The organism is Luteibacter sp. KNZ12-1A (assembly GCF_056755675.1).
This window is the reverse complement of record NZ_JBPGXU010000010.1, coordinates 1-56492: the sequence shown is the minus strand read 5'-3', so window position 1 is coordinate 56492 and position 56492 is coordinate 1. Positions and strand designations below refer to the sequence as shown.

The following is a 56492-nucleotide window of genomic DNA, read 5'->3' as shown; positions in this document are numbered from 1 at the left end:
TGCCGGGCGCGCCAGCGCCCAGGCGCCCTCCGGGAACGGATCGAAGCGGTCGCCCAGGCCGCGGCGGAAATGCGCCAGGCCCATCTCGCCGACGAAGCGGCCACCGTCTTTCTCGCGCAAGGTAAAGAGGCCGTAGCCGAAGGACGTCCAATGCCCCACGTTACGGAGCAGCCGGATCCAGGTGTCTTCCCCCGGCGCGATGCCGCCGATGAAGTGCATCACCTCCGGGTCCGTCCTCATCGCATGGCAGTCGTCGAAATCGGAGACGGCGCTCGGGGTAAGGATCAGACGCTCGGTGACGATCATGCGGTGCGGGCCTCGTGAGGGGTATGGGGAATCATGCGGCCTGCCGAAACGCGGCGAGCGCCGTTTCGATCAGGCGCCAGTCGGCCCCGGGCAGATGGGCGCCTTCGGACAGCTGGCGGCGGAAGCCGCGCGCACCGGGCTCGCCCTGGTACAGCCCGAGGATGTGCCGGGTGATGTGCTTTAACGGCGTGCCACGAGCCAGTTCGGCATCGATGTAGATACGCATCCGTTCGAGGATGTCGGACCGTTCGGGCAATGGCGTGCCGTAGAGATCGGCCTCCAGCTTCGCCAGGACGAAGGGGTCGTGATAGGCCGCCCGGCCGAGCATCACGCCATCGACGTGAGCCAGGTGCTCGCGCACGGCTTCCACCGTGGTGATGCCGCCGTTGATGACGATCGTCAGTTCCGGGAATTCCCGCTTCAACCGGTACACCCGCCCGTAGTCCAGCGGCGGGATCTCCCGGTTTTCCTTGGGGCTGAGGCCATCGAGCCAGGCCTTGCGGGCATGGACCACGAGAATCCTCACGCCCGCCTCGACCATCGTCGTGGTGAAGCGCTGCAGGTCGGCATATTCGTCCTGGTCGTCCACGCCGATGCGGCATTTCACCGTCACCGGCACGTCGACCACGTCGGCCACGTCGGCCATCGCCCGGACGCATTCGCCGACGAGTTCCGGCTCGCGCATCAGGCAGGCGCCGAACTTGCCGGATTGCACCCGATCCGACGGGCACCCCACGTTGAGATTGATCTCGTCGTAGCCCGCCTGCGCTCCCATCACGGCGGCCTTGGCCAGTTCCACGGGATCGCTGCCGCCCAGCTGCAGAGCCACCGGATGCTCTTCATGGCTGTGCTCCAGCAGACGCAACTGGTTGCCGCGCACCAGCGCGGCGCTGGTGACCATCTCCGTGTAAAGGCGGGCGTGCGGGGAGAGCAGACGGTGGAAGTACCGGCAATGGCGGTCCGTCCAGTCCATCATGGGGGCGACGGTCAGGCGGAAGGCTGAGGGGGCGGTGGGTTGCATAGGGCGTATTCTAACTGCCCTATGCACGTGCTGTTTTAACCGTGACACCTTAGGGATGCCCGGTATCAGTGACCATGCATATCCGCCGGCGTCCCATCGGACCACGTTCCCACCCCGACCAGAAATACCAGGATGGGCGGCAACCCCTTCGTCTGGTCCTGCGGGTTCGGAGACATGAACCAGTAAGGGCTGGACATGACCGGCGAGCCCTCCGCACCGGAACCCCAATCCTTGCCGTCCTTGACCAGGGTGTCGAACATGAGGTGCGGCATGTTGTGCCCGCCTTCGTCGGTCAGGTACGACGATTTCGACATCATGAAATCCATCGCGCCGCTTTCGAGTTCCGGCAGTTGCTTCTTTTCGTACGCGGCCTTGACCGCCGACAGCATCTCCGCCTTCGACCGGCCGGCCATCGCCAGCCTTGCGCGCAGATGGAAGATGGGCACGATCGCCCGTGCGGCCTGCGGATTCAAGCAATCGGCAGCCCTTATCTTCGGGTTCCAGAATTCCGGCCAGTCGAACGGTCCCGTCCAACTCCTGCCCACCACGCAGACAAAGCCATTCTTGCCTTCGGTCGCTGTTTCGTAACCCTTCCGTCCCAGAACCAGGACCGTCGCATCACGGGAAATGGATGCGGGAGCCGCGCTTCGCGCCAGGGCGATTTCGTCGTCCCGGTTCGCCATGAGGTATTGATCGACCGGTGCCATCGTTGGATAAGGCGCCGTACCTTCGGCCTTCTGCGTGCCCTGCGCCATGGCTTGCTGCGATATACCGAACGCCGCAAGCAACGCGAAACTCATGATGCCGATCGTCCGCTTAGCCTTGTGCATGGAATTCCTCCTGATGACGGGCGGTTTCAGCCGGCCCGTGAGAGGCGCCGATGGGCTGCCTTCACCTATCGTCGAACGGCCGCAGCGGATTTCGACAGGCCGTCGGAAAAAATTCGCCGGGCCCTATTTTTCCCGCTTCGCCGCCTTCCCACCGGACGCATTGAGCGTAATAGCGGCGCGAACGAGCGCCTTGAACGCATCCGCGTCGACCTCCTCGCCCTCGCCGATGTCGATGGCACGCCTCACGTTCCCGTCCAGGCTTGAATTGAACAGCTTCGAGGGATCTTTCAACGAGGCGCCCTTGGCGAAGGTCAGTTTCACTTTCGCCTTATAGGTTTCGCCGGTGCAGATGATGCCGTCGTGCTCCCATACCGGCGTTCCCATCCACTTCCAGGTCTCGACGACCTCCGGGTCGGCCTCATGGATCAGCTGGCGCATCCTCGCCAATGTCTCGCCGCGCCAGTCTCCGAGGCTCGCGATCCGCTCGTCGATCAACCTGGACGCCGACTCGTTTCCCGACAGATCTTTAGCCTTCATACGCCACGCCTCCCCATCAATGCCCCCCGTCGAAGTCTATCGTTCTACGGGGCTGAACTGCTGGATCACCCAGTCGATGAACACGCGCACGCGCGGGCTCAACTGGCGGGCCCTCGGATACAGGATGGACACCGGTCCCGGCGGCAGCGCATACGGTGCGAGCACCCGCTGCAAACGCCCTTCGGCAAGGTCGCGTTCGATGTGGAACAACGGCATTTGCGCAAGACCGAAGCCGAGCCGCACCGCTTCCAGGAAGCTCTCCGTTCCCGTGACCGATAACGGTACCGCCATGTCCACCTTGGTGACCTGGCCGGCCTCGATGAACTCGAACGGCCTCAATGCCCCCGTGGTGATGGAGCGGAGGCACACGGCCCGGTGATTCGCCAGGTCGTCGAGACGCGCTGGGGCACCGTACTTCTCCAGATAGCTGGTTGCGGCACAGGTGATCCGTTCGAGCGACGTGACGGGCCTCGCGATCAGGTCACTATCCGGCAGGGCTCCATAGCGCAGCACGCAATCGCAGCCCTCGCGGATGACGTCGACCCAGCGGTCGCTCTCGCTCATGGCGATCTCGATCTGCGGGTACGCGGCGAAGAAACGCGGAAGGCTCGGCATCAGGAAGTGGCGGGCCAGGGTCCCCTGCACCTCGATCCTCAACATGCCCTTGGGTACCGCCCCGCTGAAGGCGCCTTCCGCATCTTCGATATCGTCGAGGATGGCCAGGCAACGGCGGTAGTAGGCCTCGCCGTCGAGGGTGGGACGAACGGTTCGCGTCGTCCTCTGCAGCAGTTTCACCCCTAGCCGGTCTTCCAACTGCCTGATGACCTGGGTGGCCGTCGAGCGGGGGATCTCCAGGTCGTTGGCGGCCTGGGTGAAGCTCCGGCGATCGACGACGCGGGTGAACAGCCGCATGGCTTCGAGTCGATCCATCCATCGCCTCTATTGTTCGCAATTACGGAATTGTGTTGCCAAAACTAGCTAGATTATTCGGCGAACTCAAGCGCCGATAGTTCGTCCCACGCCGCCCACCACGGGTGGCCCTTCTGGAGACGAAATCATGAACGAGACGAACAAGGTGGCCATCGTGACGGGTGCTTCGCGCGGCATCGGTGCCGCCATCGCCAAGCGGCTTGCGGCCGACGGTTTTACCGTCGTCGTCAACTACGCCGGCAGCGCGGCGGAGGCCGAGGGCCTGGTCGCCACCATCGAGGCTTCCGGCGGCCGCGCCATTCCCGCGCAGGCCGATGTCAGCGACGGCGCCGCCGTGGCACGCATGTTCGACGCCGCGCAGGCGGCCTTCGGTGGCGTGGACGTCATCGTCAACAACGCCGGCATCATGAAGCTTTCGAGCATCGCCGATACCGAAGACGCGCTGTTCGACAGCCATGTCGCCATCAACCTCAAGGGCAGCTTCAACATGCTCCGCGAAGCGGCGAAGCGACTGCGCGAAGGCGGCCGCATCATCAACCTGTCGTCCAGCGTCGTCGGCCTCTACCAACCCAACTACGCCGTATACGCGGCCACCAAGGCTGGCGTGGAAGCCATGACCCACGTCCTCTCCAAGGAATTGCGCGGCCGCGACATCACGGTGAATGCCGTGGCTCCCGGCCCCACGGCCACCGCGCTCTTCCTCGATGGCAAGCCTCAGGCCGTCATCGACCAGTTGGCGAAGCTCTCGCCGCTGGAACGCCTCGGCCAGCCGGAAGACATCGCCAGCACGGTGGCGTTCCTCGCCGGCCCGGACGGTGCATGGATCAACGGCCAGGTACTGCGCGCCAATGGCGGCGTCATCTGATCCCCTTCGAACGACATCCCACCCAGGACATCCTGTCATGAGCAAGAAAATCATCCTGATCACCGGCGCCTCCAGCGGTTTCGGCCGCATCACCGCCGAAGCGCTCGCCCGCGCCGGCCACATCGTGTACGCGTCGATGCGCGACGTGGCCGGGCGCAATGCGGGAAACGCGGCCGAGATGGCCCAGCTATCGGCCGCCGAAAACATCGACCTGCGGGCACTCGAACTCGACGTGCAATCGGAGGACTCGGCCGAAGCAGCCATCGAGGCCGTCATCAAGCAGAGCGGGCGCATCGATGTCCTTGTCCACAACGCCGGCCACATGATGTTCGGCCCCGCCGAAGCCTTCACGCCCGAACAGTTCGCCCAGCAATACGACGTCAATGTGCTGGGGACGCAGCGGGTCAACCGCGCGGCGCTTCCTCACATGCGCGCCGCGAAGCAAGGTCTCCTGGTATGGATTTCCAGCAGCAGCTCGGCCGGCGGCACACCGCCTTACCTGTCGCCTTACTTCGCCGCGAAGGCCGCGATGGATGCGCTGGCGGTGCAATATGCGCGCGAACTCTCGCGCTGGGGCATCGAGACCTCGATCGTCGTGCCGGGCGCCTTCACCAAGGGCACCAACCACTTCGCCCATTCGGGGCGTCCCGCGGATGAAGCCCGCCTCGCCGACTACGAAGCCGGCCCTTACAAGGGTTTTGGCGAGCAGGTCCAGAAGGCATTCGCCGAGATCGTTCCGGATGATGCCGATGTCGGCGGCGTCGCGAAGGGCATCGTGGAGATCGTGGACATGCCCTTCGGCACGCGCCCGTTCCGCTTCCACTACGACCCGACGCAAGACGGCGCGAACGTGGGCTTCGCGGTACTCGATCGCCTTCGTGCGGAGATGCTGCATCGCGTCGGCCTGTCCGACCTGCTCAAGCCAGCCACATCAGCCTGAATCCGATCCGCGTCCGGTGGCTGACCGCCTCAGGGTGGCCAGTCTTCCGTTTCCCCGAGCCGCCAGACGAAGAACTCGCCGGACTTCGGCTCGCCCGTGTCGCGGGCGAACAACAACGACTTGCCGCTCGGCGAAAACACAGCGCCGATCTCCGTGCCGTTGACGTTGATGTCCGGGCCGAGCTTCACCCGTGGAGACCACGCGGTACCCGTCCACGTCGATTCGTAGAACGCGCCGTCCGCATTGAGGATCAGTCGTGAACCGTCCGGCGAGGGAAGCGCTTCGTATTCGTCGCCTGCCGTGTTGAGACCCGCACCTGCATTTTCGACCGTCCATCGACCTGAAGGGTCCTGGCGGGCTCTCCAGATATCGTTCTTGCCGAAACCACCGGGCCGGTTCGATCCGAAATACAACCAGCCATCCGGTGCGAGCCGGGGAAACCATTCCGCCTCGCTCGAATTGACCGGAGCCGGCAGGCGCGACGGTGTTCCCCAACGCCCGTCCGGCCCACGATCCACCTGCCAGATATCGAGATCCTTGCTCTTCAGGCCAGCCGTGGCCCGGGACGAGATGTAGTACAGGCGATTGCCGTCCGGAGTGAACCAGGGATCGGCCTCGAGGCCGGGACCGGCGAAGGATGGCGGCACGGGCGGCGACCAGCGCTTGCCTTCGCGGTGTGATACGAGGATGCGCCAGCCCGAGAACGACTTGCTGCTGCGGACGAAGTAGAGGTCGCCATTTCGCGGATCGAACGCGGCATGCGACTCGAACGAGCCGCTCGACACACCGGCCGGTGTCCACGGCTCCACCGAATGCGATGGACTATCGCTACCGGCGGCGATAGCGACGAAGGGGACGATCAAGCCAAGGTTTGCGATGCGGAAAGAACGCATGTCGACTCCAGGCCGGCGAAGGTTGCCTTTACGGCGGGATCGTCCGCGAGCTAAGGCGAAAAGGCAGCCGCGATCGCCGCCACCGGCTTGCGCAGGATCGTTTCGTTGAAGGTGAGTTGCAACCTGCCTTCACGGACCGAGCCGACGACGATGTCGCGCTCCAACAGGCGTTCCCGCAATCCCGTGGCCATCCGCTCGTCGAGCTTGAGGAAGGCGATGTTGCTGCCGTTCGGTACGCGCTGCACTTCGACTCCAGGCATGGCGCCGAGCAAGCCGAGCAACTTCTCCGCCTCGGCATGCACGCGAGCGAACCGCTGGTCGAAGCCAGCCAGTGTCTTCGATGCGATCGCCGCGGCTATCCAGCCGTGGTAGATCGTGCCGCCGAACACGTGGCGCGCCAGGCGTGCTTTCGCGACGAAGGCCTTGTCGCCCGCCAACACGGCGCCGAACGGCGCGCCCAGGTACTTGTAAAGCGACACATAGACCGAATCGAACGGCGCGCAATAGCGCTGCAGGTCGAAGTCCTCGTGGCCATGCATCAACAACAAGCGGGCGCCATCCAGGTGCATGCCCGTGCGCTTGCTCCGTGCGAGCTCGCCGATCTTCGACACCGTTTCCTGCGAGACCGCCGCGCCATCCAGCCGCCGCACGGGGCTCTCGATCGATACCGCACCGATCTCGACCGGGTAAGGTTTCTCGGCGCTTTGCGCGAAGGCCGCGGCCACGGCGTCGTAGAGGCCGTCCGAAGCCCCGCCGTCGACCGGCACGGGGTTGATCGCATTCATCACGGCGACCGCGTCCGCCTCGTCACGATAGACGTGGCTTTCCTTCTGCAGCAGCACGCGCGAACGGTCGCCGCTCAGGATCCGGATGGCGATCTGGTTGGCCATGGTACCGGTCGGCATGAAGGCCGCGTCCTCCTTGCCCAACAACTTCGCGAACTGCGCCTCCAGGCGTCCCACGGCGCCTTCGGTGAGATACGAGTCCCCCACATCGCTGGCGTCCTTGAGTATCTCGGCCAATTGGGCGGGGTACTGCGCCGGTTTCCTCGGCACGTTGTCGCCAGCCAGGGAGACGATCTTTTCAACGGGGATGTCCTGCATCGAACGTGGCGTCCTGGCGGCGGCGTGTGCCGCGGGCCAGGCCAGGCCCAGGCCCGCCAGGGAAAGCGCGCCCAACGGCGCGGCCTGCATGAACTCGCGACGACTGACCATCCGACCCCTCCCGTGAGCGACGCCCCTATGTCGGCCAAGGCTCTCATGTCCTTTCGTGGCCGCCAACGGCCGTCGGTCATGGGTCCTGGCGCGGCGGAGGCTGGATTCCTGCACGGTTCCGTCGCAGGCACTAGAATGCCGCCCCCGCCGTCGCGTCCGCCTGTAGCCGCATCATGCATATCGTCATCAACGAAGACCTCAAGGCCTACATCGACCCGCTGACCCCCGACGAGTACGAGGCGCTGGAGCGCAGCCTGCTCACCGAAGGCTGCCGCGACGCGCTGGTGCTATGGGGCGACACGCTGGTCGACGGACACAACCGGTACGGCATCTGCCGCAAGCACGACATCCCGTTCACCACCGTGCAGAACGAGCGTTTCCAGTCCATGGACGACGTGCACCTGTGGATGATCGAACAGCACCTGGGACGGCGCAGCGTCTCGGACTTCCAGCGCGGCGTGCTGGCCTTGCGCAAGCGCGAGATCCTCGCCGAGCGGCGTGCCCGCATGGCCGCGGCCGAGGGTGCCGACGCGGCGTCCGACCTGCCCTTCGATGCCGCCGGCGCGCAGCCGGCACAGGGGAAGCCGGCCAAGGCCCCTCCCGCCGAGACCCGCAAGGACATCGCGCGCGAAGCCAGGATCAGCAGCAACCAGGTCGGGATGATCGAAAAGATCCGCAAGGAGGCCGCCCCGGAGGTGGTCGCCGCGGTGAAATCCGGGACCTTGTCGATCAGCGCGGCGGCGGCCGTGGCCAGCCTGCCCGAGGAAGAACAGCGCGCCGCGGCCACCGCCGGCGACGCGGAGCTGAAGGAAGCGGCCAAGCGCGTCCGGGAGTCGAAGCGCAAGCCGCGTGAAAAGCCGACCGACGAGGTGAAGGCCTTGCGCGAACAGGTCGCCGAACTCGAAGCCGAAAACCGCAACCTTCGCCGCGAGATCGACAGCCTGCGCGCCCGCCTTGGCGAAAGCGTGCCCGAGGACGCCGACGAGGCGCTGGCGGAGTAAGGTGGCGAAAGGCCGGGAACTCCGGTGGCATCCCGGTGTTCCAAGGCCGGTACACCGGACGCGCCCTGAAGCGTTCCATGGCCTAACCCGGAGCGTCCCATGAAACCGATCCTCGCCCTCACCGCCCTTTCCCTCCTCGCCACGGCCGCCATGGCGCAGGAGAAACCGCTCAACCTCAGGCTGCCGGCGGACTACGTGCCCGCCTCTTCCAGCAGCACCGCGCCCCCGGCCACCACCCAAGGCGTGTCCGGAACGGCGGTGACGAAGAGCGGCGAAAGCGTCGCCGTGACGCCGTCCCGGCCGAAGGACCCGCCCGGCACCTACTACGGCGACACCAGCGGCCGCATGACCGGTGCCGACGTGGAAGACGATGGCCCCCGCTGCGACGACGCCACCTACAACAAGCCGCAGGTGCACGGCAGTGTCAGCACGGGCGTGGTCAGCGCCAGCCACGGCGGCAGCGGCAACTACCAGGCGGGCACGGTGAGCCTCAGCCAGGCCTTCGGCAGCTGCGAGCATCCCACCGGAGGGGTCAGCATTTCCGTGGGCGGCGGCACCGGACACTTCGGCGGCGGCCGCATCCGCTGATTCCTTTCCGCCGACCCGCTCAGGCGGGCCGTGCGGCGCAAGCCTCCGCGTAGGCCGCGTTGATCTCCTTCGCGCGGCGTTCGGCCAGCGCGCGGATATCCTCTCCCATGTTGGCCACCTTGTCCGGGTGGTACTGGCTCATCCGCGTGCGGTAGGCGGCCACGATCTCCTCATGCGTCGCCTCCGGAAGCACTCCCAGCACCTCGTGCCATGGCAGCGGCCGCTCGAAGAGCGGCGTGGTGTCCAGGGGACGGTCGTCCGGGGCGGGCTCGTCGCGCTTGCCCAGCAACGCGGACGTGTACTTGTAGCCGATCGCCAGGCAGGCGGCGATGACGACGAATTCGAGCGTGGTCATGCCAGGGCGCCTTCGATCTGTAGGAGGTAAGTCTGCAATTGCGCGTGCCGTTCACTGCCGAGGTCTTCGAGATCCATCTGCCGATGCAGCCTCGCGTGGATGGCCGCCGTCAGGCGCGCACGTTCGCCGCTATCGAGCAAGGCATGGGCCGCGGCCACGAGGTCGAAGCGTTCCGCGGCATGCATTCCCTGTTTCCGCACGATGTTCAGCGCGTAGGGCGCGCAGAGCAAGGCATCGGAGGCCAACGAAGCGAAGGCCTTGCCGCCGAGCCCCGTGAGCTTGCGCATCCGCCAGGTCCGCAGCACGGCCAGGACGATGGCGACGTACAACGCGACCATCCAGCCCAGGAGCACCCATACCGACGTGAACAAGACGGCGGGCATCGCGGCGAACAGCAAGGCCACGAGCGTGACCGGAAACACCGTGGCGGCCACACCGGCTCGCCAGGCACGCAAACCATGCGGCGAGGCGATGTCGAGCGGGGCGAGGCGGGACGACCAGCGCAAGCGCAGCAGGGGCCGGCCGGGCGCGAGCAAGGGTGGCATGTAGACATGCCGTCCCGCCAGTTCGAAGTCCGAACCGACGGAGAACGACCAGCGGCCGTCCCTCCGTTCGAAGAACACCACCTCGTTGTGATAGATGAGCAGCACGGCGTCGTAGAGATACATCCCCGCGACGCCTGCCAGCAGCCACCACGCATGCGGCAACATCCCGGCGTTTACGCCTTGCGCCCGAACAGGCGCTTGATCGCGCCGCCGACAGCGGCGAGACCGATGAGGATGAACTTCCAGGCCGCCGCGAAGAACGTGGCTATCACGGCGAAGAATCCCTTCTTGGCCGCCACCGCGGCCACGCCTCCGGTGATCAAGGCGGCGAGGCCGTACTCGGCCACGCGGTCGCCCGCATGGAAATCGGTATAGGCCTGGCCTGGAGTGAACGCGAAACCATCCAGCGCATCCTTGAAATCCGCGACCGATGCGTCGAGCGATTCCGGATCAGACACCAGCACCACGTTCATGACGCCACTTCGGCCGAGGATGCGCGCGTTGTAGTTCACCACTTCCGTTTGGGACTTGTCGTTGCGCGCCAGGAACGACCAGGCCAACGACTTGAACCGCGTGTCGTACTGCGGCGGGTTCTTCCAGCCGACCAGGGTGAGCGTGTCCCAGCCGCGCGAGCGACGTTCCTTGTTGCTTTCCTCGGTACCTTCCTTGACGGACTTCAGGATATCGTCGGGGTCGAGCTTCTCGTCGTCCTTGACGTAGCCGATGTCGTCGTAGTCGAAGAAGGCGGTCCAACGCATGTCGGTCGGCGCGAGCGTGTACGTATCGGTCTCGTCCGGCGGATTCTCCATCAGCACATTGAGCCGCTTCGTGCCCTCCGGATCGAGGAAGGCATAGCCATCGGGCACGTCGATCGTGGCTTGCGGACCCACCTGCACCTTGGTCGGCCCGAACTGCCATGGCAGATCCGAGAGCGCCGACGCATGCGCCATGGATACGAACAACGACAAGACGACGAAGGTCGCCCACTTCCTTGCCAAACCCTTCATGGCTTTCCCCTGGTAGGCCGCGGCCCCCTGCCGCGACCGGGCGAGTTTGGGACCGGGGAAAACCATCGTCAAGGCAACCCCACGATGGCGGGGTGGTAGGATCGACGGGTCCGCCGAACGAGGACACGCCATGCCGCAATCCTCCGCCCTGTCCCAGCGTGGCCAGTTCCGTGCCATGTACATGGGCCTCAAGAGCCAGCACGCGCTCGAACACACCCCCGTGATCCTCTGCGAGGGCGACTCCTGGTTTTCCACGCCGCTGGCGATGAACCTGCTCGACTGGATCGTGTCCCCCGCCCCGGAAGACGAGGCGCGCGGCGTGCCGCAGTTCGGCAAGGGCGGCCTGTTCTTCCGGGTGGAACGCAGCGGCGACCAGGCGGCTCCGCAAGCCGCCCACCCCGGGCGATCGATGTTCACCGAGGACAACGTCGACGATCTCATCGGCTGGTTCACGCGCTATCGGTTCGATGCCGTGCTGCTGAGCGCCGGCGGCAACGACTTCGTCGACACATGGCTGCACGATGCCCTGGCCGGGCGGCGTGGCCTGAGCGCCAGCCAGGCGTTCGATGTCATCGTCGCGACCGGCCGTTACGAACAGGTACGCGAAGCCTATGGGTTCTTCGTCGAGGCATTCCACCAGGTCCGCCCCGACGTACCGATCATCGCGCACACGTACGACTATCCACGGCGCATCGGCAGTGCAGCCGAACTGGGTTTGCGCAACCTCGGCGCCGCCGCCTTGCTGAAGAAATCGGTCGGCCCGTGGATAGGGCCGAACATCGAGACCGTGATCGACGGCGGCATCGACGCATGGCGCGACTTCACCCGTCGCCTGATCGACGGTTTCGTCGAGCGCGTACTCGAGCCGGTCAAGCGCGACGCCGCCTTCGGCGGCATGTTCGACTACGTGGACCTGCGCGGGCAATTGACCGACGACGCGCAATGGAACGACGAGATGCACCCCACCGAGGCAGGGTTCCACCAACTCGCGGGCATCTTCCGCGCAAAGCTGATAAGCCGGTTACCGCTCGCCAAGCGCTGAACGGAACACCACGATGCGTTCCGTCGCCTGGGGATCGGGGTCGTCGCTGCGGAGCCATGGCATCCGTGCAAAGGTGCGCGAACAGGGACCGAGCGTGACCACGCGGATCGGTCGCCGCCGGGCTTCGCGCTCGATGTTGGCCACGACGTCGCGCAACACGCTGCCGATGAAGGGAGTGAACAGGTAGAAGACGTTCGCCTCCGACAGGTCGGCGTCGCGCGCGTCGCCAACGCGCATGTGCACGCCGGCCAGGCCCAGTCGCGCTGCCGCCTCGACCGCCCGCTCGACGTAGGCGGGCTCGCGTTCCACGCCGAGCGTGCGCGCGCCCGTGAGGATCGCCACCAGGATCGGCACGTGTCCCATGCCCGCTCCCAGGTCCAACACGACATCGCCGGCCGTGATGCCGGCACGCGCCACGCCATCGATGATGTGCCGTGCCGGGCTCGGTTGGTAGAAAACCATCTCCGCCGGCAAGACGTGCGGAACCGCAGGCTCCTCCAACGCGAGCACGCCCGCGACGACATGGTCGAGCACATCGTAGTGCTGCCCCGTGGGAAAACCGACATCGAGCCATGCGGTTAGCGCCTCGCGCCCTTCGCCGCGACGGATGGCATCACGGATCGAAGAGAAGCCTTCCGCGTCGAGTGTTTCCATGGCGTCGAGGAGTCGCACCGCGCGCTCGCGCCATGTGGGATCGTCCGCGCCGATGAGGAGCAGGTCGAGGCGATCGGCGGCTTCGGCACGCCACAGGAAGGCGGCAGGGTCACGCCACGCCTGCTCCTGTTCGAGCAGCACGACGATGGAGGCTAGCGATTCCATGGAACGGTGTGTCTCCTCACAGTTTGCCCAAGGATGCCTTGAGTACGGGGGTGCCGTGTGGAATCCTCGGTGGTGGACTTCCGTGCACATGCCTCCCGCAGCCGACAGGAACCGCCGGATGAAGCTCGTACGCCGTTCGTTCGTACCTCGCCGCATCGCTGCGATGCTCGCCGCGTGCTTCTGCCTGCCCGCCTTGGCCAGCCCCCCGCTGGCGACGCTGGTGTTTCGTGACGGTGGACGGCCGGTGCTCACCATCACCGATCCGCATGGTCTCGCCCTCGTGGACGAGACCCTCGGCCTCCGCACCACGGAAGCGGATCTTACCCATGACCTGCGGCTGGTCGGCACCACGCAGCGGCAGATCACCGAGCGCTATCGCATGACCGTCGGCAAGCGCCTGGAGCGCAACGCCAATCTTTCCGAGACCCGGTATGCCTTGCAGAACGGCAAGGGGCAGAAGCTCGATGTCGTCGTGCGCGTCGCCAACGACGGCGTGGCCTTCCGCTACGAACTGCCGGGAACGGCTCGGGCGACGGTGACCGGCGAAGCCACCGCGTTCGCTGTTCCACCGACGGCGAAAGCCTGGCTGCTTCCCTATAACCCGCAGTATGAAAAAGAGCGCGTCGAAACCACCGCGGGAGGTGCCGCACCGGGCGATTACGGCTATCCCTCGCTGTTCCAGGTCGGCGACAACTACGTGCTGGTCACCGAAGCCAATGCCGATGGCCGCTACGACGGCAGCCGCCTTACGCATGCGGCGAACAGCGGCACGTATGCCTTGACGCTCGCCGACGCCCGCGTGGAAAGCACCGGTGTCACGCCCTGGCGCACGGTGATCGCCGGCGACCTCGCCACCGTCACGGAGTCCACGCTGGTCGACGATCTCGCCGATCCGGCACGCTTCGCCGATACCTCGTGGATTCGCCCGGGCAAGGTCGCCTGGTCGTGGCTGAGCGAACACGACAGCCCCTCGAACGCCGAGCGGCAGAAAGCCTATGTGGACTTCGCCGCGCGCAACCATATCCCTTATGTGCTGGTCGACGAAGGCTGGAACGAGAGTTGGGTGCCGGGCCTGGTCCGCTACGCGAACGCGAAGCACGTCGACATCCTGCTGTGGTTCCACTGGTCGAAACTCGACACGCCCGCCAAGCGCATGGCGGAACTCACGCGGGTGAAGGGCTGGGGCGTGAAGGGAGTGAAGATCGACTTCATGGAGTCCGACTCGCAGGCACGCTATCGCTGGTACGACGACACTCTCGCGGACACGGCGAAGCTGCACCTCATGGTGAACTTCCATGGCGCGACGATTCCCCATGGCCTCGCCCGTACGTGGCCGCACCTGATGACCATGGAAGGCGTGCGCGGTGCGGAGAACGATCCGCCAGCGGCTGGAAACACCATCCAGCCATACACGCGCAATGTCGTCGGCTCGATGGACTACACGCCGGTGGCGTTCGACGCGGGCCGCAAGGAGGCCTCGATCGCGCACGAGGTGGCGTTGCCGATCGTCTTCGAGTCAGGCTGGACGCATCTGGCCGACATGCCGGAAGCCTACGAACGCCGGCCGCAGGCGCTCGCCTTCCTCGACCAGGTTCCCACCGCATGGGACGAGACGAAGCTGCTCGGCGGCACGCCGGGGCAGGATGCGATCTTCGCCCGCCGCAGCGGCGACCGCTGGTTCATCGGCGCGATCTCGGCCGGGCCGGCGCGCCGGCTCAGCGTGCCACTGGCGTCCCTGGGCGTCGGGCCGTGGCACGCCGACATCGTTCGGGACGGCAGCGGCCGGGGTGACGTGGTTCGCACGGCACAGAACGTCACGGCCGACGGCACGCTCTCGCTCGACGTCTCCGCGAACGGTGGATTCGCCGCGATCCTGTGCCCACTGGCCAAGGGACAGTTCGGGAACGGCTGCTACCGCTAGCGCAACGCATCCAAGGCGCGGCGCAGCCATCCCGCATGGTGCGGAAACGCCAGCGCGAGGGGCAGCCTTACGCATACGTCCGTCCCGCCATCCAGGCGCGAGGCGATCGAGACGACCGCACCGATAGCGGCGGCACGCTCGCGGATGCCACGCAGGCCCCAATGGCCGTCGCGACCGTCGCGAAGCACCTCGTCGTCGATCCCGCGGCCATCGTCGCGGATCGACAGGACCAGCTCGGCGTCTTCGACCCGTAGCTCCACGTCGACCCGGCTCCCTTCCGAATGAGTGACGGCGTTGTGCACGGCTTCGCGGGCGATGCCATACAACTCGTCGCGGACCAGGTCGCCCAGGCCACGCAGGTCGCCGTAGGTGGTCACGACCACCGGCAGCGTGTGTTCCGCCGCGTAGGCCGAGGACAGGGCCCGCAGCGCCACATCCATGGGCGCCGACTCCCCTGCGTGGGCACGCAGGTCACGCACGCGGTCGCGTGCTTCCACCAGCGCTTCGTCGGCGCGATCCAGTGCGCGTTCCATTTCCCCGCGCAGGGGCTCTTCCGGCGGCACGCGGTTGGCGATGGCCTGGAAGCGCATCGTCAGTCCCTGGATGCTCTGCAACAAGGTATCGTGCAATTCCCGCGCGATGCGTTCGCGCTCCGCGTGCCGCTCCTGCAAGCGCGCCCGCAGCTGCGAGGCCATGCTGCGCAGGCGCAGGAGGAAGACCAGCCAGGCAAGAAGCACGACCGCCAGCAGGCAGAGCAGGAAGAACCACGGCATCTGGTAGAACGCGCGCGCCACATCGACCTCGATCGATGCGCCTTCCTCGTTGACCACGCCATCTTCGTTCGCCGCGGTGACGCGGAACACATAGTGACCCGGCGGCGGATCGGTGTAGATGGCCTCGCGGTCGTTTCCGGCGTCGCGCCAGCGCGTGTCCAGGCCTTCCATGCGATAGCGGAACCGCACGCGTTCGGGCACGCTCAGGCTCGTGGCCGTGAACGCGATCCTCAGCCGCTCGGTATGCGCCGGCAGCTTGATGCGAGAGCCCGCGGGCCACGTGCCGACATCCGTGGAAACGGAACGAATGGACACCGGTGGCGCCAGGGGGTTGCGAGGCACGTCCGCCGGATCGATCGAGACGATGCCGCTCGTGGTGGCGAACCATAGCCGGCCGTCGTCGGCCACGACCGCGGTGGGGAGTGGCCTGAATTGCGCGGGCGTGCCCGGCAAGCCATCGAGGAAATCGAACAAGGTACCCGGGGGCCGGTAGTCCGGCTCCTCCAACGCGCGGGCCATGTCGGCCGCGGCTATCCGGACCACGCCCTGTGCCGCGTTCGCCCAGAAGTCGCCGCGATGATCGCGGACCAGGCCGGAGACACCGCGTAGCGGATCGCCCGCCATCGCGATCATCCGTGCCCGGCCGGCGACGACGACGCCGATGCCGAGTTCGCCGCCGACCCATACGGCCTCGCCGTCTTCCAGCAGCGCCGTGACGTTGCCCACCGCCAATCCTTCACCCGATCCGATCACGACGTCCGAGTCCTGCGAGCGCACGAAGATGTAGTTGCGGGCGAAGCCCATCCACAGCCGCCCGCGGCGGTCGTTCATCATGACAAGGGGGGCTGAGTCGATGGGGACGGCCGGCAAGGGGTCGTGCTCCCAGCCACCTTCGGTGAAGTGAAAGATGCCGGGCCGGTTGACCGACACCCAGGCGCCGCCCTTGCCATCGCCCACCACCGCCTGCACGCCGGAGTAATCCGGATAGGGCAATGGGGCGAACGGTTCGGGCTTGCCATCGTGCAGGCGCCAGACGCCGCCGGGACCGCCGAGCCAGATGCCGTCGGCATCGCGGCTGGCGGCAGTGATCGCCTCGGTCAGCGCGATGGGTTCGGTGCTGTTCGCCTCGACCCGGCTGAGCGGCCGGCTCTTGGTGCCGACCCATACGCCATGATTCTTCGCCGCCACCATGGCGAAATCCGTGGCGCCGGAAGGAAGCATCGCCGGCAGCAGGCGGCTCACCCGAAAACGGTCGAGGCCCCGGCTGCCACCCACCCAGATATTGCCTTCGCGATCCTGGATCACGCTGCTGGCGTAATCGGAACTGAGTCCGTCGCGCTCCACGAAACGCTGCGCCTCGGCACTTTCCGCACCGATCACGCGGTGCGGAAGATCGCGTACCCGGGGCACCCGGCGGATGCCGTCGCCCAATGTCGGCATCCACAAGGCACCGTCCCGGTCGAACAGCAAACCCGCCGACGACAGTCGCAGCACGGGACCGGCCTTGGAAGGATCGGCCCCACCCGCCCATGCGGGATGCACGCCGCCATCGGCCTCGGCCACCCAGATCGAACCGTCGGCGGCCTCGGCGATGCGGTTCACCCGCCCGACCTCGCGTGTCGCCACTTCGAAACGGTGGCCGCCACGCGGCAACCAGGCCAATGCGTCTTCGGTCGCCACCCACAGGCGGCCCTCGCGATCCACGAACAGGTTGCGGGCGCGCATGCCTGGCAAGCCCATCGAAGGGCCGACCGACATCCAGCGCCCGTGATCGAAGCGAACCAGGCCATTGAAGGTCGCCGCCCAGACGGTGCCGTCGGGCGTCCCGCCGATGGCATAGAGCGTCCCCGTCGGTAGCCCCGACGCCGCCGCGTAATGCGTGGCGTGGTCCCCGTCGATGAAACTCGCCACGCCATAGCGGAACCCGACCCACAGGCCGCCGGAGGGCGGCGCATAGAGGGAGGCCACGCTGGACGCCTGGAAATCGCCGCCCTCGCGTGGGCGATAGCGTTCGAAACGCACGCCATCGAACCGATAGAGACCGGTTTGCGTGCCCAGCCAGAGATAACCGTCGCGTGTCTGCGCCAACGCCGTGACCTGGCCCGGCGCACCTTCGCGCACCGTCCAGGCCGTGTGGTAGAACTGGTCGATATCGCGATCGCGGCTGTCCGCCGCGCGAATGTCGCAGGCGAACGCCAGCCAGCCGGCAACCACCAGCCAGACAGACACCCACGCAGCGATCGCGCGTTGGAAACGCACCGGTCGACCTCCTTCGGAACGGGCAAAGATAGCGCGTCCGCGACCCGTCAGCGCGCGAGGCCCACGTCGTGCAGGAAGGCCAGCGAATCGGCGAGTACCCGTGCGGCCGCGGGGGAACGCTCCGGTGAGGCGAGCACGTGCGCGGCATGATCGTAGGCCACCAGCCTGCGTCGCGATGGCGCGGTCCCCAGCCACGCGAACGCCTCGCGCATCGCCGCCACCGACGTGAGCGTATCCCGGTCGCCTTCGCCGCCGTCCCATATGCCGAAGAACACCGGACAAACGATGGAACCCAGCCGCTCCGGTCGCATCCACTCGATGAAGAGCCGCGCGATGGCGCGATAGCCATCGGAATGGACCACCGACGACCAGTAGCGTCGCTGGAACGGCGACCTCTCCCCCGGTGGCACCACGGCGCCTTGCAGCAAGAGCGCCGCGCGCAACTGCTCGGGATCGTGCACGCGGATACCCGGCGACCACGCCACCACGGCCGCGACGGCGTCGGGGCGGCGCACCGCCAGGTCGAGGGCGAGCGACGCACCCATCGATGTGCAGACGAGCACGATCTTCTCGCCCAGACGCAGGCCGATCGCCAACGCCGCATCGGCGTCCTCGCGCCAGCGTTCCGGCGAAGCACCAGCCATGGCGCCGGGTTCGTCCGTGCCGTGTCCCGTGAAGCGATTGAGGAAGAGGTGGGCCGCACAGGCCCGGGCGATCGCACGATGCGCCGGCGCACCCTCCGCCTGGCTGGCGGTGAAACCGTGCAGGTATACGACCGAGAGCGGCTGGCGCTCGTGCGGCACGCCGGCACCAAACACGATGCGTGCTTCGTTGTCGGGCTTGATACCCGCTATATGGCGTTCCCTTTGATCGATGTCGCTGGCCAGCTCATCGAGGATCGTCACGCGTCGGCCGCCACGCGCGCCTGCTGTCGCTGGATTTCCACGAAGCGCCGTACCGACCGGCCCAGCGCGTCGACCTCGGCGACGGCCGCACGCATGTCGCCGCCGGCGTCGACGATCACGGCGATGTCGTCGCACACGCGGCTGGCGCCGGGTACACCCAGGTTACCCAACACGTTGCGCAAGGCATGCACCGCCTCGGACGCCGCGGCGATATCGTGCGAGGCGATCGCGGCGGAAAGCGCATCCAGGTGATGTCCGGTGGTATGGGCGCAGAGATCGACGAAGTTGGCGAACTCGTCCTGGCTGCTGAGCGCGCGCATCTCATCCAGGGGGCTCCCGGTGTGACCCCGCCCTTCCGTTGGCGAGTCGATCACCGGTTGCCAATGCCGCACGGCATGTTCGAGTTCGCGCTCCTCCGCGACGGCTTCGATCACATCGAGAAGGCGTTGCGCCGCGATCGGTTTCGTCAGGTAGGCGCGCGCGCCCGCCCTGAAGGCGATGCGCACGGCGTCGTGGCTGGAATCCGCGCTGAGCATCACGATGGGCGGCACGCTGCCTGTGCGCCGGGCGACTTCGATGCGGCCAAGCACGTCCCAGCCGGAACTGCCGGGCATGTGCAGGTCCATGAAGATCAGGTCGATGCCCTTGTTGGCCAGGCGCGACAGGGCTTCGTCGCCGCTGGCACTGAACACGGGCAGGTGACCGGCACGTTCCAGGATACGCCCCACGATCTCGCGATTGGCGGCATTGTCGTCCACCACCAGGCAGCGCAGCGGCGTGACCCGCGCCTTGTGATCGTCGAGCAAGTCCGTCAGTGGCGTGTCGGCGACGCTGCGGGCCCCGGCGGCCGCGCGAGGCAAGGTGAAGCGCCAGCTGAAGACCGAGCCACCCATGGGGTTGTCGCCCACGTCGAGGCTGCCCTGCATTTGCTCCGAGACGTTGCGCACGATGTAGAGGCCCAGTCCGACCCCCTCCTGGCGCCGGCTTTCGCCTGCGCTCAATTGGTGGAAGGGATCGAAGATCCGCTGCTTGTCGCTGTCGGCGATGCCGATGCCGGTATCGGTCACGGTGCAGACGATGGTCGGATCGCGACCCGCCATGCTTTCCAGCAGTTCCACGCGCACGTCGACCGAGCCTCCCGGCGGCGTGAACTTCAGTGCATTGGAGGCAAGGTTGGACAGCACCTGCTCGATGCGCCCCGGATCGCCCGCGAACACGCCCTCGACCGAGGCGTCCCGCGACAGGCTGAAGGCGATCCGTTTCTCGGCGGCATAAGGACGGCAAACGGCGCCCACCGTGGCCAACACCTCGTCGAAGGCGAAGGCCTGGTGACGAAGGTTGAAGCTGCCACCGGCGAAGGACGCGACATCCAGCACGGCGTTCACCCGGTGCAGCAAGGCATTGGCATTGGTGGAAAGCAGGGCCACCAGGCGGCGCTGGTCGTCGTTCATGGCCGAGGTGTCGAGCAACGAGGCGGCATGTATCACCGTACCCAGCGGCGTGCGCATCTCGTGGCTCATCATCGAGATGAAGCGGTGCTGTGCCTCGCGCGAGGCGATGGCTTCCGCCGACACCTCGCGCAGTGCGTCCATCATGCGGTAGAGCGTCATCGGGAGCACGATCACCAGCGCCAGGGCATATAACGCATAGGCCGGACGGGCGATCCAGAAGCCGTCCGGCGCCACCGCGGCCAGGATGGCCACCGACGCGGCGACGCTGGCGACGAAGGCCCAGCGGCTGTAACGCACGCCCAAGGCCACGGAGAGGAAGGGCAACACCGGGGTCAGCGTGATGAGCAACATGAACGCCGACTTGAGCAGGACGGCGACCATGGCGAAGTTGGCGACACCGCCGACGGCGTCGATCGCCACGTTCTGGCGCAGCGAGCCCGCCCGGACGCCGAGCATCCAGAAGGTACTGAGCACGAACAGGGCGGCCGCGACGGGGACCACACGATGGGCCTCGACCGCCATGGGAGCGGGGCCCTGGAGCCATGCGGCGGACCAGATGACGACGAAGCCGAGCACCACCGTGCGCATCAGCGAGACGTGGTACTCACGAAAGCTCGCCACGATGCGATCGATACGCGGGTTATGCAACCGCTCGGCGACCTCACTGAGCATCACCGGTTCGGCGCGCTTGCCGCTACCGCCATCGATCTTCATGCTCGATTGGTCCACCTCCCCCAATAGCCGCCTAGTCTATGAACTCTGTCGCCGCTGGCAAGTGCGGCGTGGGATTCACTTTCGTGAAAACGTTTCCAGCCGCACTACGCGGGCTTTCGGGCGGCCGCTGCCTTCTTCGCCGCTGCGCGCTTCCGGACCGGTTTCCCCAGTTCGACCCACACCGGGGCGTGATCGCTGGCCTTCGGCAGATCGCGAACCCAGCGGTCGACATTGGCGTCCTTGAGCCGCTTGGCCAGGTCCGGCGACAGCAGCAGATGGTCGATGCGCAGCCCCCTGTCGCGTGGCCAGTGCTGGCGAAAATAATCCCAGAACGTGTAGATGCGTTCGTCCGGGTGGATAGCGCGCAGGGCATCCGTCCAGCCCTGTGCCAGCAACCGCGCATAGGCCTCACGGCTTTCCGGCTGTAACAGGGCGTCCCGGCGCCAGCCCTTCGGATCGTAGATGTCCTCGTCGGTGGGCACGACGTTGTAGTCGCCCGCCAGCACCACGGGTTGTCCGCTGCCTAGCAGCCCCTTGGCATGGCGGATGAAACGCTCGAACCACGCCAGCTTGTACTCGAACTTCGGGCCTGGCCACGGATTCCCGTTAGGGAGATAGAGGCAGCCGACCAGGACACCGTGCGCCGCCGCCTCGAGGTAACGGCTCTGCGTGTCCTTTTCATCGCCCGGCAGGCCCCGGCGGCTTTCCACCGGGTCCACTCCCTTCGCCAGGACCGCCACCCCATTCCATGAGGCCTGGCCGGCCCAGAGCGCTCCGTACTCCGCATCGTTGATCGCCTCGATGGGAAATCCCGTGTCCACCGCCTTCAATTCCTGCAGGCAGGCGATATCGGGCGATTCCCTCTTGAGCCATTCGATCAAGTGGGGGAGCCGGGAGCGAATGCCGTTGACGTTGTAGGTCGCGATCTTCATTCGCCGGAATGTCGGTCAGGCCGGGTGGATGACGGGTGATGGCCGGCCGGACGGACGACCGCAAAAACTTGGCACGAGATTTGCCTCGATCCAAACCCGTGGCCCTCAGCCTGTACAGGAAGGGACTCCCCGAGGGGTCCCCGCGTAAATTTTTACGGCGCCCGCCGACACCGCATAGGCACGTTTCCGGCAAGCTCCTTCGAACGCATAAAACTCCACAAATCCCCATAGTTACTTCGTTTTCTGCTGCGCCGCCACATCGCGTTTGGACGGCTGGACGGCTATCCCGGCGTGTCTTTCGGCCGCTGGACAACGCAGCCGGCGTGCTGTAAACCGTCGGCTTGACCCATTTGGATCGAGGCAAATGGGGAGCACAGCGATGGAGCGCGGGAGGGGTCTTCGAGGCTCCATATCTCAGCGCCGGGCGGGGGCCCGGCGCCGCGGTCCCGTGTTGCCGTCTTTTTCTGGGGCATCACTTTTCGGGGAAGGCATGAAGAAGCAGTTTCTCTCTCGCAGGAGCGCACTCGCACTGGCGGTATGTACCTGCCTGGGTGGCGTTTCGAGCGTTTACGCGCAGTCCACCACCGGCGCCATCAACGGCTCCGTCCCGGCGGGTGGCAATGAAACCATCGTGATCGAAAGTGGCACCGGCTTCCGCCGCGAAGTGCCAGTGGACGAGCGTGGCCGCTATTCCATCGCACAGTTGCCCCTGGGTACCTACACCGTGAGCCTCGTTCGCGACGGCACCACCGTCGATACCCGGAAAGACGTGGCCCTGCGTGTCGGCGCCAGCACGGACGTTTCCTTCAACGCGCCTCCGGCGACGGCAGGCAGCGCCAGCGATGCCACCAGTCTCCAGGGCGTGACCGTCACCGGTACCGCATTACCCAACATCGACGTCACTTCGGTGGACTCGCGCACCGTCATCACCTCGGAGCAACTTGCAAAGCTGCCGCTAGCCCGCACGGCCGAAGCAATCGCCAGGCTTGCGCCCGGCGTGGTCAACAATGGTGGCGGATTCACCAGCGATACCGGCCGCTCCGTCGCCAGCTTCGGCGGTGCCGCAGCCAACGAGAACGCGTATTACATCAACGGTTTCAACACCACCGACCCGCTCAACGCCGTCGGCGGCCTGCAACTCCCCTACGGGGCGATCGACCAGCAAGAGGTGTACACCGGCGGTTATAGCGCACAGTATGGCCGCTCCGATGGCGGCGTGATCAGCCAGGTCGGCAAACGCGGCACCAACGAGTGGCACTTCGGTGCGCAGCTTCTCTGGGAGCCCGCCTGGGCGCGTGCCAGCAACGACGACCTGCACTATGCACGCGTACCTTCATCGGCCCCAGCGGGAAATCTTTACCAGCCGAAGAGCCAGAACGATCGCTGGACCACCACGGTCAGTGCATACGCCGGAGGTCCGCTGATCAAGGACAAGCTGTTCTTCTTCGTGGCAGGCGAGTTCGAGAAACAGGGCCAACGTAACGTCAACTCCGTCGGCAGCAACACGCCTTCGTCCACCAACGACTATAAGTCGCCTCGCTGGTACGCCAAGCTCGACTGGAACATCAACGACAGCAACATCCTCGAGCTGACCAGCGCGGGCGACAAGCGCGAAGGTTCGGGCACGCGTTACAACTACGACTATGTCAACCTCAACCGCACCAGCACCATCGGCCCGGTGGACGACACCAAGACCGGTGGCGACCTGTGGGTGGCCAAGTACACGAGCTACATCACCGACAACCTGACGGTGAGCGCCATGTACGGCAAGATGAACACGAAGAACTACGACCAGCCGGGCAACTATGATCCCACCCTGGTGCGTGTCGACAGTTCGCAGAACCAGAATCCGGCGCTCAACGGCGGCTCCGCGATTCGCAACAACCAGGTCGACGATATCAGCGCGCCAGGCCGGGGCAACAAGGCTACCAATTTCCGCTTCGACGTCGCCTACACGCTGGGCGATCACACGATTTCCGTGGGTATCGACAACGTGAAGTCGAAGGCCGTGGAATTCGGCACGCACAGCCCCGGCCCCGGCTACACCTGGAACTACGGACAGCAGGACGATCCGACGCAGCCGATCTCGGATGCGCCCGGCATCAACTTCGTTCCCGGTACCGCCGGCTTCGCGAACGGCGCGGAAGGCTATTACGTCAGCCGTAACGTCGTGGACAACCTGGTCAATGTCCGGTCGGACCAGAAAGCGCAGTACATCGAGGACAAATGGCAGATAAGCGATACATGGCTGCTCTCCATCGGCCTGCGCAACGACCAGTTCACCGATTACAACCAGTTCGGCCAGGAATTCATCACGCAGACCAAGCCGCAGTGGGCGCCACGCCTGGGCGCGTCGTGGGACGTCAACGGCGACGGTTCGTTCAAGGTATTCGCCAATGCCGGCCGCTATTACCTGGGCCTGCCACTCAACCCTGCCACGGGCGCGGCTGCCGGGTATACCTCCACCCAGCAGTACTACACGTACTCGGGCATCGATTCGACTGGCGCGCCCACGGGACTCACCCAGATCAGCGCCCCTGTATCGGCAAACAATTCGTATGGCATACCGCCCGACCCGCGTACCGTCGCCGGCAAGAACCTGAAGGCAGAGCACCAGGATGAATTCATCCTCGGCTTCGACAAGTCCTTCGGCGATCACTGGGTGTACGGTGCCAAGGCCACCCAGCGCATCCTGCGCAGCGCCATCGACGACTTCTGCGACGTCGCGCTCGTGACCGACAAGGCGGAGGCACTTGGATACACCGTCGGCTCGACCAACAGTTGCTACCTGGTCAATGGCGGCGCGTCCAACACCTTCACGCTGCTCGACCCGAACGGCAACGCGTTCGAAGTACCGCTCAGCCGCAAGGAAATTGGTTTCCCCGCACTGAAGCGTCGCTACTACAGCCTCGAAACATTCATCGAGCACAGCTTCGACGGTGTGTGGTACGGCAAGCTCGACTACGTGTTCTCGCGCAGCTACGGCAATACCGAGGGCCAGGCACGCACCGACACCCGCCAGAGCGGCGCAGCCGGCAGCGTCGACTGGGACAACAAGTACGTCATGGAGTATTCGAACGGCCCACAGGGCAACGACCACACGCACGTCGTCAAGGCGTACGGTTACTGGCAGTTCCTGCCGGAATGGCAGCTGTCGGGCAACCTGCAGGCCATTTCCGGAGCCCCCGAAGTCTGTACCGGCTACTACGGCCCGAACCACACCGATCCGGTGTCTTACGGCAGTTCGTACCGCTGGTGCAATGGACAGCCTTCGCCCCCGGGTAGCCACGGCCGCCTGCCCTGGACATTCCAGCTCGATCTCGGCGTGACCTATCGTCCATCCTGGGGTGGCCAGAAGCTCGCCTTCTCGGCCAACGTCTTCAATGTGCTGAACCAGCAACGGGCGACGTTCCGTTATCCGGCCAGCGAAGGTCCGGCGAACACGCTCAACACGATCTATCGCGTACCGCTCTACACCCAGGATCCGCGCTACGGCCGCCTCGCGGTGACCTACGACTTCTAAGCGAAGAAACCCAGATCCCTGTGTGACACTTGCGCCCCTCTACGGAAACCGGACTCTCCCCTGCCGCTTTCCGTAGACCGGGCGCCCTTTTTTTATTATCGAGCCTCGCCCGAGGCCGCCACGACCATCTCGATGTAGCCGAGTATCTCGTTCACCGGGATCTCGAAGATGCCCGCGTCGCCATTGTCGTAGGCCTGGCGCCAGACGCCGTATCCATCGCGCCAGCTTTCGTCCGCGTCGGCCTCGCCTGCCAAGGCGAGCAGGCTCGCATCCAGCGTGGCCCGGGACACGGCGGCGTGGTTCATGGCCCGCTGCATGCCCCCCGGCACCCGGTGGTTGCGCAGCTTCACGTCCAGGATCGACACGTGGAAAACCTCGCCGTCTTCCGGCTCATGGTCGATGTGGCGGATCGCCACGCGCGACGCCTCCTCGCCGGTACGGGTGCGGTAGGTCCAGGACTGGCCCGCGGCATAGTCGGGTTTGGGCACCGGGTTTTCTCCTGCTGGGCGGCCCCGCATCTTAGACCAGGGCGCGTTCAGGCGCCCGCAGGGCGGCCCCTGCCGGTTTGATTTAAACTTACGCTCCATGGGCGCGCACCTACGCGGGTGCGACGCCATGCGCGAGGCAGCGCGGCCCACGGGCCGCTTCCCCAGCCGATCCCCAGGCTACGCGCACGGCGCGATGGCCCGTCCCTTTCGTTTTTCGAGGTTCAAGCAACCATGGTGGCACTGGCGACCGAGCACGTCATCGACGTGCACCACTGGAATGACAGTCTTTTCAGTTTCCGTACCACCCGCGATCCCGGCTTCCGGTTCGAGAGCGGGCATTTCGTGATGATCGGGCTGGAAGTCGATGGCCGGCCACTGATGCGCGCCTATTCGATCGCTAGCGCGCATTACGAGGAGCACCTGGAGTTCTTCAGCATCAAGGTGCAGGACGGCCCACTCACGTCCAGGCTCCAGCACCTGAAGCCGGGCGATCCCATCATCGTCAGCCGCAAGCCGACCGGTACCCTGGTCCTCAACGACCTCAAGCCGGGCAAGCGGCTCTACCTGCTGGGTACCGGCACCGGCCTGGCCCCCTTCCTCTCGATCATCCGCGATCCGGAGACCTACGAGCGCTTCGATAAGATCGTGCTCGCCCATGGCGTTCGCCACGTGGACGACCTCGCTTACTCCACCTATATCGAGAACGAGCTGCCGAACCACGAGTACCTGGGCGACCTGGTGCGCGAGAAGCTCGTCTACTACCCCACGGTGACCCGCGAGGAATTCCGCAATCGTGGCCGCATCACGGACGCCATCGCCGACGGCGAACTGGCGCGCGCCACCGGCCTGCCCCAGCTGAATCCCGCGGAGGATCGCGTGATGCTCTGTGGCAGCCCGTCGATGCTGGAGGATATCTGCGTCCTGCTGGACGGCGAGGGCTTCCAGGCGTCGCCGCGCACGCGCGAGCCGGGCGACTATGTGATCGAGCGGGCGTTCGTCGAGAAATAAGGGCGTGCCGCAGCTTCAACGGCGAATGCGGCCCTGCCCTTCGTTATCCCAGTAACCGAAGATCCGTCGCGCGATCAGCTTGTAGAGACGCTTTCCCGTAGCTCGCCACAACCGGGAATGCGCCGCCGGTCGAGCCAGCATCGCGTGTTGCCGCACCGAAAGGCGTTCCGCCGCATAGGTGCGCTTGTGCTTGAGCAGGTGACGCAGGTCTTCCCGGGCCAGCAAGCGGAACAGCGGGCCGCGCCGCCCCCGGGTCCAGGCGATCTGGAAATCCACCAGGCCCGGCGAGCCGTCCTCGCGGACGAGCCAGTTCGGCTCCTTGGCCAGGTCGTTATGGACGATGCCCCGGCGGTGCAGCACGGCGAGCAGGCGCAGCGCATCGCGGTAATAGGCCGCGTCGAGCGGCTTGCCCAGCTGCATCGGCTGTCCGGCCATGTAGCTGCGTTCCAGCACGCGGCCGTTCCAGGCGAGCAGGCGCGGCACGCCGTCGATGCCGTCCAGGCGGGTCAACGCACGCGCCTCGCGAGCGGCGGCGCGGCGGGCGAACCAGCGGGCCCACCAGCGGGCGGCACCGATGTCTCGACGGATCAGCAGCATGCCGTCGCGTTCCACGCGTTCGATGCGGCCAAGCTCATCGGCCTTGAGCAGGGTGACGGACTCCGTCATCACGGTATGCACGCTGGTCCTTCGGTTCGTTGACGCGCTCTCCGCTAACGAGGAGCTACGGTAAGATGCGATCCTCGCAGGGAGAGACGCAACATGCTGGTGCGACACATCCTGTCGCTGGTCTTCGCCACGGCCGGGCTCGTGGCCTGCCGCGACGGCGCCGACCGGACGAACGACGGGGATACGCCACCGCCCGCAAAGGCGAACGTGGCCAAGGATACCCAATCCGGAAGGGAGGGCCTGTACACGATGGAACTGAAACTCCCGGAGTTGCCGCCAAAAGCGGCACCGTTGCGCGGCGCCATCGACCGCTACGTGGAGCGGCAAAAGCGGTCTTTCCTCGCCAGTCTGGACGCGCCGGGTGCCAAGGCCCGCGCGCGGGAACTGCCTTGGGACCTGAACCTGGACATCGCCGTGGCCGCGCGCACCGACCGTTTCATCAACGTGCAAGTCGATGGCTCGGCCTTCACCGGTGGCGCCCATCCCGCGCCGATCGTCGACAGTTTCACCTACGATCTGGATGACCAGCGGGTGGTCGGGATCGACGACCTGTTCGCCGATCCGCATGCGGCGGAAAATGCCTTCGCGGCGGAAGCGCGCCGGCAACTGCTCACGGCGCTGGACGACCAGGACGAGCCGTTGGCCTCCGACAGCGAGCAAATCGATGAAGGCACCGCGCCGGGCAAGGATCACTACCGGGTGTTCAGCCTGCTCACCGGGCCGGACGACAAGGTGCACGGCCTGACCTTCATCTTTCCTCCTTACCAGGTGGCTTCCTACGCCGCGGGCCCCCAGGCGGTCGACGTTCCCAGCGAGTCGTTCTCGGCATACCTGAAGCCGGAGTACCGAGAGGCGTTCCGTTGATGGAGGCCGCCCTTTACCTGCTTGCCGCCGCGTTGATCGTCGGTGGCGTGGTGGGTGCGGTCCTGCCCGTGCTACCCGGCATCCCCATGATCTTCGGCGGCATCTGGCTGGCCGCCGCCGTGGACGAGTACCGCCACCTCGGCTGGGGCTGGCTGGTGGCGATCGGCATCGTCGGCGCGGTCGGCATCGCGCTCGATTTCGTCTCGGCGTCGCTCGGCGCGAAACGGATCGGAGCCAGCCCGCGCGCCTTGTGGGGCGCGGGCATCGGGACCACCGTGGGGATGTTTTTCGGCATCCCCGGCTTATTGATCGGGCCCTTCGCCGGCGCGGTGATCGGCGAGCTATGGTCGGGAACCAGCATCCTCCGCTCGGCCCACGTGGGCATCGGCACCTGGATCGGCATGCTGGTGGGCATCCTCGCCAAGGTGGTGATCTCCTTCCTCATGATCGGCATGGCCGGGCTCGCACTGCTCTTCAGCTGATCGGCCATCAGGCACATTGGCGCGCGCCGTCCGCAGAAGCTAGTCTCGCCGGACTTCACTGGGGAGATACGCATGTTCCGACGACTCATCCTCGCCACTGCCGTGACCTTCGCCATCGGCGGCCTGCACGCGGAAACGGCGCAACCCGCCTGGATCGCCCGCAGCAACGCCGACGCGCAGGCGCTGCTCGATGTCACCGCCCGCTTCAGTCCCGAATCCGCCACCGACATCGGCCTCAAGGGTTTCGATGAAAAGACGATGGACCTGGGGCCCGACGTCGACAAGCGCCAGCGCGCCGCGCTGGTCGACGTACGCGCGAAGGTGAACAAGCGCCTCGCCGAGGAGAAGGACCCCAATGTGAAGCAGGATCTTCAGATTCTGCTCAAACAGATCGACGGCAACATCAAGGGCATCGACCTCAACGACAAGTACCTTCTGCCATGGTTCGACGCCGGGCAGATCGTCTTCAGCGGTGAGTTCTCCTTGCTCAACGCCGAAAGCACGCCGGAACAGAACAAGGCCGCCCTCGGACGCCTGAAGTGCTACGTCGGCATGACCGCCGGCTGCACGGCCCTGGTCGACCAAGCGCGTGCCCGTACCACGGAGAAACTGGGCGACAAGGCCCTGCTCGGCCCCGTGAAGGCTGACATCGAGCAGAAACTGGGCAACACGCAACGCTATGTCGACGGCATCCGCAAGCTGTTCGCGGAGAAGAAGATCGCCGGCTCCGACGAGGCGATGGCCAAGCTGGACCAGCAGTTGAAGGACTACAACGCCTGGGTGAAGAAGGTGGTGCTTCCGCATGCGCGCACGGATTTCCGCCTGCCCGAACCGCTGTACGCGTACAACCTCGAACAGGTCGGCCTCGACATCTCGCCGCACGACCTGATCGACCGCGCCCAGCTGGAGTTCATGGAAACGACCTACGCGCTGCAGATGCTCGCGCCCGTCGTCGCGAAGGCGGAAGGCCTGCCCAACGGCGATTACCGCGATGTGCTCAAGGCGTTGAAGAAGAAGCAGCTCGCGAAGGACAAGGTCGAGCCCACGTATCACGACGTCATCGGCAAAATCGAAGAGACCATCCGCCAGCAGCGCATCGTCGAACTGCCGAAGCGCCAGATGGCCATGCGCCTCGCTTCCGAAGCCGAGAACGCGCGCACGCCGGCGCCGCATATGGACCCGCCGCCTTTCGTCGGCAACACCGGTCAACGCGGCACCTTCGTGCTCACCACGGGCAACCCGCCGGCCGACGGCGACAAGACGCAGATGTACGACGACTTCACCTTCGAAGCCGCGGCATGGACGCTCACCGCGCATGAAGGGCGTCCCGGGCACGAACTGCAATTCGCGGCGATGGTCGAGCAAGGCGTGTCGTTGACCCGCAGCCTGTTCGCCTTCAACAGCGTGAACGTGGAAGGCTGGGCGCTATACGCCGAAGCGGAAATGATGCCGTACGAGCCACCCGCGGGGCAGTTCATCGCGTTGCAGTTCCGCCTGCTGCGTGCGGCCCGCGCCTTCCTCGACCCGATGCTCAACCTCGGCATGATCGACCGCGACAGGGCACGCGAGATCCTCGTGCACGACGTGGGCTTGTCCGAGCCGATGGCGCGGCAGGAACTGGATCGCTACACGCTCAACTCGCCAGGCCAGGCCACCGCGTATTTCTATGGCTACACGCGCATCCTGCAGCTGCGCGCGGAAACGCAGACCAAGCTGGGCGATCGCTTCGACCGCAAGGCGTTCAACGATTTCCTGATCGCCCAGGGCCTGCTGCCCCCGGACCTGCTGGCTGAGGCCGTGCGCACGCGCTTCATTCCGGAGCAGGAGAAGAAAGCCAAGAAGAGCTGAGCCTTCGAACCGTGTGGGAGCCGGCCCGGAAAGCATCGCCGACAGGGTCGGCTCCCACCGGGGCTATCGCCGGCAGGATCGGCTCCCGCCAGCCATCGTCCGCCTGGTGGGAGCCGATCTTATCGGCGATCCCGCGGCAGCGGGCCAGGTTACGGGGCAAGCCCCCATCGCCGCTGAAGCGGCTCCCACACAAACCTGAAGTAGCCCTCAAGCAGAAAGGAAGTGGCCCTCACGCAGAAAGCAGCTCCCACACATACGTCGGGATCAACCTTGCGACGGCGCGCCGGGGATCACGTAGAACAACACCGCCAGGTAATGCAGCACGCTGCCGGCGAGCACGAAGAAATGCCAGATGGCATGGTGATACGGCAGCTTCCGCGCCATGTAGAACGGGACGCCGGCGGTATACGCGAGCCCACCGCCGAACAGCAAGAGGAGCCCGCCCGTCGGCACGTTGTCGCGCAACGGCTCGATCGCCACCACCGCCACCCAACCCATGGCGACGTACATCACCACCGCGGCCTTCCGATACCGCTTCAGCAAGCCCAGCTCCGCCGCGCTGCCGATGATCGCCAGCGCCCAGATCGTGCCAAACAGGCTCCATCCCCACGCGCCCGGCAGCGCCAGCAGGGTGAACGGCGTATAGGTGCCGGCGATGAGCAGGAAGATCGCGATGTGGTCGAGCGTGCGCAGGACGCGCTTGGCCATGACGCCCGGGATCGAGTGGTAGAGCGTCGAGGCGGTATAGAGCAGGATGAGGGTGGTGCCGAATACCGAACTCGCCACCACCGCGCGCGCGCCGCCATGCATGGCGGAAAAAGCCACCAGTACGGCGAGGCCCGCGATGCTCAGGACGAGCCCGATACCGTGGATCACGCTGCTGGCGACTTCTTCGGCGTAGGGGTAGCGGGGCTGTGCGCTGTCGATAACCATGGCTGTTCCGCTGATGTGGTCTGTACCGGTCGAGGGTAACCGATGCGACGCCCCGGTAGAGGCGCAGCGGTCATTGACCGCGGCACGCTCTCCGTTGTTCCATGGGCCATGACCTACGAACTGCTCGCGCATATCGGCCGGCTGCCCCCCCAGGGCTCGGGCTTGCGTGCCGCGCTGGCCATGGCCTCGCGGCTCGGCGCGCGCCTGGACGCCCTGTACGTGGTGGACCTTCCGGCGGCGGCATTCACCGTGCCCGAGGCCGTGCCCATGCAACTGGACGCCGTGCGCCAGCGGTCGACGGACGCACGGGCGGTGGCCGGCGATTGGGCCGCCCTGCTCGCCTCACACCATCTCCACGGGAACTGGCGTGTCGGCAACGGCGATACGGTCACCCTGCTCGCGCATGCCTCGGCGGGCTACGACCTCATCGTCATGGAGCGCTCCTCCACGATGCGCGGCGACGCACCGGTAGGCTTCGGCGTCGTCTCGCGAACCGTCTTCGCGTCCAGCCGCGGCGTCCTCGTGGTGCCGGAGGCATCACCGGTCGCGACCCTGGGCGAGCACGTGCTGGTGGCGTGGAGTGGCAGCCGCGAGTCCGCGCTGGCCGTGCGTTCCTCGCTTCCGTTGCTACGCAAGGCGACGAGGGTGACCGTCATCGACGGCAGCCGCGACGAAGACATCGGCACATGCGCCCTGCCCGATACCGATATCTGCGGCTGGCTGGACACGCATGGAGTGAAGGCGGAAGTCCGGCGGCTCGACGAGGCGGCACTCGCCGCTCCCGGCCCGGCCTTGCTGGACATCGCTCACGCGGAACAGGCCGACCTCATCGTCATGGGAGCCTGGGGCCGTTCGCGACTATCGGAAATGGTACTGGGCGGCACCACGCGCTTCCTTTTCATGCAATCGGACGTGCCGATGCTCGTCGCGCACTAGCCCGCATGTCGGTCACCGCTGACGGAATAGCCGTCCGGACGGCCCTATTGCAAATTCTTTCGAAGCCAGCCTAACCTGCCATCGGACCTGAACACGATCCCCGCCGGTCCCCACCGGCCGTGTTCCCGACCGCGCATCACCTTCCCCCACGTTGCAGGAGGTGGCTCATGTCGTTCGCTCGTCCGCAATTCTCCACCGGAGTGCATCCGGATACCGTCCGTATCGTGGCCATGAGTGCCGCGATCGCCCTCAACGCCGCCGCGCTGATCGCCGTGATGCGGCCGATGGTGGCGACGATATCGTTCGCGCCATCCTCGGCACCGACGATTCGTCTTATCGATCATCCCGCGGAACCGAAAGTCGTTCCCCCGCCACCGATCGACCTGAAGCCCTTGCCGGCGAAACGGGTAGAACAGCCCCACGCCCGACCCACGCCGGTGCGGGTGCCGCCAGCCACGGCACAACCTGTCCCGACCGATGAAGGCAGCGCGCAGGTGACGCCACCGGCGGCGTTGGACATCACGCCGGTCACCGTGCCCGCCACTCCGTCGGCTCCGGTGGAAGCCACCCTGGCCTACGTGTCGGCGCCGGCTCCTGCCTACCCCCGCGTGGCGATGGCGGGCCACATGCAGGGCACCGTGACGCTGCGTGTCCTGGTCGACGAGGCAGGCAAGCCTGTCGACGTGATCGTGGAGAACAGCAGCGGGCATCCCGTGCTCGACAAGGCGGCACGCGAACAGGTCCTGGCGCGCTGGCGATTCCAGCCGGCAAAGGCGAACGGTCAGCCGGTGCGCGCCTGGGCGCGAATCCCGGTGACCTTCAACCTCCGCGACATCTAGGGCGGCTCAGCGCGGCATCACCACGACATCGGGCTTGCGCGTGGCGCGGGCGATCGCCCAGACGATGAGGGCCAGCAAGGCCACCGGCAGGAGGACCGGCAGCAAGGCGAGGGCGACCACCGGCGCCATGGCCAGCATCACCACGCCGCCGACCACGGCACCGAGGATGCTGCCGACGATGCTGAACACGCCACCGATGATGCCGAAAACCACCTTCAGGACGATCCCGACAAAGGCGAAGACCAGCCAGAAGGCGACGGCAAGGACGACGAGCGAAGTGAGGACGATCATGGCGTTTGCTCCGAGGACAGGTGGCCGCCCACGGGGCGGTCAGGGCTTGGATGCGGCCTCCGGGCAAAGAGTTTAAGCGGATCGCGAAAGACGGAGGTTACGACCGTTTAACGGCCCACATGCTCCACTTCCCGCCAGTTGATTTAGCGGGCAGCCCGTCCATGGGTAAGCGTTCTTCCATCATCAGGACCTTGCGGGACATCGCGTTCGACCTCTCGGACGCCGAGCATCCGGACCTCGCCTCGATGGGGCGGGAGATCGGTAGTGTCCTCCACGGTCGCAGCGCCGACCTGGCCGCCATGCTGGGTCCCCTGCGCGAGCGCCGGCGCGGCTTCGAGCGCTGGATGCTCGCCGAGCGCGCGCGTCCGCCGGTCAGCATGCTGGTCATGGCGTGGCCTCCGGGCTATGCCACGCCGGTGCACGACCACGGTGGACTATGGGGCCTGGAAGCTACGATCGCCGGCGCGCTCGAGGTGGAATCCTTCATCAAGGACGACACCGATCATTCGCTGCGCAGCAGCGGCCGCACCTGGCTCGGTCCAGGCGATGCCACCTGGTTCGACGCCACGGAAAGCCAGACGCACCGCTGCCGCAATTTGTCGCGGCACGACACGGCGCTCACGCTTCACGTGTACGGTGGCGATCTGGCACAGTATCTCGCGTACGAGCAGCCCGGTCCCTCCGGACACTGGATCGCACGACCGAGGCAATCGATCATCGCGGGACGCCTGACGGCCTGACGGTCTCACGGCCCTCCACCCCAGCCATCGGGCGAAGGACCCATACATGTTTCATAAAGTCGCCATCATCGGCGGTGGCGCAGCAGCGGCGACGCTGGTGAGCGAATTGCTGGAGCGGCGCACGCAGCGCCCGCTTCACCTCGACTGGTATACGGGCGGCCGGGAGGCCGGCCGCGGTGTCGCCTATGGCACGCCGTCGGAACGGCACCTGCTCAATGTGCGCGCCGCCTCGATGGGCATGTTCGTCAGCAAGCCCGGCGGTTTCCTGGAGTACGCCCAGGCCCTGGACCCTTCGGTGAAGGGCTCGGACTTCCTGCCGCGCCGGATGTACGGCGATTTCCTGCAGTCGCGCGTCGAGGACGCCGTGAAGAACGCGGGTTCGTTCGGCCACGACGTGAACGTGTTGCCGTTCGCCGCGGAATCCGTGGTGCCCTCGGCTCACGGCGTCACCATCGGCTATGGGGATGGAGAGACGCAGGCCGAGGCGGCCGTGCTGGCCATCGGTTCGCTCCCGCCGCGCCCGTTGCCGGGCGTGGAAGACGCCGCGATCGCGAGCGGGCGCTATATCACCGACCCCTGGCCGTTCCTGGTTTCCGCCGGGAGCGACGATCGCCCCTTGCGCGTCCTGGTCATCGGTCTGGGCCTTACCGCCGTCGACGTCCTGCTGGAGCTGTCCGCTCGCTGGCCGAACGCGCATTTCGACGCGCTGTCACGCCACGGCAAGCTGCCTGAGCCGCACCTCGCCGCCGCTTCCGCCCCCAACGACGATGGCGGAGAACTGATCGAGTCGATGCGCGACGACGTCAACATCCGCGTCTGGCTGCGCCGCCTGCGCGAGACGACCGCCAGCGCCGAAGACTGGCGCACCGTGATCGACGGCATGCGCCCGCATACGCAATCGCTATGGCACGACCTGCCGCGGGCCGAGCGGGCGCGTTTCCTTCGTCATGCCCGCTGGGCATGGGAGCGCGCACGCCATCGCATGCCGCCCCAGGTCGCCGCCACCATCGCCAAGCTTGAGGCGGAGGGCCGTTTCACCCGTGGCCGCGGGCGCATGCGCTCCGTGCAGCTGTCGGACGATGGCTCGCTCGCGGTGGTGCATGGATTGCCGGGTGGGGGCGATTCCACCGACTCCTACGACATCGTCATCCAGACGGTGGGACTCAACACCGACACGCAGCGCACCGAACACCACCTGGTGCGCCAGTTGGTGCTCGATGGCCTGGTCACCCCCGATCCGCTCGGACTCGGCTTCTCCGCCCTGCCCGACGGCCACCTGCTCGACGGCGACGGCAAGCCGCGCCCGAACCTCTTCGCGATCGGCAGCCTTCTGCGTGGCGCCCTCTGGGAATCCACGGCGATTCCCGAGATCCGCAAGCAGGCCCAGAGCCTGGCCAACATGCTGCTGGCCGAGAAGATGGAGCGCGTCGCCTCCCGATAACGGCGGGAGGTCAGGCGCACCCCGCGGCGAGGGATACGGCGCGCCGTTCGAGCGCGACGCTGGCCATCGTGGCCAGCAAGCCCGCCACCGTGACCGCGGCGCCGGCCAGGCTCACCACCGGCATGGCGTAGCCCGCGGCCAGCACGGCACCGCCCAGCCATGCACCGCCCGCATTGCCGAGATTGAACGCGGCGATGTTGAGCGTCGAGGCGAGGTTGGGCGCGTCGCCCGCCACGTGCACCACGCGCGATTGCAACGGCGCCACGGTGGCGAAGGCCGCGATGCCCCAGACGAAGACGGTGACGACCGCCGCCACGGCCGAATGCATCGTCCAGGCGAAGATCACCAGCAGCGAGGTCAGCAGCACCAGGATGCCCATCAGCGACGGCATCAGCTTCCAGTCCGCAAGCCGCCCACCCAGGATGTTGCCGATCGTGGTGCCGAGGCCGAACAGCACCAGCACGGCACCGGTCCAGTGCGGATCGATGTGCGACTGCTCCTGCAGGATCGGTGCGATGTAGGTGAAGACCGTGAATACGCCACCGAAGCCCAGCACGGTCATGCCCAGCGCAAGCAGCACCTGCGGCTCACGCAGCACGCGCAGTTCCCGGCCCATGTGCGGCGCCTTCAGGTGGGGCAAGGCCGGCACGAACCGCGCGACAGCCAGCGACGCGGCCACGCCCAATCCGGTCACCGCCCAGAAGGTCGCCCGCCAACCAGCCCATTGGCCGAGGAAGGTACCGAACGGCACGCCCAACACGTTGGCCAGGGTGAGTCCGGCGAACATGAGGGATATCGCACGCGCGCGCTGGTTGGCCGGCACGAGATGTGCGGCCACGATGGCGCCGATGCCGAAGAACGATCCATGGCAGAACGCCGCCACCACGCGTGCCACCATCAGCACGTCGTAATTCGGCGCGATGGCGCACAACAGGTTGCCGAGGATGAACAGGCCCATCAGCAGGAGCAGCGCACGCTTGCGCTCCAGCTTGGCGGTCAGCGCCGCGAGCAGGGGCGCGCCCACCGCCACGCCCAGGGCATAGCCCGAAACGAGCATGCCGGCCGAGGGGATGCTTACCCGGAGATCGGCGGCCACCTCAGGCAGCAGGCCCATGATGACGAACTCGGTGGTTCCGATCGCGAAGGCCGCCACGGCCAGGGCCAGCAAGGGCAGACGGGACGAAGGACGATTCATAGGATAGGCTCGATGGAAAGCGATAACGTGCATTCTCCCGCCCCGGCCCCTATGCAAATACTCCTCCTGGCGCCAAACACTGTTGCCGAAAACTTGAGAGTGGAGACCGCCCGCGCATGATCGCCACCCTGGTCGCCATTGCGGCGCTCTGCCTGCACGTCGCCGGCGTGTTCGCCGCCATGCACGCGGTGATGCACACCCGGACGGCGCAAGGCGCGTTCGCCTGGGTGCTCGGACTGGTGCTCCTGCCCTACGTCACCCTGGTGCCATACCTGTTCCTGGGCGCGAGCCACTTCGGCGGCTACGTGGACCTGCACCGGCAGCGCCAGGCACGCTTCTTCATGCTCCACGAGGAAGCCGCGCATCCCGCGCGGCCCGGCGTGCTGCCGCAAGCCGCGCCTATCCACGACATCCGGTACGACGCCATCGGAAAGATGCTGAATACCTCCATGCACGGTGGCAACGCGCTATTCCTGCATGTCGACGGCGAGGCGACCTTCGCCGCCATGTTCGCCGCCATCGCCCGAGCGGAGCGTTACGTGCTCCTGCAGTTCTTCATCATCCATGACGACGTACTGGGCCGCCGGCTGAGCGACGCGCTGCTGGAGCGTGCGGCCGCGGGCGTGGAGGTATGCGTGCTGTACGACAGCATCGGCAGCCATGCGCTTCCCGACAGCTACGTGGAACGCTTGCGCGCCGGCGGCGTGCACGTGCACCGCTTCGCCACGCGGCGCTGGCGGAACCGTTTCCAGCTGAATTTTCGCAATCACCGCAAGGTACTCGTCGTGGACGGCGTCCGTGGCTTCGTCGGCGGCCTCAATGCGGGCGACGAATACCTCGGCGCGAAGCCACCGCTATCTCCCTGGCGCGACACGCACATGGAGATCGAGGGTCCCGCGGTGGCCGACCTGCAACGCGTGTTCGCCGAGGACTGGTACTGGGTCACCGGCGAACGTCCGCCATCGTCGCCGCCACCGGAGCGATGCGGCCGCGCGGCGAGCCTCATCGTCGCCACCGGCCCGGCCGACCGCCAGGAGAGTTGCTCGCTGTTCTTCACGCAGGCCATCCATGCCGCAAGAAAACGCGTATGGATCACCACGCCGTATTTCGTGCCCGACCAGGCCGTGTTCGGCGCATTGCGCCTGGCCGTCTTCCGTGGCGTGGACGTGCGCATCCTCATTCCTTGCCGGCCCGACCATCGCACGGTCTTCATGGCCTCCACGCTCTATGCGCACGAGGCGACCCTGGCGGGCGTTCGCATGTTCCGTTACCAGCCGGGCTTCGTGCACCAGAAGGTGATGCTCATCGATGACGACACCGCGGTGGTCGGCAGCATGAACCTGGACAACCGCAGCTTCCGGCTGAACTTCGAGATCGCCGCACTGAACGTGGACGAGGCTTTCGCCACCGAGGTGGAGGCCATGCTGGCAATGGACTTCGCCAACAGCGAGGAAGTGAATCAGAACGACTACCGGCGCTTGTCGTACTTCCGCCGCGTGGCGCTGCATGTCGCCCGCCTGTTCGATCCCATCCTGTAGTTCTCTTCCCGCATTCCCGGAAAAAGCCCTGTTGGCGCCTACCCTGGTGGGAGCCGATCTTGTCGGCGATCCCGCGGCAGCGGGCCAGGCTGCGGCAAGCACCCATCGCCGACAGGGTCGGCTCCCACCAGGGTAGGCTCCCACCAGGGTCCGGCAGGTCGGCTCCCACCGGGGCACCCCCGAGCCTTGCGATACGCCCGTTACTCCGCTTGACTCGGCTACCTGTCCCCAGGAAACCGCCACGATGCTTCGCACCCTCGCCTTCCTCACCGCCGCCATCGCCAGCACGGCGGGTTTCGCCGCCCCCGCACGTTTCGTCGAGCGCTCCGTCGATGTCCATGGCAAGACCTATCGCTACCAGGTATTCGTGCCTGCGGACATCAAGGAGCATCCGGCCGTGGTGCTGTTCCTCCACGGCAGCGGCGAGCGGGGCGACGACAATCAGAAGCAGATGTCGCAAGGCCTGCCGCCCTGGCTGAAGCAGCACATGGATTTCCCGGCGGTGGTGGTGATTCCCCAGGCGCCAGACGACACGGAATGGACCGATCCGGCCGATGCCGACATGGCGATGGCCGCGCTCGAGAAAAGTGTGAAGGAGTTTCATGGCGACCGTAAGCGTCTCTATCTCACCGGCCTCTCCATGGGCGGTTACGGTTCCTGGCAACTTGCCGTGGATCATCCCGACACGTTCGCCGCGGCGGCCATCATCTGCGGCGGCGTCAGCGCGTTGAGCGACGAGCGGGCGCTCCATGTGCACGGGGCACCGAAGGGCGACGATCCCTTCACCTGGGTGGCGGAGAAGATCGGCAAGCTGCCGGTGTGGATCTTCCACGGCGGCGACGACAACGTCGTGCCCACCGAGCAGTCGCGCAAGATGAACGCGGCTCTGGTCAAGCGTGGGGCGGAGGTGAAGTACAGCGAATTCCCCGGCGTGAACCACGGCTCATGGGAAAAGGCCTATGCGACGCCGGACCTGTGGGCCTGGATGTTCAGCCACACCCGATAAGGGAATCACCAAGGCCGGCTCACGCCAAGGTGATCCTCACATTGGTGTTATCAGGAACTGCGCATGCTGGCGGACAGCTTCTTCAGCCCGCCGGCGAATACCAGCCAGCCGATGCATACCCCCACCAGGGCGCCGACGAACTCGAAGAAGACGCGCAGCCCGATGGCATCGGGGTCGTGCACGGCGGCGAGTTTCAGCTTCAACAAGGTGAGCGATTGCAGCGGCGCCATGTTGAAGTAGAAGAGGTCCCACACGTCCTGTCCGGCGCCCAGTACCACGGCGAACACGTAGGCGATGGCAAGCTGTTTACCGTCGCTCCAGCCATTGCCCTTGCCGAAGGCATGCAGCAACCCGAAGACGACGATGCCGACGACCAGCGCGATGGCGCCCGTTTCCAGGGCACCGACGATGCCGAAGCCCGTCCAACTGCGATCGTATGGCATGCGAAGAACTCTAGGGGAACCGGAAGCGCATTATGCCCGCGCGTCCGCCTGGTTATCGCGTACGTTTCTATCGCGGCCGAAACGCAGGTAGAGGGAGGTGGCCAGGAGCATCGCCGCCAGCGCGGCGAATCCCGCCAGCAGGAAGATCGCGGGGTAATCGTAAAGGCCTGCGACCCAGCCGCCGATCGGACCGGTCAGGCCCAGCGCCACATCGAGGAACACCGAATAGGCACCCAGGGCGGCGCCGCGATTGTGCGTGCTGACCCGGCCGACGGCCTCGACGCCGAGCGCCGGAAACACCAGGGCGAAACCCGCGCCCGTGAGTGCGGCCCCGGCAAGGGCGGCGTGCGGCGTCGTCCCCTGCCAGAGCAGGAGCAGGCCGAGGCATTCGACGAACAGCGAAGCGATCGCCACGCGGTAGCCGCCGAAGCGGTCGATGGCGTTGCCGAAGACCAGCCGGATGCCGATGAAGCAACCACCGAAGATCGACAGAGACAGCGCGGCATCGGCCCAGCCGCGGCTGGCGTAGTAAAGGGCCACGAAGGTCGAGAGCGAACCGAAACCTATGGACGCCAACGCCAGGCCCGCGCCATAGGGCATGACACGCGATAGCACGCTCTTGAACGGCAGGCGCTCGCCATGGCTCGGCGCCACGCGGGCCTTCGCCAGCGCCAGCGGCAGGGCGACGAGGCCCAGCGCGAAGGTCAGGATGCCCAGCGAGATGAAGCCATGGTCTCGCGCCAAGGTCACGCCCAGGGGGGCGCCCAGCGCGATACCGCCGTAGGTGGCGATGCCGTTCCAGGAAATCACCCGTGCGGTGTGCTCGCCACCGATGCCGCCGATACCCCAGGTGATCGACCCGGTACTCACCCAGCTTTCGGCGAATCCGAGGCCGAGGCGGCTGAGAAGGATCAGCGTCAGCGAAAGCACGGGTATCTTCGGCACCAGCGCCGCCAGTGCGAGGAACAGCCCGGAGATGGCCAGGACGATGAGGCCGGCGACCACGGTCCGCTTCGGTCCCATCGCATCGGCCATGCGCCCCGCGTGCGGGCGGCTCAGCAGCGTCGCAAGATACTGCGCGCTGACCGCCAGCCCGGCGACGATCGTCGAATAACCCAGGTCGAGATGCGCGAATCCAGGCAGGACGGCGAGCGGAATGCCGATGCAGAGGTAGCAGACGAAGGAAAAAACGACCGCGGAAAGAATCCGGGCCGTGACGGCGAAACGCCGTCCGCGATGGGGGACGAGGGAAGGCAGAGACATGGCCCGAGGATTATAGCGCGCCGTTGTTGCAGTGCGTCATGACTCGCCATGCGGCCATTTGAAAGGAGAAACCGCGGCCTGGAGAAGCCGCAGCCTGGTGGGAGCCGACCCTGTCGGCGATGGGTGCTTGCCGACACTGGCCCGCTGCCGCGGGATCGCCGACAAAGTCGGCTCCCACCAAGTCGAGGCCATCCTTAGCAAGTCGGTTCCCACCTGGTCGAGGCCATCCTTAGCAAGTCGGTTCCTACCGGGTCGAGGCCATCTGCCGCAGGTCGGCTTCCCACCAGGGCAGGATCAGCCCAGTTCCACGGGTTGGCCGCTTTGCAGCGATTCGCGCAACGCGACGGCGATGCGTGTCGCCTCCACCGCGTCGTCCATGGTCAGTTCGAACGGCGCGTCGTCGAGCACCGCGTCGACGAAGTGCTTCGCCTGGGTCACGAACGCCGGCGCGAATCGCTCGTAGAACGAGGGAACGACCGAATTGCGCACGCCGTTCGCATCGGCGATCTCCACGCGGTCGGCGCGCGGGTTGCGCCCGATGCTCACCCTGCCGGCTGTGCCGGTGACGTCGGTGTGCGTATCGTGCCCATGCGCCTGCGTGCGCGAGGCGTAGAACATGGCCATGCGACCGCCTTCGAACTCGACGATGGCGATTCCGTTGTCGACGTCGCCCATGGCTTCAAGCGGCGGATACATCGCCACCGTGCCCGTGGAGTAGACCTTGATCGCCTTCGGCCGGCCGAGCAGCCAGCGGGCGAGGTCGATGTCGTGCACACTGCAGTCGAGGAAGATGCCACCGCTGGTCGGCGCGAACTTCAGGAACGCGCCGCTCGGGTCGGCGAGATCCGTCGTCTGCGAGTAGACCAGGAACGGCCGGCCAATGCCGCCGCCCTCGATATGCATGAAGGCGTGGCGATAGCTCTCGTCGAAGCGGCGGACGAAGCCGACCATGGCTCGCTTGCCCGCGTTCGCGGCGTGCGCGGCGGCGCGACGGCAGTCTTCCAGGTCGAGCGATAGCGGCTTCTCGCAGAACACGTGCTTGCCGGCGTCCAGTGCCTGCTCGATCTGCGCCGCATGCAACGAAGTCGGCGTGACGAGGAATACCGCGTCCAGGGACGGATCGGCGAGCATCTCCTCGTACGAGTGATGGATCGTCTCGATACCGAGGCTGCCACGCGCCCATTCGCGTTCGGCCTCGACGGGGCTGCACACGGCGGCGAGCTCGGCGCGCGGGACGGCGCGGGCGAGATTTTCGGCGTAGCGCTGGCCGAGCCGCCCCAGGCCGGCCAGGCCGATACGAAGCTTGCTCATGGTCAGATGCTCACCTCGACGGCCTTGCCTTCGCGCCACGAACGCGCGGCGGCCTCGGCCAGTTCCAATGCCTTGATGCCATCGGCGATGGTCGTGCGCACGGGCGTGCCACCGGCCAGGGCGTCGAAGAAATGGGCGATCTCGGCGGCATACGCTTCGCGGTAGCGCTCCAGGAAGAAGTGCTCCGGAAGGTCATGGGCGATGTTCTTCGACGTATGCGACACGACCTGGGTCGGCGAGACGTTACCCGCCTGCAGCATGCCCTTGCTGCCAAGCACCTCGAAACGCTGGTCATAGCCATAGGCCGCACGGCGCGATGTATTGATCTGACAGAGCCTGCCGCTCTTGGTACGAATGGTGACGGCGGTGGTATCGATGTCGCCGGCCTCCTGGATCGCCGGATCGGTCAGGCAGCTCCCGGTGGCGTGCACGCTGACGGCTTCGTCGGCGAGGATCCAGCGGAAAATATCGAAATCGTGGATGAGCATGTCCTTGAAGATGCCGCCCGAGCTCTTGATGTAGCTGACCGGCGGCGCGCCCGGATCGCGGCTGGTGACGATCAGCAACTCCGGCGTACCCACCTCGCCATCGTCGAGGCGCTTCTTCAGTGACGAGAAGGTGGGGTCGAAGCGGCGCTGGAAAGCGATCATGCAGACGACGCCGGCCTTTTCCACGGCGGCCTGGCACGAACGTGCGCGTTCGACATCGAGGTCCACCGGCTTCTCGCAGAAGATCGCCTTGCCGGCGGCGGCCGCACGATGGATGAGGTCGGCATGGGTGTCGGTGCTCGACCCGATCACCACGGCGCCCACGGCGGGATCGTTCAATGCCTCGTCGACACCGGCGACCTTCGCGCCGTGCTTGTCCGCAAGTTCCTGCGCCGAGGGTGCATGCACGTCGACCACGTAGCGCAGTCGCGCCTCCGGATGGCGGGCGACATTGCCCGCGTGGATCTTGCCGATGCGACCGGCACCGAAAACGGCAACTTCAATCATCGTATTCTCCTCGGGGAATCGTTTCTTCGACAGTGAGTTCGAGTTTGTAGGCCAGCGCGACGAACAGCGCCTGGCACAGGCACATGGTGCTGGTGAGGCCGCGGAATGCGAACGCGCTTCCCTCTTTCACCTTGAGCAGCACGTCCGAATGCCGCGCCAGCGGTCCGAGATCGCTCTCGGTGATGCCGAGCACGCCCGCCCGGTGTTGCTGGGCCACCCGCATGGCGTAAAGGGTTTCCTTGCCGAACGGGGGAAAGCTGATGGCGATCAGCGCGTCGCCCTTGCCGATGCTGCGCAGCTGCTCGCGGAACATGCCGCCGAGGCCACTGACCAGGTGCACGCGCTTCTGCGTGTGCTGCAACGCATAGGCGATGTAGGTCGCGATGGCGAACGAACGGCGCACGCCGATCACGTAGATGTTTTCCGCCGCGGCGAGCATGTCCACCGCCTTCTGGAACCGGGTCTCGTCCAGCTCCTCGGCGAGTTCGTCGAGCCCGGCCCGGCTGGCGTCGATGAAACGCGACGCGATCTCCACGGCCGGCATGCCGCCGGCACGGCCCTTGATGACGCTGCGGATGCGCTGCTGGTAGCTGCGCGAGGGCGCGGATTGCGCCGTCCACGCATCGCGGAACACCGCCTGCATTTCCGAAAAACCGGAATAACCGAAGCGCTGCGCGAAACGAACCACCGCGGAAGCGTGCACGCCACAGCCTTCGGCGATCTCGCCGACGCGCTGGACCATGATCGAACTGCGATGTTCCTCAAGGTAACGGGCGACCCCCTGCAGCTGGCGTGGCAGGGCTTCGAATTCCTCCGCGATGCGCTGCATGAGTGCATCGGCTTCGCTGCGTTTGGCCATGGACGGCTCCATCGGGGACCGGCCGCATTGAAGCACGCGATGGAACATATTTTCCATTTATTTTTTTGCTGCAATGCAAATTGCAACCGTGGAACAGGGGGTCCATGCTCGACCCGCTTTCGGCAAAACAGCGGCCGCGAGGCCGCATCGCACTTCGATATCCATCCATCCGACCGCAAAGCCGGTCACCTGTGGAGGCACTATGCGATCCAAACTGTTCCACGCCTCGTTGGCGGCAGCCCTAGCCCTCGGTCTTGGCCTTGCCGCCCCCGCCTCGCAGGCGGCTCCCGGCGATCGTTACGTTCTCGTTACCCACGCCGCCGACTCCGATTCCTGGTGGAACACCATCAAGAACTCGATCAAGCAGGCGGGCGAGGATTTCGGTGTCGACGTCGACTATCGCGGGTCCGGCAACGGCGACCTGAGTGAAATGGCGCGCCAGCTCGAATCGGCGGCCGCCCGCAACTACAAGGGCGTGTCCTTCGACATCGCCAGCTACGCGGTGCTGAAGGCCCCGGCCGCGAAGGTCGCCGCCAAGGGCATCCCCATCGTCACGATCAACTCCGGCACGCCCGACGAGAGCAAGAAGCTCGGCGCGATCATGCATGTGGGCCAGGGTGAATACGACGCGGGCAAGGCCGCCGGCGAGCGAGCCAAGGCCGCCGGCGTCACCAGCTTCGTCTGCGTGAACCACTACGCCACCAACAACGCCTCGTTCGAGCGCTGCCAGGGCTTCGCCGATGCCATCGGACTGAAGGACTGGCGCAAGACCTCGATGATCGACACGGGCATGGACCCGACCGTGGTCGCCAGCAAGCTCAGCGCCTACCTGCGCAGCAACCCCAAGACGCAGGCCATCCTCGCGCTGGGCCCCAATGCGGCCGAGCCGGCGATCAAGGTGGTCCAGGACATGCACCTGGCCGGCAAGATCAACTTCGGCACGTTCGATCTTTCGCCCGCGATCATCAACGGCATCAAGTCCGGCACGATCCAGTACGCCATCGACCAGCAGCCCTACCTGCAAGGCTACATGGGCATCGCCGCCCTGGTGATCGCGCACGACCAGAACACCAAGGACCCGGCCAAGATCATCGCCGCGCTGAAGGCCAACCCGAAGTTCCAGGCGCGCCTGAAACAGTACGACCTGAAGCCCGTCTACACCGCCACCGGCGTCAGTTCGGGACCCGCCTTCGTCACCAAGGACAACGTCGCCACCGTAGAGAAGTACGCCGGCCAGTACCGCTGACCGGCAGGAGCAGAAGTCCATGAGCGCCATCAACGAGAGCGTCACGAACATGATCCATAGCAACCGCGCGAAAGCGCCGGAAGAAGCGGCATCCACGGACGAACGCGTACGGAAGATATCCCCGTGGCGCATCCTCCTCGACCGGCCCGAACTCGGGTCCATCGCGGGCACCGTGCTCGTCTTCGTCTTCTTCGGCATCTTCGCCGGCGGCTCGGGCATGTTCGCGCTCGATGGCGTGATCAACTGGGCGCAGGTGGCGGGCTACCTCGGCATCATCGCCGTCGGTGCCTGCCTGCTGATGATCGCCGGCGAATTCGACCTGTCGATGGGTTCGATGATCGGATTCGCCGGCGTCATGGTGGCCATCCCGCCCATGTACCTGGGTTGGCCGCTGTGGGCGTCGGTGATTTTTGCCTTCGCCGGCTCCATGGCGCTCGGCGCGTTGAACGGCTACCTCGTGGTTCGCACGAAGTTGCCGTCGTTCATCGTCACGCTGGCCTTCATGTTCATCCTGCGTGGCCTGACCCTGGTCCTTTCCACCGGCTTCGCCAACAGCACGATCGTCAGCGGCATCGGCGACAAGTTCACCGACGACCCCGTCGTCTCCGCCCTGTTCCAGGGCACCACCCTGCACTGGCTGTTCAGCGCGCTCGCCGGAATGAACCTGATCGAGAAGCTGCCCAGTGGCGATCCGGTCGTGGCGGGCCTGCCCAAGGTGCTGGTCTGGTGGATCGTGATGGCGATCGCCGCCGGCTTCGTGCTCGCCCGTACGCGCTTCGGCAACTGGATCTATACGGTCGGTGGCGATGCGAACGCCGCGAAGAACGTCGGCGTACCCGTGCGCCGCGTGAAGATCTCGCTGTTCGTCCTCACCGCGTTCTGTGCCTGCCTGTTCGGCGTGCTCCAGGTGGCCGACGTCGGCTCCGCCGCGGCCGATCGCGGCCTGCAAAAGGAATTCGAGGCGATCATCGCCGTGGTCATCGGCGGCACGCTGCTCACCGGCGGCTTCGGCTCGGTGATCGGCGCCTGCTTCGGCGCGCTGATCTTCGGCGTCGTGCAGATCGGCATCTCGTACACCAATATCGATTCCGATTGGTACCGCGTGTTCCTGGGCGGCATGTTGCTGCTGGCGGTGCTGTTCAACCACTACATCCGCAGCCGCGCCGCGGCGACGAAGTGAGGAGCGCCACCATGGCCGACGATTACATCCTCGAGCTCGACAACGTCAGCAAGTATTTCGGTACCGTGATCGCCCTCCAGGGTGTCACGCTGCGCCTGAAGCGTGGCGAGGTGCACTGCCTGCTCGGCGACAACGGCGCGGGCAAGTCCACCCTGATCAAGACCCTGGCCGGCGTGCACCAGCCCAGCTCCGGCGCATACCGCGTCGACGGCGAGGAAGTCCGCTTCAACTCGCCCCGCGAAGCGCTGGACCGTGGCATCGCGACGGTTTACCAGGATCTCGCCCTGGTCCCGCTGATGAGCGTGGCGCGCAACTTCTTCGCCGGCCGCGAACCACGCCGCAAGATGTTCGGCGTCATCCCGGTCATCGACATGAACTACGCCAACGAGACCGCCCGCGACAAGCTCGCCGAGATGGGCATCCGCGTCCGCGACGCGAGCCAGCCGGTGGGCACGATGTCCGGCGGCGAACGGCAATGCCTGGCGATCGCCCGCGCGATCCACTTCGGCGCGAAGGTGCTGATCCTGGACGAGCCCACCGCCGCACTCGGCGTGAAGCAGTCCTGCAACGTCCTCAAGCTGATCCACAACGCGCGCGAGCGTGGCATCTCGGTGATCTTCATCACCCATAACGTGCACCACGCCTATCCCATCGCGGACAGCTTCACGCTGCTCAACCGCGGCCAATCCATGGGTACCTTCGCCAAGAGCGACATCACGAAGGAAGAAGTGCTCGACATGATGGCCGGCGGCACCGAGATCCAGAGCCTGGTCGATGAACTGGAAGGCCGCGCGGCCTGAACACGGAACCCCTATGCGTAGTCCCCTTCCCCGCTCCTCCTCCCGCCCCATCGACGTCGCCTGCCTCGGCAGGCTCGCGGTGGATCTCTACGCCCAGCAGATCGGCGCCCGCCTGGAGGACGTGACCAGCTTCGCCAAGTACCTTGGCGGCTCGTCGGCCAACGTGGCCTTCGGCACCGCGAGGCTGGGCTTGCGCTCGGCCATGCTCTCGCGCGTGGGCGACGACCACATGGGCCGCTTCCTGACCGAGACGCTCGATGCGGAAGGCTGCGACGTGAGCCAGGTCCGGATCGACCCCGATCGCCTGACCGCGCTGGCGATCCTCGGCATCAAGGATCGCGAGACGTTCCCCCTGTTGTTCTACCGCGAGAACTGCGCGGACATGGCGTTGACCGCCGGGGATATCGACGAGACCTTCATCGCCTCGTGCCGCGCCCTCGCCATCACGGGAACGCATTTCTCCGAACCCGGCGTCCACGCCGCGAGCACGCGCGCCATCGAACTGGCCCGCAAGCACGACGTGCGCACCGTGCTCGATATCGACTATCGCCCCGTGCTCTGGGGCCTCACCGGGCGGGGTGAAGGCGAAACGCGATTCGTCGCCGCCGACCATGTCACCAGCCACCTGCAAGCCATCCTCCCCGGCTTCGACGTGATCGTAGGCACGGAGGAGGAATTCCACATCGCCGGTGGCAGCGAAGACCTGCTCGCCGCGTTGCGTGCCGTGCGCGGCATCAGCGCGGCCACCCTCGTGGTCAAGCGTGGGCCGCTGGGTTGCAGCGTGATCGAAGGCGCGATCCCTTCGGTGATCGACGATGCGCCCACCTATCGCGGCAGCCGCGTGGAGGTGCTCAACGTGCTCGGTGCCGGCGACGCCTTCCTCTCCGGCTTCCTCGCCGGCTGGCTGCGCGACGAATCGATCGAGCGTTCCTGTGCCTTCGCCAACGCCTGCGGCGCGATCGTGGTGTCCCGCCACGGTTGCGCGCCGGCCATGCCCGGACGCGCGGAACTCGACGCCTTCCTCCAACGCGAAGGCGGCATCCGCCGGCCGGACCTCGACGCCGAACTGTCCCACCTTCATCGCGCGGCCGTGCCTCGAAAAGCGTGGGACGAACTCTACGTGTTCGCCTTCGACCATCGCGTGCCGTTCTTCGAACTGGCCAGGCAGGTCGGTGGCGACGAGGCGCGCATACCGCGCCTCAAGGAATTGCTGGTGGAAGCCGTCGCCGCCACGGAACGGGCCGGAAAACTCCAGGGCCACGTCGGCCTGCTGGCAGACGACCGCTACGGACAGGACGCACTCAATGCCGCGACGGGCCGTGGTTGGTGGATCGGCCGGCCTGTCGAGGTCTCCGGTTCGAATCCGCTGGAACTGGAACGCGGCCGCTCCATCGGCAGCCAGCTGGTCGCCTGGCCGCGCGAGCACGTCATCAAGTGCCTGGTCGCGTTCGATCCGGATGCGAATCCCATGGACCGCGTGGAGCAGGAAACCCAGCTTCGCTCGCTGTACGACGCGGCGAAGATCAGTGGTCATGAGTTGCTCCTGGAAGTGATCCCGCCGGGTTGCAAGGGCCAGGCGGAACGCGACGAACTCGTGCTGCGTTCGCTGAAGCGTATCTACAACCTGGGCATCAAGCCGGAATGGTGGAAGCTCTGCCCGCCGCGCCGCGAAGCGTGGCCCGCGATCGATGCACTGATCCACGAGCGCGATCCGCATTGCCGGGGCGTGCTCCTGCTCGGGCTCAACGCGCCGGCCGAAACCCTGGCGGCCGGCTTCGCCGACGCCGCCGACAGCGCCACCTGCCGGGGCTTCGCCGTGGGCCGCACGATCTTCGCCGAGCCGGCCAAGGCATGGCTCGCCGGAAGCATCGACGATGCCGCCCTCGTCGCCCAGGCCCGCGCCGCCTTCGAACGCATGATCGCCCTGTGGCGCGACGGCCGGCGCAGTCCCGAAACGTTGAAGGAAGGCGCCGCCGCATGAGCGAGACGATCCGCCTCACCTGCGCGCAGGCGCTGGTCCGTTACCTCTCGGCGCTGCGCGGGCGCGATGCCGACCAGGAGGACTCCGTGCCGCTGTTCAGCGGCGTGTTCGCCATTTTCGGCCACGGCAACGTGGCCGGCATGGGCGAAGCGCTGTATGGCGTGCGCGGGGAATTGCCGACGCTTCGCGCGCACAACGAGCAGGCGATGGCGCATGCCGCGATCGCCTACGCCAAGGTGAACATGCGCCGGCGCATGATGGCCGTCACCACGTCGATCGGCCCGGGCGCGACCAATCTCGTCACGGCCGCCGCGCTGGCCCATGTGAACCGCCTGCCCGTGCTCCTGTTGCCCGGCGATATCTTCGTCTCGCGCGAGCCCGATCCCGTGTTGCAACAGCTGGAGGACTTCTCCGACGGCACGGTCTCGGTCAACGACTGCTTCCGGCCCGTGTCGCGTTACTTCGATCGCATCGTCCGGCCGGAGCAATTGCTGACCGCCCTCCCCCGCGCCATCCGCGTGTTGACCGATCCCGCGCTGTGCGGACCGGTCACGCTCGCCCTGCCCCAGGACGTGCAAGCGGAAGCTTATGACTATCCGTTGTCGTTCTTCGAGCCGCGCGAGATCGTCTTCCGCGCCCCGCAACCCACCGACGACGAGCTGATGGCCGCGCTCGACGCGATCGAGGTCGCCGAGCGCCCGGTGATCATTGCCGGCGGTGGCGCCCTCTACGCCAAGGCCACGCCGGCGCTGCTCAACTTCGCGGACAAGCATGGCGTCCCTGTCTGCGAGACGCAGGCGGGCAAGGGCGCCTTGCCGTGGAACCACCCGTTGCACCTCGGTCCGGCCGGGGTCAGCGGATCGACCGCCGCGAACGCCTTGCTCCGCGAGGCGGACCTGATCATCGCCGTGGGAACGCGGCTGCAGGATTTCACCACGGGCTCGAACGCCCTGTTCCGCCACGTGCCGATTCTTTCGGTGAACGTGAACAGCTTCGACGCACTCAAGGGCAACGGGCTGGAGGCGATCGGCGATGCGGCACAGGTTCTCGACGACATCAGCTTCGGGCTCGAGGACTGGGCGGCACCGGAGGCCTGGACGACGCGCGCCCGCGAGGCGGCCAGGGAATGGGTGGACATCGTCTCGCGCATCACCGGCCAGCGTGAGCCGCCGGCCGGACGCCTGCCATACGACGGCGAAGTGATCGGCGCCGTGCAGCGTTCGTCGTCGCGCTCCGCCATGGACGACATCGTGGTCTGCGCCGCCGGCACCCTGCCCGCCGAACTGGAAAAGCTCTGGCGTACCGAAACGCCCGGCGGCTACCACATGGAATACGGCTATTCGTGCATGGGCTACGAGATCGCCGGTGGCCTGGGCGTGAAGCTGGCCCACCCCGACCGCGAGGTCATCGTGATGGTGGGCGACGGCAGCTACCTCATGATGAACTCGGAGATCGCGACCTCCGTGATGCTCGACGCGAAGCTCATCATCGTGCTGCTGGACAATCGCGGTTACGGTTGCATCAACCGGCTGCAGCAAGCGACCGGCAGCGCACCGTTCAACAACATGTTCGAGGACTGCGTGCAGGGCCGCCACGGCGCGCCCGGCATCGACTTCGCGGCCCACGCCCGCAGTCTGGGCGCGATCGCCGAGCACGTGCCCGGCATCGCCGGGCTCGAGGCCGCCATGGAGCGCGCACGCGCCGCCGACCGCACCTACCTCATCAGCATCGACACCGACCACACACGCACGACCGACGAGGGAGGCGTGTGGTGGGACGTGGCGGTGCCGGAAGTTTCCACGCGGGACGCCGTGCGCGAAGCGCGCGCGGGCTACGAGACCGCCATCGTGGGCCGCAAGGCCAGGATCACGCCAGCATGAAGAACGATCCCATCCGCATCGGCATCAATCCGATCTCCTGGAGCAACGACGACCTGCCATCGCTGGGCGGGGAGATACCGTTGTCCACCGCCCTCACGGAAGGCAAGGCCATCGGCTACGAGGGCTTCGAACTCGGCAACAAGTTTCCGAAAGAACCGGCGGCACTGCGGGAGTTGATGGCGGGCTACGGTCTCGATGTCGTCTCGGGCTGGTATTCGGGCCGGCTGGGCGAACGCTCCGCGAAAGAAGAAACGGCCGCCGTCGCCAGGCATCTTCGCCTGCTGGCCGAGAACGGTTGCAAGGTCATGGTGTATGGCGAAGTGGCCCATGCCATCCAGGGCGAGCCAGTGCCGTTGTACAAGCGTCCACGCTTCCGTGGCGAAGACGATTGGAAACGCTATGGCGAGAAGGTGACGGAATTCGCCCGCTTCACCCTGTCGCAAGGCGTCCGCCTGGCTTATCACCATCACATGGGTGCCTATGTCGAGTCGCCCGACGATATCGACCAGCTCATGGCGCATACGGGAGAGGACGTCGGGCTGTTGTTCGACAGCGGCCACACCTACTTCGGCGGCGGCGACCCGCTGGCCGTGCTGGATCGGCATATCGCCCGCATCTGCCATGTCCATTGCAAGGACGTACGTCCCGGCATCGTTCGCCTCGCACGCAACCGCCAATGGACCTTCCTCGAATCCGTGCTCAACGGCGCGTTCACCGTTCCCGGTGACGGCGTGATCGACTTCGCCGCGATCGTGGGCAGGCTGAAGGCGCATGGCTACAAGGGATGGCTGGTCGTCGAGGCCGAACAGGACCCGGCGGTGGCTCCCAGCCATGCCTTCGCGAAGAAGGGTTACGACACCCTGCGTGGGTTGCTCGACCGGGAACCGGTGAAGGAGGTCGCATGAGCCTGCTCGTCAAAGCCATGCCCACGGGCGAAGCCATCGTCAAGGTGACGCCACAGACCGCACACTGGAAACATGTCGGCTTCGAGGCGCGCCGGCTCCCCGCGGGGCAACACACGGAGATCGCGCTGCCATCCGATCGCGAAGGATGCCTTGTCGTGCTGACCGGGACTGTCGACGTCCGTGTCGGAACGCACGCATGGGAAAGCCTCGGCGGCCGTGCGAGCGTCTTCGAGGATCGCTCGCCACATGCCGTGTACGCCCCTCCATCGTCGGTATTCAGCGTCACCGCGAGGACCGACGCCGAACTAGCCATCGCCTCGGCACCCGCCTCGGGACGACTGGAAGCACGGCTGCTCGCACCGGAATCGATGAAGCGCTCGGTGCGCGGCAGCGGATCGAACACGCGGTACGTGTGCGACATCCTGCCGGAAACCGAACCCGCCGAATCGCTGCTGGTCGTCGAGGTGCTCACGCCCGCCGGTCACTCGTCGAGCTATCCGCCACACAAGCACGACACCGACGCGCTGCCGGAAGAAAGCGTGCTCGAGGAAACCTACTACCACCGCATCGACCCGCCACAGGGATTCGCCTTCCAGCGCGTCTACACCGACACCCGCGACATCGACGAGTCGATGGCCGTGGGCGACCACGACGTGGTCATGGTGCCGCGCGGCTATCACCCCGTGGTGATGCCACACGGCTACCGGGGCTACTACCTCAACGTGATGGCCGGCCCCCGCCGTGAATGGCATTTTCGCAACGATCCCGCCCACGAATGGATGATCGCGCGTTGACGCGCCGCGATCGGAGTAACCAAGACATGTCCGCCCAGCCTTCCAGCAACGCCCTTCCCCGCATCGGCCACTTCATCGCCGGCAAACCCTACGCTGGTACGCCCGCGGGCTCCGCGCCCGTCTACGATCCGGCACGCGGCGTTCCCGCCGCCGAGGTGGATCTCGCTTCCGTCGCCGATGTCGACGCCGCCGTGCGCGCCGCGCATGCCGCCTTCCCCGCGTGGTCGCAGACACCGCCGCTCAAGCGCGCCCGCGTCATGTTCCGCTTCAAGGAGATGATCGAGCGCGACATGGACCGGCTCGCCCGCGTGATCGTCGCCGAGCATGGCAAGGTGCTCTCCGATGCCAAGGGCGAACTCGTGCGCGGCCTCGAGGTGGTGGAGTACGCGTGCGGCATACCCGAGTTGCTCAAGGGTGAATACACCGAGCAGATCGCCAATGGCATCGATGCGTGGACGATGCGCCAGGCCCTCGGTGTCTGCGCCGGCATTACGCCATTCAACTTTCCCGCGATGGTCCCGATGTGGATGTTCCCCATGGCGGTGGCCTGCGGAAACACCTTCGTACTCAAGCCGTCCGAACGCGATCCGTCGCTTGCCGTCGAACTGGCGAAGCTGCTCAAGGAAGCCGGCTTGCCCGACGGCGTGTTCAACGTGGTTCATGGCGACAAGACCGCGGTGGACGCGCTGCTGGATCACGATCTCGTTCGCGCGGTAAGCTTCGTCGGCTCCACCCCGATCGCGGAATACATCTATGCGCGCGGTTGCGCGAAGGGCAAGCGCGTACAAGCATTGGGTGGCGCGAAGAACCATATGATCGTCATGCCCGACGCCGACCTGGACAAGACCGCCGATGCCTTGATGGGCGCCGGCTATGGCGCGGCGGGCGAACGCTGCATGGCGATCTCGGTCGCCGTCGCCGTCGGCGAAGCGACGGCCGACGCGCTGGTCGCGAAGCTCGCGCCGCGCGTGAGGGCGCTGCGCATCGGCAATGGCATGGACGAAAAGGTGGAGATGGGCCCCGTCGTCACCGGCGTTCATCGCGACCGCATCACCGGCTATATCGACGATGGCGTGGCATCGGGTGCCGAGCTCGTCGTCGACGGGCGCGGCTACCAGGTCGCCGGCTGCGAGCAGGGCTTCTTCGTCGGCGGCACGTTGTTCGATCGCGTGACGCCGTCCATGCGCATCTACAAGGAAGAGATATTCGGGCCCGTGCTGTGCGTGGTACGCGTTCCCGATTTCGCCAGCGCGTTGAAGCTCGTGGATGAACACGAATTCGGCAACGGTACCGCGATCTTCACGCGTGACGGACAAGTGGCTCGGGAGTTCGCGCACCGTGTCCAGGTAGGGATGATCGGCATCAACGTTCCCATTCCGGTACCGATGGCCTTCCATAGTTTCGGTGGATGGAAGAAGAGCCTGATGGGAGACCACCACGCCCACGGCCCGGAATCCGTGCGCTTTTACACAAGACAGAAGGCCGTTACACAGCGTTGGCTGAACCACGATGAAAGCGCTGGCGCCGAATTTGCGATGCCCACCCATTAGTACGACAAAAACACTATGATGCGGCGGTTGAACGCATGGGGAACATTGTGCGTTGCAACTTAGATAATCAAAAGCCAAGTACGAAAAAGCATAATTTTTATTCAGGGAGAAGGGTACATGCGCAATCAATTCAAAAAGCGTCCCCTTGCCGGACTGGTGCTCGCGTGCCTCGCGTTCGGCGCCACCGCGGCACACGCGCAAGATGATTCGATGAGGTCCGACCCCAGCCCCATGGCGAGCAGCAAATACCTGTTCGGCGATTGGGGCGGTGAACGCACGCGTCTCGAAGACAAGGGCATCTCGTTCGACTTCGGTTACGGTTTCGAAGCCGCGCACAACTATTCCGGCGGCGATCGCAACATCACCCGCTATACCGACCAGTGGAAGTTCGGCAGCGCGTTCGACCTGCAGAAGCTGTGGGGCTGGACCGGAGCCACGTTCAAGATCGTCATCACCGATCGTAACGGCCGCAACATCGGTGCCGACGCGAACATCGGCAACAACCAGCTGATCCAGGAAGTGTACGGACGCGGTCAGACCTGGCACCTGACGGTGTTCTCGCTGGAGCAGAAATTCTTCAACGACCGCCTGACCTGGAAGATCGGCCGCCTGCCGGTCGGCGAGGACATCAACCAGTTCTCGTGCGACTTCCAGAACCTGACGTTCTGCGGTGCGCAGCCGGGTAACATCGTGGGCGACTACTGGGTCAACTGGCCGACCAGCCAGTGGGCCACGGTGCTGAAGCTGGACACCACGAAGGACACCTTCGTGCAGATCGCCGCGTACCAGATGAATCCGAAGTACGTCGACGATTCGTACCAGCGCCACAACGGCTTGAAGCCGAACTTCCCGAGCGGCACCACCGGCGCGCTCATTCCGCTGGAGTTCGGTTGGAAGCCGATGGTGAACGGCCTGCCGGGTTCGTACCGCGCGGGCGTCTGGTACAACACTTCCAAAGGCGACGACCTGTACCTGAACGAAGATCGCCAGCCGTTGGCGATCGCCGGCGGCGATCCGTTGCAGCACGATTCGCGCAAGGGTGCGTGGATCACGTTCCAGCAGCAGGTGACCGGTGAAGCCGGTGGCAAGGGCGCCACCGTGTTCCTGAATGTCACGTCGGCCGATCATGCCACCTCGGCGACGAACAACCAGATCGCGCTCGGCGTGGAGTACAAGGGCATCTTCGATCGCCCGAACGACTTCGTCGGCGCGGCGCTCGGTGGTTCGCACGCCAACGGTTACGCCGCGAAGAACCAGCGCCTGTTCAACGCGACGCATCCGGGCCAGGAAGGCATCGTCAACGACGGCTACGAGAAGGTGGCCGAAGTGTTCTACAGCTGGTCGCCGATTCCCTCGATCGCGATCCGCCCGAACCTTCAGTACATCAAGGATCCGGGCGGCAGCAAGCAGAACGACGACGCATTCGTGCTGGGCCTGAAGACGAGCGTGGCGTTCTAAGCGACGCGCTCATCTGTCGAGACGTTTGCTGGAAGTGGGAAGGCCCGGGGAAACCCGGGCCTTCTTCGTTTCCCGTTATCGCCGCTGAAGCGGCTCCCACATGGAGCCCCGCGGCCATGGATTGCGAGGTTCACGAGGAGCCCCCTCAACAGCGATTCCCTCACGGGGTTCATGTGGGAGC

General features: G+C 66.1%; 50 protein-coding genes and 1 pseudogene (1 of these 51 running past the window's edge). 26 read left to right on the top strand and 25 right to left on the bottom strand.

Annotated elements, in window-relative coordinates; all coding sequences use genetic code 11:
• The 5 genes from ACR9ZJ_RS04285 to ACR9ZJ_RS04265 form a co-directional block, all read right to left on the bottom strand.
• Positions 1-306: the 5' portion of a GNAT family N-acetyltransferase gene (locus ACR9ZJ_RS04285; RefSeq protein ID WP_481286981.1), read on the bottom strand. 201 nt of this gene lie to the left of the window's left edge; only the first 306 of its 507 coding nucleotides appear in the window; its start codon is at positions 304-306; its stop codon lies off the left edge, out of view.
• Positions 307-337: 31 nt separating this feature from the next.
• Positions 338-1327 carry a tRNA dihydrouridine(20/20a) synthase DusA gene (dusA, locus tag ACR9ZJ_RS04280; protein ID WP_481286980.1) on the bottom strand — a complete coding sequence of 330 codons (990 nt, stop codon included), beginning with the start codon at positions 1325-1327 and terminating at the stop codon, positions 338-340.
• 65 nt (positions 1328-1392) lie between these two features.
• Entirely contained in the window at positions 1393-2082 is a 690-nt protein-coding gene (locus ACR9ZJ_RS04275; RefSeq protein ID WP_481286979.1) for a hypothetical protein, read from the bottom strand.
• Between the two features lie 198 nt (positions 2083-2280).
• The gene (locus tag ACR9ZJ_RS04270) at positions 2281-2694 is read right to left on the bottom strand and encodes a DUF1801 domain-containing protein (protein ID WP_481286978.1); all 414 of its coding nucleotides are present in this window, start codon (positions 2692-2694) and stop codon (positions 2281-2283) included.
• Between the two features lie 36 nt (positions 2695-2730).
• The gene (locus ACR9ZJ_RS04265; protein WP_481286977.1) at positions 2731-3624 is read right to left on the bottom strand and encodes a LysR family transcriptional regulator; all 894 of its coding nucleotides are present in this window, start codon (positions 3622-3624) and stop codon (positions 2731-2733) included.
• A 127-nt stretch (positions 3625-3751) separates the two neighbouring features.
• Here ACR9ZJ_RS04265 and ACR9ZJ_RS04260 point away from each other — a divergent pair, with 127 nt between their 5' ends.
• Both ACR9ZJ_RS04260 and ACR9ZJ_RS04255 read left to right on the top strand, forming a co-directional pair.
• The gene (locus ACR9ZJ_RS04260) at positions 3752-4489 is read left to right on the top strand and encodes an SDR family oxidoreductase (RefSeq protein ID WP_481286976.1); all 738 of its coding nucleotides are present in this window, start codon (positions 3752-3754) and stop codon (positions 4487-4489) included.
• A 37-nt stretch (positions 4490-4526) separates the two neighbouring features.
• Entirely contained in the window at positions 4527-5429 is a 903-nt protein-coding gene (locus ACR9ZJ_RS04255; protein ID WP_481286975.1) for an SDR family oxidoreductase, read from the top strand.
• 29 nt (positions 5430-5458) lie between these two features.
• Here the strand turns inward: ACR9ZJ_RS04255 and ACR9ZJ_RS04250 are convergent, their stop codons facing one another.
• Entirely contained in the window at positions 5459-6322 is an 864-nt protein-coding gene (locus tag ACR9ZJ_RS04250; protein ID WP_481286974.1) for a TolB family protein, read from the bottom strand.
• 50 nt (positions 6323-6372) lie between these two features.
• On the bottom strand, positions 6373-7536 hold the full coding sequence (locus ACR9ZJ_RS04245; protein ID WP_481286973.1) for a threonine aldolase family protein: 1164 nt from the start codon (positions 7534-7536) through the stop codon (positions 6373-6375).
• Positions 7537-7709: 173 nt separating this feature from the next.
• On the opposite strand from ACR9ZJ_RS04245, the gene ACR9ZJ_RS04240 reads away from it, so the two are divergent.
• Together ACR9ZJ_RS04240 and ACR9ZJ_RS04235 are read left to right on the top strand one after the other, a co-directional pair.
• Complete coding sequence (locus tag ACR9ZJ_RS04240; protein WP_481281427.1) at positions 7710-8537, top strand: ParB N-terminal domain-containing protein; 828 nt, start codon at positions 7710-7712, stop codon at positions 8535-8537.
• A 99-nt stretch (positions 8538-8636) separates the two neighbouring features.
• Positions 8637-9125, top strand: a complete 489-nt coding sequence (locus ACR9ZJ_RS04235; RefSeq protein ID WP_481286972.1) for a hypothetical protein — start codon at positions 8637-8639, stop codon at positions 9123-9125.
• 19 nt (positions 9126-9144) lie between these two features.
• On the opposite strand, the gene ACR9ZJ_RS04230 is transcribed toward ACR9ZJ_RS04235, so the two are convergent.
• Genes ACR9ZJ_RS04230 through ACR9ZJ_RS04220 form a run of 3 tightly spaced genes read right to left on the bottom strand, consistent with a single transcriptional unit; the run spans position 9145 to position 11032 of the window.
• Complete coding sequence (locus tag ACR9ZJ_RS04230; RefSeq protein ID WP_481281429.1) at positions 9145-9480, bottom strand: J domain-containing protein; 336 nt, start codon at positions 9478-9480, stop codon at positions 9145-9147.
• Positions 9477-10190, bottom strand: a complete 714-nt coding sequence (locus ACR9ZJ_RS04225) for a hypothetical protein (protein WP_481281430.1) — start codon at positions 10188-10190, stop codon at positions 9477-9479. Before ACR9ZJ_RS04225 ends, ACR9ZJ_RS04230 begins: the two co-directional genes overlap by 4 nt.
• An 8-nt stretch (positions 10191-10198) precedes the next feature.
• Positions 10199-11032 carry a DUF2167 domain-containing protein gene (locus ACR9ZJ_RS04220; protein WP_481286971.1) on the bottom strand — a complete coding sequence of 278 codons (834 nt, stop codon included), beginning with the start codon at positions 11030-11032 and terminating at the stop codon, positions 10199-10201.
• 130 nt (positions 11033-11162) lie between these two features.
• Between ACR9ZJ_RS04220 and ACR9ZJ_RS04215 the strand changes: the two genes are divergently transcribed.
• Positions 11163-12074, top strand: coding sequence for a hypothetical protein (locus ACR9ZJ_RS04215; protein WP_481286970.1), 912 nt, complete (start codon positions 11163-11165; stop codon positions 12072-12074).
• Here the strand turns inward: ACR9ZJ_RS04215 and ACR9ZJ_RS04210 are convergent.
• Positions 12054-12893, bottom strand: a complete 840-nt coding sequence (locus tag ACR9ZJ_RS04210; RefSeq protein ID WP_481286969.1) for a methyltransferase domain-containing protein — start codon at positions 12891-12893, stop codon at positions 12054-12056. The two genes, ACR9ZJ_RS04215 and ACR9ZJ_RS04210, sit on opposite strands and share 21 nt — an antisense overlap.
• 118 nt (positions 12894-13011) lie before the next feature.
• On the opposite strand from ACR9ZJ_RS04210, the gene ACR9ZJ_RS04205 reads away from it, so the two are divergent.
• Complete coding sequence (locus tag ACR9ZJ_RS04205) at positions 13012-14814, top strand: glycoside hydrolase family 97 protein (RefSeq protein ID WP_481286968.1); 1803 nt, start codon at positions 13012-13014, stop codon at positions 14812-14814.
• Here the strand turns inward: ACR9ZJ_RS04205 and ACR9ZJ_RS04200 are convergent.
• The 4 genes and pseudogenes from ACR9ZJ_RS04200 to xth all read right to left on the bottom strand — a co-directional run.
• Positions 14811-17846, bottom strand: a complete 3036-nt coding sequence (locus ACR9ZJ_RS04200; protein ID WP_481286967.1) for a sensor histidine kinase — start codon at positions 17844-17846, stop codon at positions 14811-14813. The two genes, ACR9ZJ_RS04205 and ACR9ZJ_RS04200, sit on opposite strands and share 4 nt — an antisense overlap.
• Positions 17847-17893: 47 nt before the next feature.
• The gene (locus tag ACR9ZJ_RS04195; RefSeq protein ID WP_481286966.1) at positions 17894-18751 is read right to left on the bottom strand and encodes an alpha/beta hydrolase; all 858 of its coding nucleotides are present in this window, start codon (positions 18749-18751) and stop codon (positions 17894-17896) included.
• The gene (locus tag ACR9ZJ_RS04190) at positions 18748-20916 is read right to left on the bottom strand and encodes an ATP-binding response regulator (RefSeq protein ID WP_481286965.1); all 2169 of its coding nucleotides are present in this window, start codon (positions 20914-20916) and stop codon (positions 18748-18750) included. The genes ACR9ZJ_RS04195 and ACR9ZJ_RS04190 overlap by 4 nt, the downstream gene beginning before the upstream one ends.
• Before the next feature lie 107 nt (positions 20917-21023).
• Positions 21024-21848, bottom strand: a pseudogene (gene xth, locus ACR9ZJ_RS04185) (exodeoxyribonuclease III); the annotation flags it as partial.
• Positions 21849-22338: 490 nt separating this feature from the next.
• On the opposite strand from xth, the gene ACR9ZJ_RS04180 reads away from it, so the two are divergent.
• On the top strand, positions 22339-25371 hold the full coding sequence (locus ACR9ZJ_RS04180; protein WP_481281438.1) for an outer membrane beta-barrel protein: 3033 nt from the start codon (positions 22339-22341) through the stop codon (positions 25369-25371).
• Between the two features lie 95 nt (positions 25372-25466).
• On the opposite strand, the gene ACR9ZJ_RS04175 is transcribed toward ACR9ZJ_RS04180, so the two are convergent.
• Complete coding sequence (locus ACR9ZJ_RS04175) at positions 25467-25859, bottom strand: hypothetical protein (protein WP_481281439.1); 393 nt, start codon at positions 25857-25859, stop codon at positions 25467-25469.
• A gap of 231 nt (positions 25860-26090) precedes the next feature.
• Here ACR9ZJ_RS04175 and ACR9ZJ_RS04170 point away from each other — a divergent pair, with 231 nt between their 5' ends.
• The gene (locus ACR9ZJ_RS04170; RefSeq protein WP_426286784.1) at positions 26091-26867 is read left to right on the top strand and encodes a ferredoxin--NADP reductase; all 777 of its coding nucleotides are present in this window, start codon (positions 26091-26093) and stop codon (positions 26865-26867) included.
• A gap of 15 nt (positions 26868-26882) precedes the next feature.
• On the opposite strand, the gene ACR9ZJ_RS04165 is transcribed toward ACR9ZJ_RS04170, so the two are convergent.
• Positions 26883-27533 (bottom strand): protein kinase family protein, encoded by a 651-nt coding sequence (locus ACR9ZJ_RS04165; protein ID WP_481286992.1) that lies wholly within the window; start codon positions 27531-27533, stop codon positions 26883-26885.
• Between the two features lie 93 nt (positions 27534-27626).
• On the opposite strand from ACR9ZJ_RS04165, the gene ACR9ZJ_RS04160 reads away from it, so the two are divergent.
• From ACR9ZJ_RS04160 to ACR9ZJ_RS04150, 3 genes are all read left to right on the top strand, one after another.
• A complete protein-coding gene (locus ACR9ZJ_RS04160; protein WP_481281440.1) occupies positions 27627-28397 on the top strand; it encodes a DUF3298 and DUF4163 domain-containing protein in 771 nt (256 codons plus the stop codon).
• Complete coding sequence (locus ACR9ZJ_RS04155) at positions 28397-28879, top strand: DUF456 domain-containing protein (RefSeq protein WP_481286964.1); 483 nt, start codon at positions 28397-28399, stop codon at positions 28877-28879. The genes ACR9ZJ_RS04160 and ACR9ZJ_RS04155 overlap by 1 nt, the downstream gene beginning before the upstream one ends.
• A gap of 72 nt (positions 28880-28951) precedes the next feature.
• Positions 28952-30727 (top strand): DUF885 domain-containing protein, encoded by a 1776-nt coding sequence (locus ACR9ZJ_RS04150; RefSeq protein WP_481281442.1) that lies wholly within the window; start codon positions 28952-28954, stop codon positions 30725-30727.
• Between the two features lie 264 nt (positions 30728-30991).
• Here the strand turns inward: ACR9ZJ_RS04150 and trhA are convergent, their stop codons facing one another.
• Complete coding sequence (gene trhA / locus ACR9ZJ_RS04145) at positions 30992-31660, bottom strand: PAQR family membrane homeostasis protein TrhA (protein WP_481281443.1); 669 nt, start codon at positions 31658-31660, stop codon at positions 30992-30994.
• A 108-nt stretch (positions 31661-31768) separates the two neighbouring features.
• On the opposite strand from trhA, the gene ACR9ZJ_RS04140 reads away from it, so the two are divergent.
• Both ACR9ZJ_RS04140 and ACR9ZJ_RS04135 read left to right on the top strand, forming a co-directional pair.
• Entirely contained in the window at positions 31769-32596 is an 828-nt protein-coding gene (locus ACR9ZJ_RS04140; protein ID WP_481286963.1) for a universal stress protein, read from the top strand.
• Between the two features lie 167 nt (positions 32597-32763).
• Entirely contained in the window at positions 32764-33435 is a 672-nt protein-coding gene (locus ACR9ZJ_RS04135) for an energy transducer TonB (RefSeq protein WP_481286962.1), read from the top strand.
• A gap of 6 nt (positions 33436-33441) precedes the next feature.
• On the opposite strand, the gene ACR9ZJ_RS04130 is transcribed toward ACR9ZJ_RS04135, so the two are convergent.
• Positions 33442-33726 (bottom strand): hypothetical protein, encoded by a 285-nt coding sequence (locus ACR9ZJ_RS04130; protein ID WP_481281446.1) that lies wholly within the window; start codon positions 33724-33726, stop codon positions 33442-33444.
• Between the two features lie 161 nt (positions 33727-33887).
• On the opposite strand from ACR9ZJ_RS04130, the gene ACR9ZJ_RS04125 reads away from it, so the two are divergent.
• Both ACR9ZJ_RS04125 and ACR9ZJ_RS04120 read left to right on the top strand, forming a co-directional pair.
• Positions 33888-34466: a cysteine dioxygenase gene (locus ACR9ZJ_RS04125; RefSeq protein WP_481281447.1), complete on the top strand. Its 579-nt coding sequence runs from the start codon at positions 33888-33890 to the stop codon at positions 34464-34466.
• Between the two features lie 46 nt (positions 34467-34512).
• Positions 34513-35907, top strand: a complete 1395-nt coding sequence (locus tag ACR9ZJ_RS04120; protein WP_481286961.1) for an FAD/NAD(P)-binding protein — start codon at positions 34513-34515, stop codon at positions 35905-35907.
• 10 nt (positions 35908-35917) lie between these two features.
• Here ACR9ZJ_RS04120 and ACR9ZJ_RS04115 read toward each other — a convergent pair whose 3' ends face one another.
• On the bottom strand, positions 35918-37102 hold the full coding sequence (locus ACR9ZJ_RS04115) for an MFS transporter (RefSeq protein WP_481286960.1): 1185 nt from the start codon (positions 37100-37102) through the stop codon (positions 35918-35920).
• Positions 37103-37218: 116 nt separating this feature from the next.
• Here ACR9ZJ_RS04115 and cls point away from each other — a divergent pair, with 116 nt between their 5' ends.
• A complete protein-coding gene (cls, locus tag ACR9ZJ_RS04110; protein ID WP_481281450.1) occupies positions 37219-38640 on the top strand; it encodes a cardiolipin synthase in 1422 nt (473 codons plus the stop codon).
• Between the two features lie 244 nt (positions 38641-38884).
• The gene (locus ACR9ZJ_RS04105) at positions 38885-39646 is read left to right on the top strand and encodes a carboxylesterase family protein (protein WP_481281451.1); all 762 of its coding nucleotides are present in this window, start codon (positions 38885-38887) and stop codon (positions 39644-39646) included.
• 50 nt (positions 39647-39696) lie between these two features.
• Here the strand turns inward: ACR9ZJ_RS04105 and ACR9ZJ_RS04100 are convergent, their stop codons facing one another.
• The 5 genes from ACR9ZJ_RS04100 to ACR9ZJ_RS04080 all read right to left on the bottom strand — a co-directional run bounded on the left by ACR9ZJ_RS04100 (position 39697) and on the right by ACR9ZJ_RS04080 (position 44517).
• On the bottom strand, positions 39697-40089 hold the full coding sequence (locus tag ACR9ZJ_RS04100) for a hypothetical protein (RefSeq protein ID WP_481281452.1): 393 nt from the start codon (positions 40087-40089) through the stop codon (positions 39697-39699).
• Positions 40090-40119: 30 nt separating this feature from the next.
• The gene (locus tag ACR9ZJ_RS04095) at positions 40120-41352 is read right to left on the bottom strand and encodes an MFS transporter (RefSeq protein ID WP_481281453.1); all 1233 of its coding nucleotides are present in this window, start codon (positions 41350-41352) and stop codon (positions 40120-40122) included.
• 294 nt (positions 41353-41646) lie between these two features.
• The gene (locus ACR9ZJ_RS04090) at positions 41647-42663 is read right to left on the bottom strand and encodes a Gfo/Idh/MocA family oxidoreductase (RefSeq protein ID WP_481286959.1); all 1017 of its coding nucleotides are present in this window, start codon (positions 42661-42663) and stop codon (positions 41647-41649) included.
• A gap of 2 nt (positions 42664-42665) precedes the next feature.
• Positions 42666-43658, bottom strand: a complete 993-nt coding sequence (iolG, locus tag ACR9ZJ_RS04085; RefSeq protein WP_481286958.1) for an inositol 2-dehydrogenase — start codon at positions 43656-43658, stop codon at positions 42666-42668.
• On the bottom strand, positions 43651-44517 hold the full coding sequence (locus ACR9ZJ_RS04080; protein WP_448096469.1) for a MurR/RpiR family transcriptional regulator: 867 nt from the start codon (positions 44515-44517) through the stop codon (positions 43651-43653). Before ACR9ZJ_RS04080 ends, iolG begins: the two co-directional genes overlap by 8 nt.
• 202 nt (positions 44518-44719) lie before the next feature.
• On the opposite strand from ACR9ZJ_RS04080, the gene ACR9ZJ_RS04075 reads away from it, so the two are divergent.
• The 9 genes from ACR9ZJ_RS04075 to ACR9ZJ_RS04035 all read left to right on the top strand — a co-directional run bounded on the left by ACR9ZJ_RS04075 (position 44720) and on the right by ACR9ZJ_RS04035 (position 56311).
• Positions 44720-45763, top strand: a complete 1044-nt coding sequence (locus ACR9ZJ_RS04075) for a sugar ABC transporter substrate-binding protein (RefSeq protein WP_481281456.1) — start codon at positions 44720-44722, stop codon at positions 45761-45763.
• 19 nt (positions 45764-45782) lie between these two features.
• Entirely contained in the window at positions 45783-46943 is a 1161-nt protein-coding gene (locus ACR9ZJ_RS04070; protein WP_481281457.1) for an ABC transporter permease, read from the top strand.
• An 11-nt stretch (positions 46944-46954) separates the two neighbouring features.
• Entirely contained in the window at positions 46955-47743 is a 789-nt protein-coding gene (locus tag ACR9ZJ_RS04065; protein WP_371022748.1) for an ATP-binding cassette domain-containing protein, read from the top strand.
• Positions 47744-47756: 13 nt separating this feature from the next.
• Complete coding sequence (locus ACR9ZJ_RS04060) at positions 47757-49724, top strand: bifunctional 5-dehydro-2-deoxygluconokinase/5-dehydro-2-deoxyphosphogluconate aldolase (RefSeq protein ID WP_481286957.1); 1968 nt, start codon at positions 47757-47759, stop codon at positions 49722-49724.
• Positions 49721-51604 (top strand): 3D-(3,5/4)-trihydroxycyclohexane-1,2-dione acylhydrolase (decyclizing), encoded by a 1884-nt coding sequence (gene iolD, locus ACR9ZJ_RS04055; protein ID WP_481286956.1) that lies wholly within the window; start codon positions 49721-49723, stop codon positions 51602-51604. Before ACR9ZJ_RS04060 ends, iolD begins: the two co-directional genes overlap by 4 nt.
• Complete coding sequence (gene iolE, locus ACR9ZJ_RS04050; protein ID WP_481286955.1) at positions 51601-52509, top strand: myo-inosose-2 dehydratase; 909 nt, start codon at positions 51601-51603, stop codon at positions 52507-52509. The genes iolD and iolE overlap by 4 nt, the downstream gene beginning before the upstream one ends.
• Entirely contained in the window at positions 52506-53303 is a 798-nt protein-coding gene (gene iolB / locus ACR9ZJ_RS04045; protein ID WP_481281461.1) for a 5-deoxy-glucuronate isomerase, read from the top strand. Before iolE ends, iolB begins: the two co-directional genes overlap by 4 nt.
• A 26-nt stretch (positions 53304-53329) precedes the next feature.
• Positions 53330-54853 (top strand): CoA-acylating methylmalonate-semialdehyde dehydrogenase, encoded by a 1524-nt coding sequence (locus ACR9ZJ_RS04040; protein WP_481286954.1) that lies wholly within the window; start codon positions 53330-53332, stop codon positions 54851-54853.
• 210 nt (positions 54854-55063) lie between these two features.
• Positions 55064-56311 (top strand): carbohydrate porin, encoded by a 1248-nt coding sequence (locus ACR9ZJ_RS04035; protein WP_481286953.1) that lies wholly within the window; start codon positions 55064-55066, stop codon positions 56309-56311.
• Positions 56312-56492 lie beyond the last annotated feature (181 nt).

Bases quoted from the DNA above. Each gene is read 5' to 3' on its own strand.
- dusA (WP_481286980.1), bottom strand. From the start codon at position 1,327: ATGCAACCCACCGCCCCCTCAGCCTTCCGCCTGACCGTCGCCCCCATG.
- ACR9ZJ_RS04275 (WP_481286979.1), bottom strand. From the start codon at position 2,082: ATGGCGCAGGGCACGCAGAAGGCCGAAGGTACGGCGCCTTATCCAACG.
- ACR9ZJ_RS04270 (WP_481286978.1), bottom strand. From the start codon at position 2,694: ATGAAGGCTAAAGATCTGTCGGGAAACGAGTCGGCGTCCAGGTTGATC.
- ACR9ZJ_RS04265 (WP_481286977.1), bottom strand. From the start codon at position 3,624: ATGGATCGACTCGAAGCCATGCGGCTGTTCACCCGCGTCGTCGATCGC.
- ACR9ZJ_RS04260 (WP_481286976.1), top strand. From the start codon at position 3,752: ATGAACGAGACGAACAAGGTGGCCATCGTGACGGGTGCTTCGCGCGGC.
- ACR9ZJ_RS04255 (WP_481286975.1), top strand. From the start codon at position 4,527: ATGAGCAAGAAAATCATCCTGATCACCGGCGCCTCCAGCGGTTTCGGC.
- ACR9ZJ_RS04250 (WP_481286974.1), bottom strand. From the start codon at position 6,322: ATGCGTTCTTTCCGCATCGCAAACCTTGGCTTGATCGTCCCCTTCGTC.
- ACR9ZJ_RS04245 (WP_481286973.1), bottom strand. From the start codon at position 7,536: ATGGTCAGTCGTCGCGAGTTCATGCAGGCCGCGCCGTTGGGCGCGCTT.
- ACR9ZJ_RS04240 (WP_481281427.1), top strand. From the start codon at position 7,710: ATGCATATCGTCATCAACGAAGACCTCAAGGCCTACATCGACCCGCTG.
- ACR9ZJ_RS04235 (WP_481286972.1), top strand. From the start codon at position 8,637: ATGAAACCGATCCTCGCCCTCACCGCCCTTTCCCTCCTCGCCACGGCC.
- ACR9ZJ_RS04230 (WP_481281429.1), bottom strand. From the start codon at position 9,480: ATGACCACGCTCGAATTCGTCGTCATCGCCGCCTGCCTGGCGATCGGC.
- ACR9ZJ_RS04225 (WP_481281430.1), bottom strand. From the start codon at position 10,190: ATGTTGCCGCATGCGTGGTGGCTGCTGGCAGGCGTCGCGGGGATGTAT.
- ACR9ZJ_RS04220 (WP_481286971.1), bottom strand. From the start codon at position 11,032: ATGAAGGGTTTGGCAAGGAAGTGGGCGACCTTCGTCGTCTTGTCGTTG.
- ACR9ZJ_RS04215 (WP_481286970.1), top strand. From the start codon at position 11,163: ATGCCGCAATCCTCCGCCCTGTCCCAGCGTGGCCAGTTCCGTGCCATG.
- ACR9ZJ_RS04210 (WP_481286969.1), bottom strand. From the start codon at position 12,893: ATGGAATCGCTAGCCTCCATCGTCGTGCTGCTCGAACAGGAGCAGGCG.
- ACR9ZJ_RS04205 (WP_481286968.1), top strand. From the start codon at position 13,012: ATGAAGCTCGTACGCCGTTCGTTCGTACCTCGCCGCATCGCTGCGATG.
- ACR9ZJ_RS04190 (WP_481286965.1), bottom strand. From the start codon at position 20,916: ATGAAGATCGATGGCGGTAGCGGCAAGCGCGCCGAACCGGTGATGCTC.
- ACR9ZJ_RS04180 (WP_481281438.1), top strand. From the start codon at position 22,339: ATGAAGAAGCAGTTTCTCTCTCGCAGGAGCGCACTCGCACTGGCGGTA.
- ACR9ZJ_RS04170 (WP_426286784.1), top strand. From the start codon at position 26,091: ATGGTGGCACTGGCGACCGAGCACGTCATCGACGTGCACCACTGGAAT.
- ACR9ZJ_RS04165 (WP_481286992.1), bottom strand. From the start codon at position 27,533: ATGACGGAGTCCGTCACCCTGCTCAAGGCCGATGAGCTTGGCCGCATC.
- ACR9ZJ_RS04160 (WP_481281440.1), top strand. From the start codon at position 27,627: ATGCTGGTGCGACACATCCTGTCGCTGGTCTTCGCCACGGCCGGGCTC.
- ACR9ZJ_RS04155 (WP_481286964.1), top strand. From the start codon at position 28,397: ATGGAGGCCGCCCTTTACCTGCTTGCCGCCGCGTTGATCGTCGGTGGC.
- ACR9ZJ_RS04150 (WP_481281442.1), top strand. From the start codon at position 28,952: ATGTTCCGACGACTCATCCTCGCCACTGCCGTGACCTTCGCCATCGGC.
- trhA (WP_481281443.1), bottom strand. From the start codon at position 31,660: ATGGTTATCGACAGCGCACAGCCCCGCTACCCCTACGCCGAAGAAGTC.
- ACR9ZJ_RS04140 (WP_481286963.1), top strand. From the start codon at position 31,769: ATGACCTACGAACTGCTCGCGCATATCGGCCGGCTGCCCCCCCAGGGC.
- ACR9ZJ_RS04135 (WP_481286962.1), top strand. From the start codon at position 32,764: ATGTCGTTCGCTCGTCCGCAATTCTCCACCGGAGTGCATCCGGATACC.
- ACR9ZJ_RS04130 (WP_481281446.1), bottom strand. From the start codon at position 33,726: ATGATCGTCCTCACTTCGCTCGTCGTCCTTGCCGTCGCCTTCTGGCTG.
- ACR9ZJ_RS04125 (WP_481281447.1), top strand. From the start codon at position 33,888: ATGGGTAAGCGTTCTTCCATCATCAGGACCTTGCGGGACATCGCGTTC.
- ACR9ZJ_RS04120 (WP_481286961.1), top strand. From the start codon at position 34,513: ATGTTTCATAAAGTCGCCATCATCGGCGGTGGCGCAGCAGCGGCGACG.
- ACR9ZJ_RS04115 (WP_481286960.1), bottom strand. From the start codon at position 37,102: ATGAATCGTCCTTCGTCCCGTCTGCCCTTGCTGGCCCTGGCCGTGGCG.
- cls (WP_481281450.1), top strand. From the start codon at position 37,219: ATGATCGCCACCCTGGTCGCCATTGCGGCGCTCTGCCTGCACGTCGCC.
- ACR9ZJ_RS04105 (WP_481281451.1), top strand. From the start codon at position 38,885: ATGCTTCGCACCCTCGCCTTCCTCACCGCCGCCATCGCCAGCACGGCG.
- ACR9ZJ_RS04100 (WP_481281452.1), bottom strand. From the start codon at position 40,089: ATGCCATACGATCGCAGTTGGACGGGCTTCGGCATCGTCGGTGCCCTG.
- ACR9ZJ_RS04095 (WP_481281453.1), bottom strand. From the start codon at position 41,352: ATGTCTCTGCCTTCCCTCGTCCCCCATCGCGGACGGCGTTTCGCCGTC.
- ACR9ZJ_RS04090 (WP_481286959.1), bottom strand. From the start codon at position 42,663: ATGAGCAAGCTTCGTATCGGCCTGGCCGGCCTGGGGCGGCTCGGCCAG.
- iolG (WP_481286958.1), bottom strand. From the start codon at position 43,658: ATGATTGAAGTTGCCGTTTTCGGTGCCGGTCGCATCGGCAAGATCCAC.
- ACR9ZJ_RS04080 (WP_448096469.1), bottom strand. From the start codon at position 44,517: ATGGCCAAACGCAGCGAAGCCGATGCACTCATGCAGCGCATCGCGGAG.
- ACR9ZJ_RS04075 (WP_481281456.1), top strand. From the start codon at position 44,720: ATGCGATCCAAACTGTTCCACGCCTCGTTGGCGGCAGCCCTAGCCCTC.
- ACR9ZJ_RS04070 (WP_481281457.1), top strand. From the start codon at position 45,783: ATGAGCGCCATCAACGAGAGCGTCACGAACATGATCCATAGCAACCGC.
- ACR9ZJ_RS04065 (WP_371022748.1), top strand. From the start codon at position 46,955: ATGGCCGACGATTACATCCTCGAGCTCGACAACGTCAGCAAGTATTTC.
- ACR9ZJ_RS04060 (WP_481286957.1), top strand. From the start codon at position 47,757: ATGCGTAGTCCCCTTCCCCGCTCCTCCTCCCGCCCCATCGACGTCGCC.
- iolD (WP_481286956.1), top strand. From the start codon at position 49,721: ATGAGCGAGACGATCCGCCTCACCTGCGCGCAGGCGCTGGTCCGTTAC.
- iolE (WP_481286955.1), top strand. From the start codon at position 51,601: ATGAAGAACGATCCCATCCGCATCGGCATCAATCCGATCTCCTGGAGC.
- iolB (WP_481281461.1), top strand. From the start codon at position 52,506: ATGAGCCTGCTCGTCAAAGCCATGCCCACGGGCGAAGCCATCGTCAAG.
- ACR9ZJ_RS04040 (WP_481286954.1), top strand. From the start codon at position 53,330: ATGTCCGCCCAGCCTTCCAGCAACGCCCTTCCCCGCATCGGCCACTTC.
- ACR9ZJ_RS04035 (WP_481286953.1), top strand. From the start codon at position 55,064: ATGAGGTCCGACCCCAGCCCCATGGCGAGCAGCAAATACCTGTTCGGC.